The organism is Rhodococcus sp. NPDC076796 (assembly GCF_040702765.1).
GTDB lineage: Bacteria > Actinomycetota > Actinomycetes > Mycobacteriales > Mycobacteriaceae > Rhodococcoides.
This window is the reverse complement of sequence record NZ_JBFBMS010000002.1, coordinates 963300-1017375: the sequence shown is the minus strand read 5'-3', so window position 1 is coordinate 1017375 and position 54076 is coordinate 963300. Positions and strand designations below refer to the sequence as shown.

64 protein-coding genes and 1 pseudogene (2 of these 65 only partly in view) are annotated in these 54076 nt (G+C 63.5%); 30 read left to right on the top strand and 35 right to left on the bottom strand.

What is annotated here, in order from left to right; all coding sequences use genetic code 11:
• On the top strand, nucleotides 1-1002 hold the 3' portion of the coding sequence (locus AB0366_RS10190; protein WP_366243761.1) for an iron chelate uptake ABC transporter family permease subunit. It extends 24 nt beyond the left edge of the window; the window shows 1002 of its 1026 coding nt (coding positions 25-1026); its start codon lies off the left edge, out of view; the stop codon is at nucleotides 1000-1002.
• Nucleotides 999-1796, top strand: coding sequence for an ABC transporter ATP-binding protein (locus tag AB0366_RS10185; protein WP_366243759.1), 798 nt, complete (start codon nucleotides 999-1001; stop codon nucleotides 1794-1796). Before AB0366_RS10190 ends, AB0366_RS10185 begins: the two co-directional genes overlap by 4 nt.
• A gap of 81 nt (nucleotides 1797-1877) precedes the next feature.
• Here the strand turns inward: AB0366_RS10185 and AB0366_RS10180 are convergent, their stop codons facing one another.
• Nucleotides 1878-2348: a nuclear transport factor 2 family protein gene (locus AB0366_RS10180; protein WP_366243757.1), complete on the bottom strand. Its 471-nt coding sequence runs from the start codon at nucleotides 2346-2348 to the stop codon at nucleotides 1878-1880.
• Nucleotides 2349-2408: 60 nt separating this feature from the next.
• On the opposite strand from AB0366_RS10180, the gene AB0366_RS10175 reads away from it, so the two are divergent.
• Nucleotides 2409-2777 (top strand): glyoxalase, encoded by a 369-nt coding sequence (locus tag AB0366_RS10175; protein ID WP_366243755.1) that lies wholly within the window; start codon nucleotides 2409-2411, stop codon nucleotides 2775-2777.
• Nucleotide 2778: 1 nt separating this feature from the next.
• Here AB0366_RS10175 and AB0366_RS10170 read toward each other — a convergent pair whose 3' ends face one another.
• The 3 genes from AB0366_RS10170 to AB0366_RS10160 all read right to left on the bottom strand — a co-directional run bounded on the left by AB0366_RS10170 (nucleotide 2779) and on the right by AB0366_RS10160 (nucleotide 6225).
• Nucleotides 2779-4095: a citrate:proton symporter gene (locus AB0366_RS10170; protein WP_366243753.1), complete on the bottom strand. Its 1317-nt coding sequence runs from the start codon at nucleotides 4093-4095 to the stop codon at nucleotides 2779-2781.
• Nucleotides 4096-4098: 3 nt separating this feature from the next.
• Nucleotides 4099-5160 (bottom strand): isocitrate/isopropylmalate dehydrogenase family protein, encoded by a 1062-nt coding sequence (locus AB0366_RS10165; protein ID WP_366243751.1) that lies wholly within the window; start codon nucleotides 5158-5160, stop codon nucleotides 4099-4101.
• 162 nt (nucleotides 5161-5322) lie between these two features.
• A complete protein-coding gene (locus AB0366_RS10160) occupies nucleotides 5323-6225 on the bottom strand; it encodes a LysR family transcriptional regulator (protein ID WP_366243749.1) in 903 nt (300 codons plus the stop codon).
• A gap of 37 nt (nucleotides 6226-6262) precedes the next feature.
• Here AB0366_RS10160 and AB0366_RS10155 point away from each other — a divergent pair, with 37 nt between their 5' ends.
• A complete protein-coding gene (locus AB0366_RS10155; RefSeq protein WP_366243747.1) occupies nucleotides 6263-7039 on the top strand; it encodes a tetratricopeptide repeat protein in 777 nt (258 codons plus the stop codon).
• Nucleotides 7036-7467: a PPOX class F420-dependent oxidoreductase gene (locus AB0366_RS10150; RefSeq protein WP_366243745.1), complete on the top strand. Its 432-nt coding sequence runs from the start codon at nucleotides 7036-7038 to the stop codon at nucleotides 7465-7467. The genes AB0366_RS10155 and AB0366_RS10150 overlap by 4 nt, the downstream gene beginning before the upstream one ends.
• Nucleotides 7468-7549: 82 nt before the next feature.
• On the opposite strand, the gene AB0366_RS10145 is transcribed toward AB0366_RS10150, so the two are convergent.
• Both AB0366_RS10145 and AB0366_RS10140 read right to left on the bottom strand, forming a co-directional pair.
• A complete protein-coding gene (locus tag AB0366_RS10145) occupies nucleotides 7550-8005 on the bottom strand; it encodes a DUF3237 domain-containing protein (protein WP_366243743.1) in 456 nt (151 codons plus the stop codon).
• A 1-nt stretch (nucleotide 8006) separates the two neighbouring features.
• Nucleotides 8007-8534, bottom strand: coding sequence for a phenolic acid decarboxylase (locus AB0366_RS10140; RefSeq protein ID WP_366243741.1), 528 nt, complete (start codon nucleotides 8532-8534; stop codon nucleotides 8007-8009).
• Nucleotides 8535-8593: 59 nt separating this feature from the next.
• Between AB0366_RS10140 and AB0366_RS10135 the strand changes: the two genes are divergently transcribed.
• Nucleotides 8594-9037 carry a MarR family winged helix-turn-helix transcriptional regulator gene (locus AB0366_RS10135; protein ID WP_366243739.1) on the top strand — a complete coding sequence of 148 codons (444 nt, stop codon included), beginning with the start codon at nucleotides 8594-8596 and terminating at the stop codon, nucleotides 9035-9037.
• A gap of 102 nt (nucleotides 9038-9139) precedes the next feature.
• On the opposite strand, the gene AB0366_RS10130 is transcribed toward AB0366_RS10135, so the two are convergent.
• The 3 genes from AB0366_RS10130 to AB0366_RS10120 form a co-directional block, all read right to left on the bottom strand.
• On the bottom strand, nucleotides 9140-9634 hold the full coding sequence (locus AB0366_RS10130) for a hypothetical protein (RefSeq protein WP_366243737.1): 495 nt from the start codon (nucleotides 9632-9634) through the stop codon (nucleotides 9140-9142).
• A 139-nt stretch (nucleotides 9635-9773) separates the two neighbouring features.
• A complete protein-coding gene (locus AB0366_RS10125) occupies nucleotides 9774-10643 on the bottom strand; it encodes a helix-turn-helix domain-containing protein (protein WP_366243735.1) in 870 nt (289 codons plus the stop codon).
• Between the two features lie 89 nt (nucleotides 10644-10732).
• On the bottom strand, nucleotides 10733-11602 hold the full coding sequence (locus tag AB0366_RS10120; protein ID WP_366243733.1) for a helix-turn-helix transcriptional regulator: 870 nt from the start codon (nucleotides 11600-11602) through the stop codon (nucleotides 10733-10735).
• 129 nt (nucleotides 11603-11731) lie between these two features.
• Here AB0366_RS10120 and AB0366_RS10115 point away from each other — a divergent pair, with 129 nt between their 5' ends.
• Nucleotides 11732-12805, top strand: coding sequence for an aldo/keto reductase (locus AB0366_RS10115; protein ID WP_366243731.1), 1074 nt, complete (start codon nucleotides 11732-11734; stop codon nucleotides 12803-12805).
• A 12-nt stretch (nucleotides 12806-12817) separates the two neighbouring features.
• Here the strand turns inward: AB0366_RS10115 and AB0366_RS10110 are convergent, their stop codons facing one another.
• Both AB0366_RS10110 and AB0366_RS10105 read right to left on the bottom strand, forming a co-directional pair.
• Nucleotides 12818-13279 carry a GNAT family N-acetyltransferase gene (locus AB0366_RS10110; RefSeq protein ID WP_347871368.1) on the bottom strand — a complete coding sequence of 154 codons (462 nt, stop codon included), beginning with the start codon at nucleotides 13277-13279 and terminating at the stop codon, nucleotides 12818-12820.
• Nucleotides 13276-13659 (bottom strand): cupin domain-containing protein, encoded by a 384-nt coding sequence (locus tag AB0366_RS10105; protein ID WP_347871369.1) that lies wholly within the window; start codon nucleotides 13657-13659, stop codon nucleotides 13276-13278. The genes AB0366_RS10110 and AB0366_RS10105 overlap by 4 nt, the downstream gene beginning before the upstream one ends.
• 248 nt (nucleotides 13660-13907) lie before the next feature.
• On the opposite strand from AB0366_RS10105, the gene AB0366_RS10100 reads away from it, so the two are divergent.
• Nucleotides 13908-14633, top strand: coding sequence for a haloacid dehalogenase type II (locus tag AB0366_RS10100; protein ID WP_347871370.1), 726 nt, complete (start codon nucleotides 13908-13910; stop codon nucleotides 14631-14633).
• A gap of 134 nt (nucleotides 14634-14767) precedes the next feature.
• Here the strand turns inward: AB0366_RS10100 and AB0366_RS10095 are convergent, their stop codons facing one another.
• From AB0366_RS10095 to AB0366_RS10085, 3 genes are read right to left on the bottom strand one after another with little or no spacing between them, the layout of a single operon-like run.
• Nucleotides 14768-15193: a hypothetical protein gene (locus AB0366_RS10095; RefSeq protein WP_347871371.1), complete on the bottom strand. Its 426-nt coding sequence runs from the start codon at nucleotides 15191-15193 to the stop codon at nucleotides 14768-14770.
• 50 nt (nucleotides 15194-15243) lie between these two features.
• Nucleotides 15244-15693, bottom strand: a complete 450-nt coding sequence (locus tag AB0366_RS10090; RefSeq protein WP_347871372.1) for a hypothetical protein — start codon at nucleotides 15691-15693, stop codon at nucleotides 15244-15246.
• 34 nt (nucleotides 15694-15727) lie between these two features.
• Nucleotides 15728-16852, bottom strand: a complete 1125-nt coding sequence (locus tag AB0366_RS10085; RefSeq protein ID WP_347871373.1) for a Cmx/CmrA family chloramphenicol efflux MFS transporter — start codon at nucleotides 16850-16852, stop codon at nucleotides 15728-15730.
• A 217-nt stretch (nucleotides 16853-17069) separates the two neighbouring features.
• Here AB0366_RS10085 and AB0366_RS10080 point away from each other — a divergent pair, with 217 nt between their 5' ends.
• Nucleotides 17070-17732, top strand: coding sequence for a hypothetical protein (locus tag AB0366_RS10080; protein WP_347871374.1), 663 nt, complete (start codon nucleotides 17070-17072; stop codon nucleotides 17730-17732).
• Nucleotides 17733-17738: 6 nt separating this feature from the next.
• On the opposite strand, the gene AB0366_RS10075 is transcribed toward AB0366_RS10080, so the two are convergent.
• The 3 genes from AB0366_RS10075 to AB0366_RS10065 form a co-directional block, all read right to left on the bottom strand.
• Nucleotides 17739-17951 (bottom strand): oxidoreductase, encoded by a 213-nt coding sequence (locus AB0366_RS10075; protein WP_347871375.1) that lies wholly within the window; start codon nucleotides 17949-17951, stop codon nucleotides 17739-17741.
• Nucleotides 17952-17967: 16 nt separating this feature from the next.
• On the bottom strand, nucleotides 17968-19038 hold the full coding sequence (gene mraY, locus AB0366_RS10070) for a phospho-N-acetylmuramoyl-pentapeptide-transferase (RefSeq protein ID WP_366243729.1): 1071 nt from the start codon (nucleotides 19036-19038) through the stop codon (nucleotides 17968-17970).
• A 117-nt stretch (nucleotides 19039-19155) separates the two neighbouring features.
• The gene (locus tag AB0366_RS10065) at nucleotides 19156-19980 is read right to left on the bottom strand and encodes a helix-turn-helix transcriptional regulator (RefSeq protein WP_366243727.1); all 825 of its coding nucleotides are present in this window, start codon (nucleotides 19978-19980) and stop codon (nucleotides 19156-19158) included.
• 45 nt (nucleotides 19981-20025) lie between these two features.
• Here AB0366_RS10065 and AB0366_RS10060 point away from each other — a divergent pair, with 45 nt between their 5' ends.
• Both AB0366_RS10060 and AB0366_RS10055 read left to right on the top strand, forming a co-directional pair.
• Nucleotides 20026-20403, top strand: a complete 378-nt coding sequence (locus AB0366_RS10060; protein ID WP_366243725.1) for a VOC family protein — start codon at nucleotides 20026-20028, stop codon at nucleotides 20401-20403.
• On the top strand, nucleotides 20384-20809 hold the full coding sequence (locus AB0366_RS10055) for a VOC family protein (RefSeq protein ID WP_366243723.1): 426 nt from the start codon (nucleotides 20384-20386) through the stop codon (nucleotides 20807-20809). Before AB0366_RS10060 ends, AB0366_RS10055 begins: the two co-directional genes overlap by 20 nt.
• Nucleotides 20810-20813: 4 nt before the next feature.
• Here the strand turns inward: AB0366_RS10055 and AB0366_RS10050 are convergent, their stop codons facing one another.
• The 3 genes from AB0366_RS10050 to AB0366_RS10040 form a co-directional block, all read right to left on the bottom strand.
• Nucleotides 20814-21338 (bottom strand): DUF664 domain-containing protein, encoded by a 525-nt coding sequence (locus AB0366_RS10050; protein ID WP_366243722.1) that lies wholly within the window; start codon nucleotides 21336-21338, stop codon nucleotides 20814-20816.
• A 4-nt stretch (nucleotides 21339-21342) separates the two neighbouring features.
• Nucleotides 21343-21696, bottom strand: a complete 354-nt coding sequence (locus AB0366_RS10045) for a PLD nuclease N-terminal domain-containing protein (RefSeq protein ID WP_366243721.1) — start codon at nucleotides 21694-21696, stop codon at nucleotides 21343-21345.
• A 101-nt stretch (nucleotides 21697-21797) separates the two neighbouring features.
• Entirely contained in the window at nucleotides 21798-22415 is a 618-nt protein-coding gene (locus tag AB0366_RS10040) for a LysE/ArgO family amino acid transporter (RefSeq protein WP_366243720.1), read from the bottom strand.
• Between the two features lie 75 nt (nucleotides 22416-22490).
• Here AB0366_RS10040 and AB0366_RS10035 point away from each other — a divergent pair, with 75 nt between their 5' ends.
• Nucleotides 22491-23345, top strand: coding sequence for a LysR family transcriptional regulator ArgP (locus tag AB0366_RS10035; protein ID WP_366243718.1), 855 nt, complete (start codon nucleotides 22491-22493; stop codon nucleotides 23343-23345).
• Nucleotide 23346: 1 nt separating this feature from the next.
• On the opposite strand, the gene AB0366_RS10030 is transcribed toward AB0366_RS10035, so the two are convergent.
• Nucleotides 23347-23751 (bottom strand): hypothetical protein, encoded by a 405-nt coding sequence (locus AB0366_RS10030; RefSeq protein ID WP_366243717.1) that lies wholly within the window; start codon nucleotides 23749-23751, stop codon nucleotides 23347-23349.
• Nucleotides 23752-24072: 321 nt separating this feature from the next.
• Between AB0366_RS10030 and AB0366_RS10025 the strand changes: the two genes are divergently transcribed.
• The 4 genes from AB0366_RS10025 (at nucleotide 24073) to AB0366_RS10010 (ending at nucleotide 29259) form a co-directional block, all read left to right on the top strand.
• The gene (locus AB0366_RS10025; RefSeq protein WP_176458186.1) at nucleotides 24073-25077 is read left to right on the top strand and encodes a DUF559 domain-containing protein; all 1005 of its coding nucleotides are present in this window, start codon (nucleotides 24073-24075) and stop codon (nucleotides 25075-25077) included.
• On the top strand, nucleotides 25074-25682 hold the full coding sequence (locus tag AB0366_RS10020; RefSeq protein WP_094611331.1) for a hypothetical protein: 609 nt from the start codon (nucleotides 25074-25076) through the stop codon (nucleotides 25680-25682). Before AB0366_RS10025 ends, AB0366_RS10020 begins: the two co-directional genes overlap by 4 nt.
• The gene (locus AB0366_RS10015; protein ID WP_366243716.1) at nucleotides 25679-28807 is read left to right on the top strand and encodes a DUF87 domain-containing protein; all 3129 of its coding nucleotides are present in this window, start codon (nucleotides 25679-25681) and stop codon (nucleotides 28805-28807) included. Before AB0366_RS10020 ends, AB0366_RS10015 begins: the two co-directional genes overlap by 4 nt.
• 125 nt (nucleotides 28808-28932) lie before the next feature.
• Nucleotides 28933-29259: a hypothetical protein gene (locus AB0366_RS10010; RefSeq protein WP_366243715.1), complete on the top strand. Its 327-nt coding sequence runs from the start codon at nucleotides 28933-28935 to the stop codon at nucleotides 29257-29259.
• Here AB0366_RS10010 and lat read toward each other — a convergent pair.
• Nucleotides 29256-30584, bottom strand: a complete 1329-nt coding sequence (gene lat, locus AB0366_RS10005) for an L-lysine 6-transaminase (protein ID WP_366243714.1) — start codon at nucleotides 30582-30584, stop codon at nucleotides 29256-29258. The two genes, AB0366_RS10010 and lat, sit on opposite strands and share 4 nt — an antisense overlap.
• Nucleotides 30585-30708: 124 nt before the next feature.
• On the opposite strand from lat, the gene AB0366_RS10000 reads away from it, so the two are divergent.
• On the top strand, nucleotides 30709-32244 hold the full coding sequence (locus AB0366_RS10000; protein ID WP_366243713.1) for an aldehyde dehydrogenase family protein: 1536 nt from the start codon (nucleotides 30709-30711) through the stop codon (nucleotides 32242-32244).
• A 16-nt stretch (nucleotides 32245-32260) separates the two neighbouring features.
• Complete coding sequence (locus tag AB0366_RS09995; protein ID WP_366243712.1) at nucleotides 32261-33493, top strand: hypothetical protein; 1233 nt, start codon at nucleotides 32261-32263, stop codon at nucleotides 33491-33493.
• Nucleotides 33494-33515: 22 nt separating this feature from the next.
• Here AB0366_RS09995 and AB0366_RS09990 read toward each other — a convergent pair whose 3' ends face one another.
• On the bottom strand, nucleotides 33516-35195 hold the full coding sequence (locus AB0366_RS09990) for a cutinase family protein (RefSeq protein WP_366243711.1): 1680 nt from the start codon (nucleotides 35193-35195) through the stop codon (nucleotides 33516-33518).
• Between AB0366_RS09990 and AB0366_RS09985 the strand changes: the two genes are divergently transcribed.
• The 7 genes from AB0366_RS09985 to AB0366_RS09955 are packed head-to-tail and all read left to right on the top strand — an operon-like array spanning nucleotide 35194 to nucleotide 41132.
• Complete coding sequence (locus tag AB0366_RS09985; RefSeq protein ID WP_366243710.1) at nucleotides 35194-35664, top strand: GNAT family N-acetyltransferase; 471 nt, start codon at nucleotides 35194-35196, stop codon at nucleotides 35662-35664. The genes AB0366_RS09990 and AB0366_RS09985 overlap by 2 nt on opposite strands.
• A 26-nt stretch (nucleotides 35665-35690) precedes the next feature.
• A complete protein-coding gene (locus AB0366_RS09980; protein WP_366243709.1) occupies nucleotides 35691-35960 on the top strand; it encodes a hypothetical protein in 270 nt (89 codons plus the stop codon).
• Entirely contained in the window at nucleotides 35957-38143 is a 2187-nt protein-coding gene (locus tag AB0366_RS09975) for a heavy metal translocating P-type ATPase (RefSeq protein ID WP_366243708.1), read from the top strand. The genes AB0366_RS09980 and AB0366_RS09975 overlap by 4 nt, the downstream gene beginning before the upstream one ends.
• Nucleotides 38144-38186: 43 nt before the next feature.
• Nucleotides 38187-38420 (top strand): RNA-binding S4 domain-containing protein, encoded by a 234-nt coding sequence (locus AB0366_RS09970; RefSeq protein WP_032397061.1) that lies wholly within the window; start codon nucleotides 38187-38189, stop codon nucleotides 38418-38420.
• Nucleotides 38417-39154 carry a class I SAM-dependent methyltransferase gene (locus tag AB0366_RS09965; protein WP_121871702.1) on the top strand — a complete coding sequence of 246 codons (738 nt, stop codon included), beginning with the start codon at nucleotides 38417-38419 and terminating at the stop codon, nucleotides 39152-39154. The genes AB0366_RS09970 and AB0366_RS09965 overlap by 4 nt, the downstream gene beginning before the upstream one ends.
• A complete protein-coding gene (locus AB0366_RS09960) occupies nucleotides 39151-40668 on the top strand; it encodes an NAD(P)/FAD-dependent oxidoreductase (protein WP_366243707.1) in 1518 nt (505 codons plus the stop codon). Before AB0366_RS09965 ends, AB0366_RS09960 begins: the two co-directional genes overlap by 4 nt.
• Before the next feature lie 8 nt (nucleotides 40669-40676).
• Nucleotides 40677-41132 (top strand): GNAT family N-acetyltransferase, encoded by a 456-nt coding sequence (locus AB0366_RS09955; RefSeq protein ID WP_366243706.1) that lies wholly within the window; start codon nucleotides 40677-40679, stop codon nucleotides 41130-41132.
• A 52-nt stretch (nucleotides 41133-41184) separates the two neighbouring features.
• On the opposite strand, the gene AB0366_RS09950 is transcribed toward AB0366_RS09955, so the two are convergent.
• Together AB0366_RS09950 and AB0366_RS09945 are read right to left on the bottom strand one after the other, a co-directional pair.
• A complete protein-coding gene (locus AB0366_RS09950) occupies nucleotides 41185-41358 on the bottom strand; it encodes a hypothetical protein (RefSeq protein ID WP_366243705.1) in 174 nt (57 codons plus the stop codon).
• A 50-nt stretch (nucleotides 41359-41408) separates the two neighbouring features.
• Complete coding sequence (locus tag AB0366_RS09945) at nucleotides 41409-41846, bottom strand: Hsp20/alpha crystallin family protein (RefSeq protein WP_366243704.1); 438 nt, start codon at nucleotides 41844-41846, stop codon at nucleotides 41409-41411.
• Nucleotides 41847-42077: 231 nt separating this feature from the next.
• Here AB0366_RS09945 and AB0366_RS09940 point away from each other — a divergent pair, with 231 nt between their 5' ends.
• The gene (locus AB0366_RS09940; protein ID WP_366243703.1) at nucleotides 42078-42572 is read left to right on the top strand and encodes a GNAT family N-acetyltransferase; all 495 of its coding nucleotides are present in this window, start codon (nucleotides 42078-42080) and stop codon (nucleotides 42570-42572) included.
• Between the two features lie 113 nt (nucleotides 42573-42685).
• On the opposite strand, the gene AB0366_RS09935 is transcribed toward AB0366_RS09940, so the two are convergent.
• The 5 genes and pseudogenes from AB0366_RS09935 to AB0366_RS09915 all read right to left on the bottom strand — a co-directional run bounded on the left by AB0366_RS09935 (nucleotide 42686) and on the right by AB0366_RS09915 (nucleotide 45740).
• Entirely contained in the window at nucleotides 42686-42850 is a 165-nt protein-coding gene (locus AB0366_RS09935; protein WP_366243873.1) for a hypothetical protein, read from the bottom strand.
• Nucleotides 42851-43075: pseudogene (locus AB0366_RS09930) on the bottom strand (VOC family protein); the annotation flags it as partial.
• Nucleotides 43076-43090: 15 nt separating this feature from the next.
• A complete protein-coding gene (locus tag AB0366_RS09925; protein WP_366243702.1) occupies nucleotides 43091-44110 on the bottom strand; it encodes a DUF5914 domain-containing protein in 1020 nt (339 codons plus the stop codon).
• Between the two features lie 152 nt (nucleotides 44111-44262).
• Nucleotides 44263-45408, bottom strand: a complete 1146-nt coding sequence (locus AB0366_RS09920; protein WP_366243701.1) for an FAD-dependent oxidoreductase — start codon at nucleotides 45406-45408, stop codon at nucleotides 44263-44265.
• Nucleotides 45405-45740: a bifunctional 3-phenylpropionate/cinnamic acid dioxygenase ferredoxin subunit gene (locus tag AB0366_RS09915; RefSeq protein ID WP_183130329.1), complete on the bottom strand. Its 336-nt coding sequence runs from the start codon at nucleotides 45738-45740 to the stop codon at nucleotides 45405-45407. The genes AB0366_RS09920 and AB0366_RS09915 overlap by 4 nt, the downstream gene beginning before the upstream one ends.
• A gap of 177 nt (nucleotides 45741-45917) precedes the next feature.
• On the opposite strand from AB0366_RS09915, the gene AB0366_RS09910 reads away from it, so the two are divergent.
• The 3 genes from AB0366_RS09910 to AB0366_RS09900 are packed head-to-tail and all read left to right on the top strand — an operon-like array spanning nucleotide 45918 to nucleotide 50633.
• On the top strand, nucleotides 45918-48350 hold the full coding sequence (locus tag AB0366_RS09910) for an FAD-dependent oxidoreductase (RefSeq protein ID WP_366243700.1): 2433 nt from the start codon (nucleotides 45918-45920) through the stop codon (nucleotides 48348-48350).
• A 1-nt stretch (nucleotide 48351) separates the two neighbouring features.
• Nucleotides 48352-49491 (top strand): N-methyl-L-tryptophan oxidase, encoded by a 1140-nt coding sequence (solA, locus tag AB0366_RS09905; RefSeq protein ID WP_366243699.1) that lies wholly within the window; start codon nucleotides 48352-48354, stop codon nucleotides 49489-49491.
• Entirely contained in the window at nucleotides 49488-50633 is a 1146-nt protein-coding gene (locus AB0366_RS09900; RefSeq protein WP_366243698.1) for an aromatic ring-hydroxylating dioxygenase subunit alpha, read from the top strand. Before solA ends, AB0366_RS09900 begins: the two co-directional genes overlap by 4 nt.
• On the opposite strand, the gene AB0366_RS09895 is transcribed toward AB0366_RS09900, so the two are convergent.
• From AB0366_RS09895 to AB0366_RS09885, 3 genes are read right to left on the bottom strand one after another with little or no spacing between them, the layout of a single operon-like run.
• Nucleotides 50607-51368, bottom strand: a complete 762-nt coding sequence (locus AB0366_RS09895) for an IclR family transcriptional regulator (protein ID WP_366243697.1) — start codon at nucleotides 51366-51368, stop codon at nucleotides 50607-50609. The genes AB0366_RS09900 and AB0366_RS09895 overlap by 27 nt on opposite strands.
• An 18-nt stretch (nucleotides 51369-51386) precedes the next feature.
• Nucleotides 51387-51698, bottom strand: a complete 312-nt coding sequence (locus AB0366_RS09890) for an AzlD domain-containing protein (RefSeq protein WP_366243696.1) — start codon at nucleotides 51696-51698, stop codon at nucleotides 51387-51389.
• Complete coding sequence (locus AB0366_RS09885) at nucleotides 51695-52393, bottom strand: AzlC family ABC transporter permease (protein ID WP_366243695.1); 699 nt, start codon at nucleotides 52391-52393, stop codon at nucleotides 51695-51697. Before AB0366_RS09885 ends, AB0366_RS09890 begins: the two co-directional genes overlap by 4 nt.
• Before the next feature lie 66 nt (nucleotides 52394-52459).
• On the opposite strand from AB0366_RS09885, the gene AB0366_RS09880 reads away from it, so the two are divergent.
• Nucleotides 52460-53017: an XRE family transcriptional regulator gene (locus tag AB0366_RS09880; RefSeq protein ID WP_037195446.1), complete on the top strand. Its 558-nt coding sequence runs from the start codon at nucleotides 52460-52462 to the stop codon at nucleotides 53015-53017.
• Nucleotides 53018-53164: 147 nt separating this feature from the next.
• Here AB0366_RS09880 and AB0366_RS09875 read toward each other — a convergent pair whose 3' ends face one another.
• On the bottom strand, nucleotides 53165-53773 hold the full coding sequence (locus AB0366_RS09875; RefSeq protein ID WP_366243694.1) for a response regulator transcription factor: 609 nt from the start codon (nucleotides 53771-53773) through the stop codon (nucleotides 53165-53167).
• Nucleotides 53770-54076: the 3' end of a histidine kinase gene (locus tag AB0366_RS09870; RefSeq protein ID WP_366243693.1), read on the bottom strand. Its footprint extends 839 nt past the window's final position; only the last 307 of its 1146 coding nucleotides appear in the window; its start codon lies beyond the right edge, outside the window; it ends in the stop codon at nucleotides 53770-53772. Before AB0366_RS09870 ends, AB0366_RS09875 begins: the two co-directional genes overlap by 4 nt.

Genomic DNA, 54076 nt, shown 5'->3' with positions numbered 1-54076 from the left:
TTGATCCCGCTTCTTCTCGGTGGCTTCGTGGTGTTGGTGCTCTCGATCGGCGTGGCCGTGACGATCGGCCCGGCCAGCGTGTCGGTATCCGATGTGTATCGAGTGATACTGGGGCACATCGGGATCGGCTCGGCCGGAGTGAGCCGCATCGAGGACGGTATCGTCTGGCAGTTGCGATTGCCGCGAACGCTGCTCGCCGCCATCTGCGGTGCTGGCCTCGCGCTGTGCGGAGCCATCATGCAATCGCTGCTGCGCAATCCCCTGGCCGACCCGTTCGTGCTGGGTATCTCGTCGGGCGCATCCACCGGTGCCGTCGTCGTCGCAGTGCTCGGCGTCGGTGGCGGCGCACTGTCGCTGTCCACCGGAGCGTTCGCCGGAGCGCTGCTGTCGTTCGTGCTGGTGATGCTGCTCGCCGCAGGTGCGGGCGGCGGCAACGACCGCGTCGTGCTCGCGGGAGTGGCAGGTACACAACTGTTCTCGGCTCTGACGTCGTTCATCGTCATCTCCTCGGCCGATGCCGAACAAACCCGGGGAGTGCTGTTCTGGCTGCTCGGCTCCCTGAGCGGCGCCGACTGGACAGACGTGGCACTGTGCGGGGCCGTGGCACTGCTGGGAATGGTGTTGTGCCTGTTCAACACCTCTGCCCTCGATGCCTTCACCTTCGGGCACGACGCGGCCGCATCCCTCGGCGTTCCGGTGAAATATGTGCGAATCCTGTTGCTGGTCATCACCGCACTGATCACCGCCGCCCTCGTCAGTGCCGCCGGAGCCATCGGATTCGTAGGCCTGGTACTTCCGCATGCCGCCCGCTTCCTCGTCGGCGCGCGCCACCGAAGACTGCTCCCGACGACGGTCGTGATGGGCGCAATCTTCATGGTCTGGGTCGACACCATCGCCCGAACGGTGTTCGCACCGCAGGAAATTCCTGTCGGAGTGGTCACGGCACTCATCGGCGTGCCGGCCTTCGCACTGATTCTCTTTCGGCTCAGGAGATCTCGATGACACTGCACGCCAAAGACATTCGATGGACCCGCGGTGGACACCCGATCCTCGACGGCATCAGCTTCGAGCCGGAACCCGGCGAGACCATCGGCCTGATCGGCCCCAACGGCTCGGGTAAATCCTCGCTGCTGCGCATCCTCGCCGGCATCGTCGCCCCCGACAGCGGCGACGTGCTGCTCGATGGAGACAACCTGCGAACATTGCGTCGACGCCGCATCGCCAGACGCGTGGCAATGGTCGATCAGCACTCCGACACCGACGTCGACATCAGCGTCCGAGACGTCGTCCGCCTCGGCCGCATCCCACATCACGGCATCCTCGGCGGCGACGCATCCGACGACGACGCCGCGATAGCGCAGGCACTCACCGACACCGCCATGGCATCGAAAGCCGGGCGACGATGGCACACCCTCTCCGGCGGTGAGCGTCAACGAGTCCAGATCGCCCGCGCTCTCGCCCAACAACCCACCGAACTACTGCTCGACGAGCCGACCAATCACCTCGACATCCAACACCAACTCGACATCCTCACCCTCGTCGCAGGCCTGCCACTGAGCAGCTACATCGCACTCCACGACCTCAACCTCGCCGCCATGTTCTGCAACCGCATCATCGTCCTGAACAACGGCGCCATCGTGGCATCGGGAACCCCGAACGAAGTAATCACCGAAGACCTGGTGCGCTCGGTATACAACGTGCACGCCAGCGTGACTAATGCCGACAACTACCCACAGGTGACCTATCGCCGCCCCACCCCTTCCGACCCTGGAGCCCCTGGAGTCCACTCGATGTGACATTGACCCCCGAAAAGGCCACTGAACGTCACATTGAGTACCGGCGGAACGCACAGTGTCACGCCGGGGCCGGCGCGGGATCTAGAGTTGCCGCAGTTTCTTCTCGAATGCGTCGATGCGAGTGGTGTCCTCGAAGAAGTCTTCCTGCGAGATGATTTTCCCCCAGCTCGTGCGGACCAGGAGCACGGTGCGGTTGTTGTAGATCTGGGTGCCGTCGGCTGCGTGGGCTCGGTCGTCGAACCGCGCGAGCAGGGTCATTCGCCAGGGTGCGCCGCCGCTGTAGATTTCGGTGATCTGGCCTTTGATGCCGGCGGCGACGAAGTCCTGGAAGAATCTTTCGATGGCTGCGCGGCCGCGGTGGGTGCCCGACCAGCGGCTGTCTCCCTCGGCGAACTTCAGCACAGCGTCGCGGTGGAAGGACGACAGTAGCGGACGGTAGTTGCCGTTGTTCAGTGCTTCGATGTCTCGCTGCAGCTTGAGTGTCAGCGCTCGCATCAGCAGGAGCTTGAATGCGAAGGCCGTCGAGATACCGGCCAGAAATCTCAGTTGCATGCCCATACGTTTGCCTACCGTTCACCGGCGTGTCAATCGAGTCGGCGGTACGTTCGGTCGATGATTCATCATGTGCAGGTCGCGTGTCCGGCGGGCGGAGAGGATCTCGAGCGGGAGTTCTACTCAGGAGCCCTGGGCTGGGAGGAGATCCCGAAGCCGCCGCTGCTGGCTGTCCGCGGCGGCTGTTGGTTTCGGGTGCCGGGTGTGGGCGGTCCTGATGGTGAGGTGCATATTGGCATCGAGGACGACTTTCGTCCGGCAGTGAAGGCGCACCCGGCCTTCGCCGTCGATGTCGACACCACGGCCGCAGCATTGACGTCTGCCGGTTACCCAGTGAATTGGGCCGACCCCGAGGAGATCCCGGGTCGACGACGGTTCCATACCCGCGATGGAGTGGGCAATCGCATCGAATTCGTAGCAGCACAATAGATCACAGACCCACGGAGATGGCTCCGGTCAGTATCGCGAAGACGACGTACATCAGCGACGCGGCCAGCACCCACAGGAATGCGAAGCGCTGGAAGTCGCCCAGTGATGCGCGGACCAAGCCGAGGAGAACCCACAACGGTGCCGACGCCGGCCCGATCGAGTGGGCCATCTGGCCGATCACTGCAGCACGCGCCATCTCTTCGGGTGGTATGGAGTATTGCGCAGCCGATTCCGCGAGTACGGGCACGATCCCGAAAAAGTAGGCGTCGTTGGCCATGAAGAAGCTCAGCGGTATGCCGATCAGCGCGGCTGCGGCAGGGATCATGCCTTCGGCACCGTCCGGAATCAGCGAGATCAGCGCGTCGGCCATGGCGGTGGTCATACCGGTCTCGGTGAGGATGCCGGTGAACACGCCGGCTCCGAGGACCAATATGACGACGGGAACGGCGTTGGCAGCGTGGGCTCGGATCACCTCTCCTTGATCGGAGGGTTTGGGGTGGTTGACGACGAGCACGATGATGAAGCCGAGCATGAACAACACCAGCAGGTCTGCAACTCCCAGCACCAGCAGCACCAGCAACGTGACGGTGAGAGCTGCGTTGACCCAGGTTCGCCAGGTGGCTTTGGTGCGCAGGGTGCCGTCCGAGGAATCTTCGTGACCGCCGGACGACACGTGCGCACTGACCTCGGCGATGCGTTCCGGAGTGATGTTCTTGCGCGCGCGTCGACCCAACAGATACGCGAGTCCGACGATCGCCGCAGACATCAGCAGCATTGCCGGCAGCATGTGTACGAAGTACTCCGTGGCGTCGATCTGCAGCACGCTGATCGCTCGGGTCGCAGCGCCACCCCACGGAGTTGTACCGGATATGGTCCCGAGAGCCATCGTCGCGATCGTGGCGATCACCAGGGGGTTGATTCCGAGCTTGCGATAGATGGGGAGAAACGCGGAGCAGATGATCATGTACGACGTGGTGCCGTCGCCGTCCAGCGCCACCAACAGCGCGAGAACCGCTGTGCCGACGCAGATCTTGACGGGGTCCCCGCCGGAGAGTCGGATGATGCCGCGCGAGATGGGGTCGAACAGCTTGGCGTCCATCATGATCCCGAAGTACAGGACGGCGAACAACAATAGGATTGCCGTGGGAGCGACGGTTTCGATCCCTTCCGCCACCATGTCCGGCAGCGCAGCCCCCTGGCCACTGATCAACAGGACCACGATGGGGATGGTGACGACGGCAACCAGCGCCGTCGCCCACTTCTTGATGACCACCAGCATGAAGGATGCGAGTGAGACGAATCCGAGTACTGCCAACATGATTCAGCGCTCCGATTCGAGGTGCTCGATCACTGCACGCGTGAAGCGCTCGGTGGTTGCGGTTCCGTGGAGGTCTGCCGTGCGGGTCTCGGGCATACCCACGGCCGTGTCGATGGCTCGATGAATGGATCGTCCGGCTGCAGTGAGTCTCTCGTCGCCGCGCTGCTGTCCGATCCAGTCCAGGAGCATTGCGGCAGAACCGATCAACGACGCGGGATTGGCTATTCCCTGCCCTGCTATGTCGGGTGCCGATCCATGTTGGGCTTGCGCAACTGCATGCGTGTCACCGACATTGAGCGACGCCGCTAGTCCCAAGCTGCCCGAGAGTTCGGTGGCCTCGTCCGAGAGGATGTCCCCGAACATGTTGGTGGTTGCGATCACGTCGAAGGACTCCGGTCGACGGATCAGTAGCGCGGCGACAGCGTCGACCAATAGTTCCTCGTAGTCGACGTCGGGAAAGTCCTGCCGGACGGCTCTGGCCGCCTCGAGGAACAGCCCGTCGCTCAGCCTGAGGACGTTGGCCTTGTGCACCACAGTGACTTTCGATCTACGCGTCCGTGCCAGCTCGAACGCTCGGCGCACGATGCGTTCGGAACCGCGACGAGTCACCTTTCGGATGGCCAGTGCGAGGTCCTCGGTGGGCATGAACTCTCCACCACCGGCGAACATGGTCCGATCGGCGTAGAAGCCTTCGGTGTTCTCTCTGGCAATCACGAGGTCGAAATTCTTGCCGAGAGGATTCGGTAGAGCCGGGACAGTCCTGGCGGGTCGAATGTTGGCGTACAGGTCCAACTTTCGCCGCAGTATTCCCGACGGGTTGACGCCGCCCTCCGACGTCGGTGGGTAGTCCAGGTGCGAGACCGGCCCCAGAACGACGCCGACTGCTGCACGTGAGAGGTCGACGATGGCGTCGGGCATGGTTGTCCCCGACGCGGCGAGCGCGTCGAAACCGATGGTTCCATCGGTGAACGTAGCGGTGATTCCGTTGTGGCCGAGAGCACTTTCGACCACCGAGACAGTCGCCGCGCTGATCTCGGGACCGATGCCGTCGCCGGCGAGAACCACCAGTTCGACTGTGTTGTCAGGGGCTGGCGCTGGGTGTCCGGTACTCACGATGTCTCCAGGTGTTCACGTCCGCACCGTTGCGGACTAGGCCACCGTTGTGACCTGTGGCATACCTTGCCGCCTGCGCAGCGTGAAGACCAGAGATCGTTTCTTACATCTGACTCAAGCAGAATTCATAGCTGCGAAGAGCGTGACGAGCACCGATCTCATGGCATTCGATGCAGGGGACGGCGTCCGCTGCTCGAGGCGGCACAGCAGGATTCGCCGCCTCGAGAGTTCGTCCAAGGCAATGGACTCGACGCCCTCGCGAAGGTAGCGAGTGGTCATTGCGGGTGCCACGGTGAGTCCCAGTCCTGCAGCAACCATCGCCTGAGATTCCATGTAGTCGTTGGACTCGATCAGGACCTTCGGCTCGAAACCGGCTTTGAGACAGGCTGATCGGAACATCGTGGTGATGGAGTGCTGCGATGCACGAACGATCCACTGTTCGCCTTCGAGCGATTCGAGTAGAACCGGACCTCTCCGAGACCAACCCGCTGGAACGAGAAGGACGGTGGCGTCCTCGGCGATGACTTCGGTCTCGACGTCGTCGACCACCATCGGCAAATCCGGGTAGTCCCATGCCAAGGACAGATCTACCTCACGGCCCAGCAGCATCGCGTGCAGGTCGCGCAGCCGCGACGACCGTATGCCCAGCTCGATCCCCGGATGCGCCGAGCGGAAGGCACCCATGACGTCCGGCAGAAGTGATGCAGCGAAGGAAGGGAAGACGCCGAGGGTGACATGGCCGCTGCGCGCGTCGAGCAGATCGTCCAGGTCGGCACGCAGGGCCGACAGCTGTGTGTCGATGGCTGCAGCCCGACCGGCCACGAGTCGTCCGGCCTCGGTGAGTCGCACTCCGCGCGCGTGTCGCTCGACCATGGGGGTGCCGATGATCGCTTCGAGCCGCTTGACCTGCTGCGAAACCGCCGATGGGGTGTACATGAGCCGTTCGGCAGCGGCCGTCATCGACCCGCTGCGGTCGATCTCCACCAAAAGCTTGAGCAGAAACAGCTCCACATCCATCCGTCGAGACTAAGCCGGGTCTGCGACGATGGAGGGCGTGGCGGAAGGAAGAGTGCGTCGTTTTTCGACGGCAGAGGGCTGGGGAATCCTTGATTCGACGGACACACCCGGCGGTTGCCTGGTGTACAGCACCGCGGTGGTCGGGGATCCGCATTGGCTGACAGCGGGTCGGTCCGTGGAATTCGAGTGGCAACCTTCGGTCCACGGACAGAACGGATTTCGCTACTACGCGACGGCCGTTTCGCTGGTCCATTCCCTCCCTGGCCCTGCGGCCGAGGATCGAGGAGCCACCTTCGCCGGGGCGTCGTGGACCATCGATGACGCGATCGGACCCGACGAACGAATGGCAGCGTTCTGGCGCGACGCGGACGACTCCGATCCACTGCGGATGCGAATTCAGATGGACCATCTGCTCTCGATCGCGTCGTATTCGGATGCTCGCGTGCTGTTCGAGCGTGCGTCGCTCGAGGACTTCTTGGGCGACGAAGAGGCGGCGGTGCCGTTGTACGAAGCGTCCATGTCGGCCGGGCTGGATGCAGACAGGGAGCACCAGGCTCGTATCCAACTTGCGAGCTCGTTGCGCAACGTCGGGCGTCCTGACGAAGCAGTACAGGTGCTGCAGGATGCCGAGTTCCCGAACGAATACGTTTCTGCACGTGACGCATTCATGGCTCTGGCATTGTGGGACATGGGAGAACACGAACTCGCACTACGTAACGCGTTGCAGTCGGCGGAACCGGCCCTCGGGAAGTACCGGCGAGCAGTCGGAGCCTACGCCGCCGAGCTGTCCACACGACCCGAGGAGAAGCCATGACCGCGAGCGCCTTCGATCCGCACAGCCTGCTCGAGCAGAGCCGAATCGGCGTGCTCGCCACCATCAAAGCCAGCGGAATTCCGCAGCTCTCGCCGGTGACGCCGTTCTACGACCGGGTAGCCGGCACCATCATGATCTCGGTTACCGAAGGGCGAGCGAAAACGGCGAATCTGCGCCGAGACCCTCGCGCCGCGCTCGAAGTGACCAGCGCCGACGGCACAGCATGGGCAACGGCCGAAGGAACCGTCACCCTCACCGGCCCGGGGTCGACACCCGACAGCCCAGAAGTCGATGCCTTGGTGGACTACTTCCGCGCCGCAGCGGGTGAACACCCCGATTGGAACGAATACCGAGCAGTCATGGTCGCTGATCGACGAGTACTGATGACCATCTCGGTGACACACGTCTACGGCCAATCGATCGCCTGACACCTCTGCTAGTCCACTCGATGTGACACTGACTGCCGAAAAGTCCACTGAACGTCACATTGACTGCGCGGAATCGCATCGGTCACGTGACCTGATAGATGTCCAGCTCCACGGAGTTCGGTAATCGCTGGCCGGATCCGATGAACATTCGCTCGCTCATCCACCGGAGTCTGCTCGCGGCGGAGGACAGTCTGGGTTGACTACGGAAGTAGATGCGATCGGCCGGCACGTGTTCTCCGCGGATCAGAGCGTCGATGTCTGCGCGGGTTCCGCTTCGTATGCCGACGTTGTGCACTGAGATTCGTTCGCCCGCATCGGTCTCGAGTGCGTATCGAGCATCGAGTTCGGTAAGAGTGGCGGTTCGAAGTATCTGGTGATCCGCGCCGCCGGGGAGAATTCGGCCTTGCATCGAGGGGCCCTCAACGGTCCCGCCGAGAATCGGGACGAGACGGCGATGCCCGTCGGATACCTGGCCGAGGTCGATCGGCTCGCCGACTGTCACGGACAGATGTGCGATGAAGGTCAGGTCCGGCTGCATGTCAGTTGGTCCGGTCGGCGAATCCGGCGGGTAGATCCGCGGGTGCCACGGACACGATGGTCTCGTCGTCCACGCCGACGTTCTCGAAGAGGGTGATGGTGGCGAATTCGGGAACCACATAGATGGGGTAGGTCGGGCCCGCGTCGCGGTAGGCGCGCATTCGGTCTAGGTGATCGTTCTGATACAGAACGGTTTTGGTTCCGTCGAGTTCGATCCACTGCGGGAAGAAGATCGTGCCGTGCAGACGTCGCTTGCCGGGAATTACGTTGACGACGACGGATGTCCCGGTGGGCTCGTTCCATGAGATCTTGTAGACGTCGTCGTCGAGTTGGACCAGATCGACTTGCTGGTCCTTGACCCATCGGCCACCGACCATGCCGGTGTGGATGCGGTAGTCGATCGTCGTGGCGTTTTTGACGTACATCTCGTACTGCCAGTTGTTCGCGTACGTGTAGATGAAGCGGTGGCCGACGATGCCGCTGAGGTCCTGATTCGGGACCGGATTCTGAACCGAGGTGTATGTATCCATAAGGCCATTTTGTCACAAAACTATGTTTGCGGCAAAACTACATGTGAGATCATCGAACGATGCACTCCTCCGCAATCGAACTCGGGCGACAACTGGGGCCGCTGCGACGCTCGCTGCTCCGCGCGACCCGCGAGGCCGCGGACTTGCCGGACCTCCCCGACTCGCACATCGAAGTGATGAGGGCCCTCGCCGACAAGCCGTCGATGAGCCCCGGTGTCCTCGCCGCACATCTCAACCTCGCTCGCTCCACCGTCAGCAACCTGATCAAGGCAATGGTCGACGCGGGTCTCGTCGAACGATCGATCTCGTCGAACGACCTCCGGGGAGCCAACCTGACGGCGTCGCCGAAGGCCCTCCGTCTCCTCACCGAATACGACGCAGTCAGCTCACAGGTGCTATCGGACGCACTCGACGAGCTGACCGACGACAGCCGTCGAGCACTCTCTGCGGCAATCCCTGCTTTGACCGACATCACGGAGATTCTCTCCCGCCGATCGTCTTGAGCTCTCGGCTCGGTCAACCGAAGTCCACTCGATGCGACATTGACTGCCGAAAAGTCCACTGAATGTCACATCGAGTGCCTTCCGGGTACGCCGTCGGTGGTGTCAGGCAACAGAGTCCATGTCGCGCACCAATCGAGGTGTGCGCAGCTGACGGACACTCGAAAACCAACTGCGTGCGGGATAAGAAAGTCTGACGACGAAGTAGTTGACGAACTCGATGACCCCGAAGAGCCACACCGCGACGACGGCGAGCGCCGCACCGATCCCGGCGGGAAACCATACGATGATGCCCACCAACCCGGCAGCCAGCAACGCGACGTCGAGGGTTCGACATACCCGGTACACCCCGCGGAGGAAGGCGGGCATCGGGTTGTGTTCTACCCAGGAACGCGCCAGCAGCCAGTACAAACCCGCTTGTACGAGCACGATCAGCAACGGGACAAGGGCGGACCACAACGCGAGACGGTCCTGCTGGTCGTCGAGCCTCGGTATCGCCATGGTGAGGGCGACCGTCAGGAAGACACCTGCTGCGGCAAGCTCGCCGAGCCCCAGCGACAGATATCGCCGACGCAGCGCCTCGCGTCGGCCGGCCCACATGCCTCCACACTATCGAGGGCAGTGCGTTGGGCAACCGCTCGCAGTCCACTCGATGTGACATTGACCCCCAAAAAGGCCACTGAATGTCACATTGAGTGGCCATGGAAGGCCGGGAGGGGAGGGAAGGAATGAGGGACGGCTATCGAGTTCGTTGGACTGGAATCCAGAGTTCTCCCGCTCCCGAGGTCCAGTCGGGCGAGGCTTCGGTGACGGACAGGATTTCCGGTCCCGGGATCACTTCGTAGGGGTTGGAGGGGAACCATTCGCTGAATGCGTCCGCCCAGAGTTGTTGGAGTGCGGGGGCGAGTGCGGTGTCGCTGCTCGTCTCGAATACCGCCCAGGTCGATGCGGCCACGGCGAGGGTGTCCCAGTCGGATGTTCCAGCCAAAGTGCTTGCAACTGCGAAGTAGTAGTCGAAGAGGCTGCCGTCTTCGCGTTCGGGCTCGAACCCGTCGCTGACGAAGAGGATGTCGGGGAGTTCGGGCAGGTCGGCGAGTTCGCGCAACTTTTCGCCGGTTCCGGGGGCGAGGCTTCGGTGGAATTCGGTCATGGCGGTGTTCTCGCCGTGAAACCGGAGTGGGATTCGGGTGGTTCTGCCGACGATGTGAAATGCGGGCAGGTCGGTGATGCGGTATCGCATGGTGCTTCGTCCTTCTATGGTCAGGTGAAATGTCACTGCTTGTCTGGAACTGAGGATGGCTCCGGGTCGGCGTGCTCGGGATGGTGTGATGCCGTGGAGGTCTCGGAAGGCGCGGGTGAATGCGTCTGCGGTGTACCCGTATTTGCTCGCAACGTCGAGTACGCCCTGTCCGTCGAGAATGTCCGCTGCTGCCAGTGTCATTCGGCGTTGTCGGATGTAGTGCGACAGCGGTAGTCCAGCCAGTGCAGAGAACACGCGTCGGAAGTGGTACTCCGATGTGAGGGTGATCCGAGCGAGCTCGCTCGGATCGATCTCGCGGTCGAGATTGTTCTCGATGTAGTCGAGTGCTGCGTTCCATCGTTCGAGCATCTGCCGGTGACCTTCCCTTTGTTCTGCCCGAAACGATAGGAGCACTGCACCGACGGAGTCTCGACTTTGCGTGCCGCGAAAGGTCGGATTCAGATCGTGCGCAGGTGCCGCTGCTTTCGATGAGAACGCAACCGGCCGAGTTCGTCCAGCGCAGAACGAGATTGCGCATCTGCAGGCCGGTAGACGATCAACCGTAGGTCCGGGTCGCCGAGTGGGGTGAGGACATCGAATGTCACGGTCACCGGTCCGACGCGCGGATGGTTCATGGGCTTGTCTCCCCGGCTGCGTACCGACACTTCTCGGGACTGCCAGTAGCGGGAGAATTCTGCGCTGCCTCGCTCGAGTTCGTCGATCAAGGCCGCGAGTTCGGCGTCGTGTGAATGGTTCACCCAGGCGGCACGCAGGTCGGCAACTGCACCGCGGACCACATCGTCGCGCGCTTCGTAGAAGCCGTCGAACCGGCTGTCCAGGAAACACATTCGTAGAACATTCCGCTCCGACGCCGGACGTTCGTCGATGTCGAGAAGCAGCGCGGCCATGGTCTCGTTCGCGGCGAGGATGTCGAGTCGATGGTTGAGCACCATCGCCGGCAGCGGACCGATGTCGTCGATCAACGCTCCGATGCCGGCGGGCACCTGCTGGGTGGCGGGTCGCTCGGGTACGCGATGACCTGCGAGGGTGAACATGTAGCCGGTCTGATCAGCGGACAGTTTCAGTGCATTGGACAGTGACTGCACCACTTGGGCGGATGGCCGAACATCACGTGCCTGCTCGAGCCGTACGAGATAGTCGACGCTCACACCTGCCAGCGTTGCGACCTCCTCACGTCTCAGACCGGGCGTGCGTGAAGCTCCTATCCGAGGTGGCAGGCCGACGTCCGACGGCGCGAGCGCCTCGCGTCGGGCACGCAGAAATTCGGCCAGCTCGTGCCGACCTCGCTGCGGTGGCGTCGTATTCACTCATCCAGGGTAGGCCAGTTCAGCGTGATCAGCCTGGTATCGCGCATCCCAGGAAGAACACATCCTTCCCGCTGCTCTACGCATCTGTGACCGTGATCGAGGTAGACGAATCGAGGAGGGGGACAGGACATGACGCGCATGGACGACTATCGATTGCTCGGACGCTCGGGACTGCGGGTATCACCATTGTCGTTGGGAACCATGACATTCGGCGACGCCTGGGGGTGGGGTGCCGACGAGAAGGACTCGAAACGCATCTTCGACGCGTATCTCGATGCCGGGGGAAACATGGTCGATACCGCCAACATCTACACCGACGGCCAATCGGAACGGTATCTCGGCGAGTTTCTCCGTGGCCGACGTGACTCGGTCGTCGTCGCGACCAAGTATGCGGCGACGCGTGATCCTTCGGATCCCAATGCCGGCGGGGGCGGCAGAAAGAGTCTTCGAGGATCCGTCGAAGCTAGCCTGAAAAATCTCGGGACGGACTACATCGATCTGCTGTACCTGCACGCGTGGGACGGTGTGACGCCGGGCGAGGAGGTCATCGCATCGCTCGGCGATCTGGTCCGCTCGGGAAAGGTTCTCTATCTGGGCATTTCGGATACACCGGCATGGGAGGTCGCGCGCATGCAGACCCTTGCCGACGTCAGGGGCCGGCCGTCGTTCGCGGCCCTTCAGGTGGAATACAGCCTGATCGAAAGAACCACCGAACGCGAATTGCTCCCCATGGCAGCAGATCTGGGGCTCGGCGTGATTCCCTGGGCACCGCTCGGCGGCGGAGTGCTGACCGGAAAATACACCGCCGCAGACCTCGTGACTCCGGGTTCCGATGCACCGGCCGGAACTCGACGCGATCATGCGAAGGCGAACAAAACGCTGAACACGCGGGGGCTCGCAATCGCGGACGCCGTCGTCGAGGTCGCTCGCCAAATCGGCGTGACTCCTGCTCAGGTGGCTCTGGCGTGGACGCTTCGGCATCCGTCCGTCGTCAGCTCGTTGATCGGCGCGCGCACTCCGAAACAGTTGCAGCAGAACATCTCTGCCCTCGACGTCACCTTCGACGAATCCCACCTCGACACACTGCACGCAGCCAGCGATATCGACCTCGGGTTCCCGCACGAGTTTCTGACGCGACCGATGGTGCGCGGCGTCACCACAGGCCATACCACGGTTCGACCCCGTCCCATCAGGGCCTGGTGAACCGAGTAATGGCTACTTCGGAGGGGACCGAAAGATCATGGGATCACCGTCGTCGACGAGGGTGAACCCGGCACTCTCGAGCACCCGACGCGAGGCACTGTTTGCCCGATACACCTGCGCGGCCATCGGGAGACCATCCGTGTGATCCTGCGCAAGGTCGAGCAGTTCGCCGGCGTAGCCACGACCCCATTGGGCCGGATGCACCCAGTACCCGACCTCGATGTGGTCCGATCGTCGAATCAGGCTGAGCAAGCCGACGGGGTGTCGATCCTCGTCGGTGCCGATGAACCACCTCGGTACGTCCGGCGCTCGGGTGTCCTCCGCGTTCAGTGCGTTCGCAAACCGCCCATCGAAATAGCCTCTACTCCAGGGTTTTCCATCGCCTACCCATCGAACGACATCGGAGTCCGAAGCCATCGAAAAGAGGAAGTCGGCGTCGGACGGCACAGCAGGGCGCAGCTGTAGCCGCGTCACAACTCGTGGACCTGGGACGTCATCTCCCCACCCACATCCCCGGTGTTGACGGTGCCCGATCGCTCGAACAGTAGAGCGGAGACTTCCTCGACGGCTTTGGGGCAGTGTTCGACGCCCGCTGGGACCACGAACACGTCTCCGGGGCCGAGAACGACATCGCGGTCGCGAAGCTGGATGGTGAGTTCTCCGCTGTGGACGAAGAACATCTCGTCGGTGTCGGGGTGTGTGTGCCAGACGAATTCCCCGAGCAACTTGACGACTTTGACGTCATAGTCGTTGACGCTGACGAGTCGGTGAGGCTGCCAGGGCTTCTCGATCTTGCTCAGGGCGTCGTCGACATTGCGCTCGAGGCTGCCGGTACTGCCGTTGTCGATGCTCATCGGGCTGCCCTTCGTCGGTCGAGTCGTCTCGGTGAATTCTACCCGGGTGGTTTCCCGCCACGGTGAACAGCTCGATGCGCTCTGTTGCGCAATAAGTTTGATCGGCTATCGGTCAGCGTGCGGTCCAGCCGTGGCAGCGTCAGTCGGACGGTCGCGGCAGACGAAGGGCAGTAGGCTGCTCATGACCTGGAGACGGTATCGGCACGAAGAGTCGGCCGCCATCGAATTTCGCAAGGAGGCTCGGCCACATGAATCTCGCCGACTACGACGTCCTGAGCTTCGATTGCTACGGAACGCTGATCGATTGGGAAGCCGGCATCCTCGAGGTGCTCAGGCCATGGGCGCAGCAGGCCGGTTCGCCATTGTCCGATGACGAGCTTCTCGAGCTGCACGGCGTCAACGAAGCTCAGGCGCAGCGGGATTCACCCACTGCGCTGTACCCTCGGATACTTGCCGACGCGTTCGTGCGGACCGGCGACACCCTGGGAATACCTGTCTCGGCCGAGTGGGCGGACAAGCTCGGGGCTTCCGTTCCTGACTGGCCGGCATTCGAGGACTCGGCCGACGCGTTGTCGTCCCTCGGCGAGAGCTACAAGCTCGTCATCCTGTCCAATGTGCATCGCGACGGCTTCGCAGGTAGCAACCGCCGGCTCGGCGTGCAGTTCGATGCCATCGTCACCGCCGAGGACGTCAAGGCCTACAAACCGGCCGACAACCACTTCGACGCGCTCGACGGAGTCCTCGAGACACTGGGCGTTCCACGATCGCGACTACTCCATGTTGCGCAGAGCCTGTTCCACGATCACGTGCCGGCGAAACGGCACGGCATCACTTCGGTGTGGATCGATCGGCGGCACGATCGCCCCGGATGGGGAGCAACGCCGGAGCCGTCCGAGGAATACAGTGTCGACTTCGAGTTCCCGAGCATGGCCGCATTTGCAGCAGCGGCCCGCGAGGCCCGCTCGAATGCGTAAGGTCTCCACACTGATCGGTTTCCCACTCGAGCGCATCGAGTCGATCAGCAGAGCGCCGCGTCGAGTGAAGTACGCGTTCGTCGCCGGCAGTTAACAGTACTCGGTTGCCTTGGGCCGCGGACGAAATCCTGACTTCAGGGCTGTTGTCCGCGAACTGAATTCGAGCGTGAACGGAGCAGAATCAGAACGCCGAGACCCGCCAGTACGACGAGTTGTCCCAATACAACCGGTGCGGGAAGGAGCAGCAGATCCCAACCCGACGCCGACGGCCTCGTCGACCATATGACGACGGCGACTACTCCGACGGTGGTTGCAAGGTGGCCGATGGCCATGAGTACGAAGGGAAGCTTCCGGGTCGAAGAACGAACCAGCATGCCGAGACCGACCAGAGCACCGAGAAGCGACGCAACGATGGCGACCACGGCCGGTAGGACGACCATGATCTCGAAAAGCGGCCCGGTCTCGATGATTCCGATCGTCGCCAGCTGCGCTGCGGCGTACAAGGCGATCGACGCCGAGCAGACAACCGAGATGGTCGAGATACCAACGAGTGCTCGCACAGCCGACAGTCTCACACACGAGGGCGGAGGCGACCCGACGCGCCTGATCGTCACCAATGCCAGGCGTCGCCTCCGACGTTCCGGATTGTTCGTTGCAGGACTTCGATGGTGGTCACGAAGTCTGCCGCACTGATGCCGTTCATTCGCTCCTCCTGCAGCATGGTCTGGAGATCGGCTGCGCGCCGGAAAGTGTCACGACCGTCCGGGGTGAACTTCAGACGCGAATTCGATTCCACGATCCAACCTTTGGAACGCGCGGAGTCGATGGCCTCGACAATTGCTTCCGGGGTGTCGTTGTGCCCGATCTTCTCGATCGTCTCGGCGCGATCGGCTCCCGCGGGATGCAGTGAGATCTGGTGTAGGAGCCACCATTCGGGTTGTGTGACGCCGATTTCGTGGAGCGCACCGCGGGTCCGGGCTCGAATGGCTTCCCCGGCTCGCGCGGTCCAGAACCCGATCGGCTGAAGCTCGGGCGGTTGCATCGGTCTGCTCGTTGTCATGAAGTAGACCCTAAAACCTGAACCGAGCTTCAGGTCAAGACCGAGTCAGGATCAGCGCCACTGCCACCAATGCAGCGCTGACGGCGAGTGGTCCAACCGTGCCGAGGGTGGAGCCGTATGCCCATCCGCCGAGGGCCGGGCCTGCGGCCGCACCGACATTCAGGCTCGCTGTTGCGAATGAGCCCGACATGGTCGGTGCGTGGACTGCTGTCCGCATCACCTGACCGACCAGGGTGCTTCCTAGGGCGAACGACAAACCGCCTTGAACGAACGCAATCAGTAGAACAGCCGTCGGCAACTGCGCCAGGAGCACGAAGCAGCACCAGCCGCCGAGAAGTGTCAGGCCGCCGAGCGACACGATCCGGGAGGCGTATCGGTCCGCGTACTTCCCAGCGGCCCACACTCCGCACAGAGCGCCGCCTCCGAAAAGTGCAAGCACCAGGGGAACCGATGCCGGACGCAATTCTGTGCGTTCGGTGACGATCGGAGCCAGGTAAGTGAACGAACAGAATGTGGCACCGTTGATCAGAGCACAGAGAGCGAGGACGCGGATCAGCGAACGCTTCTGCAAGACAGCGCATTCGGTGGTCAGCGAGATGTCTGCTCGATGGGTCCGGCGGTCAGGTGCGGCGATGGCCACGGCGATCAACGCGGGTGCCGAGAGCAACGCTATTGCCCACAGAGCCGCGCGCCAGTCGAGAAGTGTTCCGACCAACGTGCCGGCCGGTACGCCGAGAACCAGTGCGAGTGTTGTGCCGGCGAGGATCATTGCGACTGCCCGCGAGATCCGGTCGGGTGTCACCAACGCCGTGACCGTCGCCAAGGTGACCGCAAGGAAGCCCGCGTTGGCGAATGCTGCGACGATCCGGGAAACGAACAGGACCGCGTAACTTGTTGTCGTTGCACCGATCACGTGCATGGCAATGAAGACAACCAAGAAGGCAGTCAAGGCGAGACGGGGTGGTAGGCGTCGTGTGGCAACAGCCATCGTGGGGGCACCGACGATCATGCCGACGGCGAAGGCCGATGTCAGCAACCCCGCTGAGGGCACAGTGGTGTCGAGGTCGGCGGCGATGTCGGGCAGCAGACCGGCCAGCAGGAACTCGGAAGTCCCCTGGGCGAAAACTGCAGTGGCAAGCAAGAATACGAGCGGTGGCATGAATGTGCTCCGAATGTGCGACGGGTCCTGGACAGTTGGACCGGCACACGGGTGCTCACCGAGTGGTTCGTAGTCGAGCGCGTCTGGCTTCTCGAGCTACCGGGGTGCCGGTAGCTCTGATCTGGATGCCTCGGGTGAACTCACCGACACACCGTAACGCGAGTTCTCCTCCGATGCCACCGAGTTCCCTTCGGATCTCGTGGGTAGAGTCCCGACCGTGGACATCCCATCAGGGAAGAAGCTGGTCGCCGTGCTCGCCGCTGTCGGTGCCTCGACAGGCGGTGCCGCAGCGGTGGTCTGGCATGTCGCCGTAGCCGATCCGCAGGAGCTGGGTGTGACCAACATTCGGCCGAGTTGGTTCCCGATGACGCTCTATCTCGTCGCAGCGGGACTGGCGGTGGGTCTGGTGGTGGCCTCGTTTCTGGTCGATTCGGGTCTGCGAATCGTCCAGGATCGCCAGCGCAGCCGCGTCCACCTGTTCGCATTGTTGATCGTCGTGGGTGCGGCACTGGGAGCGGGCAGTGCACTCGCCTGGACGCATTGGCCACCGGAACCAACCGAAGCCGTGTCGAATTGGTCGTGGGCGCATCCGTTGAGTATCGAGATCAACTCGCCTCCTGCAGCCGACTTTCCGTCCGAGCGGTTCGGCATCGCAACCGGCGGTATCAGCGGGATGACAACGAATTCGGACGACACCTATACCCAGAACCTGTATCGCTTCGTCACCACCGAGGACACGTCTTTCCACCCCACCATTGGCAACCCGTGGCTGGTGTTTCCGATCGGTGGAGTAGCGATTGCCGCGTTGGCCGCATTGACGTTGTCGCTGCGGGACTTCCGCCTGACAGTGGTGTCGCGCTCGGATCAGGGTGCTGTGTGACGAGCCTTATTCGTCAGTGCGCAGTTGGTCGACCAAGGTGAACAGTCGTCCCAGGTAGTCGCTGTGGAAGACCTCCGTCGCACGGATTTTGGCGTCCCCGTCGAGACCGAATTGAAGGTTGACGAGTTCGACCCCGATGGCGACGCGTCGAGCATCGAGATTTTCCAGCTCGGCGGCGAGTGCGTCGACCTTGGCAACCGGAGACAGTTCGTCAGTCATCCCAGAATCGTAGAGGTCAGCCGACGGCCGCGAGGAATTCGCTGTAGAACAACCCCAGCCCCAGTGCCGACGCGATGGCAGCGAACAGCCACAGTCGGATGATGACCGTTGTTTCCGCCCAGCCTGCCAGCTCGAAATGGTGGTGGATCGGTGCCATTCGGAACGGCCGTTTTCCGGTGCTCTTGAATGACGCGACCTGGATGACGACGGACGCAACTTCGGCCACGAACAGGGCTCCGAAGACGAGGGCGATCAGCTCGGTCTTGCTGACGATCGACAGGCCTGCGAGCAGTCCGCCGAGGGCGAGGGAGCCGGTGTCGCCCATGAAGATCTTGGCCGGAGCGGCGTTCCACCAGAGGAATCCGATGCAGGCACCGGCGGCCGCGGCGCAGACGACGGCGAGGTCGAGCGGATCGCGCACTTGGTAGCACCCGGCGACGGAGTTGGTGGCGCAGGATTGCCGGTACTGCCAGAACGTCATCACCGTGTACGCGCCGAGGACGAGCGTCATCGACCCCGCCGCCAAACCGTCGAGACCGTCGGTGAGGTTGACCGCGTTGGACCACGCGACGACGAGGAAGACACAGAACAGCACGAAGACGATCGGGGCCATGGTGAAGAACGTGGATTGGCGTACCAGCGACAGCTCGACATTGCCCGGAGTCAGCCCGTTCCCATTGCGGAACTGCAGCGCCAGCACGGCGAAGATCACCGCCGCACTGATCTGCCCGACGTACTTGCCGGTCGCCTTGAGTCCGAGGCTCCGTTTCATGCGGAGCTTGATGTAGTCGTCGAGGAATCCGACGACTCCGAGTGCCGTCGCGAGACCGAGAATCAGCAGCGCGGACGCCGACGGCCCGTCACCACCCATTGCCACGAGGTGGGAGCCGAGGTAACCGGCCCACAGGCCGACGATGATCGCGACGCCGCCCATCGTCGGCGTTCCTCGCTTGGCGTGGTGACTTGCCGGACCTTCGACGCGGATCTCCTGGCCGAATCCCTGCCGGGTGAACAGCGCGATGAGAAATGGAGTCAACAGAATCGAGACCGCCAACGCGATTCCACCGGCGACGAGAATGTTGATCATGCGTTGAAGCCCACTCTTCCTCTGTGCTGCTGTTCCTCACCGAGATGCTTCTCGAGCACCGCGGGATACTGTGCCAAACGAATCGGCAAAAGTCGCATTGCGTGACGAAGGCGTTACTCAGGGTTGGTACGCGCTCGGCGGCATTCCGACCAATTCGGTGAACTCCCGAGTGAAGTGAGCCTGGTCGAACCAGCCGTATCGCGCGGCCAGGTCTGCCAGCGGACCCGAGTAACCGTTGTCCAGCTGGCTGAGGGCGTCGTGAATCCGATAGCGCCCGAGTACCCACTTGGGCGTCGCGCCGACATAACGCTCGAACAGCCGTTGCAGTCGACGAGTGCCGATGCCGCACCGCTGCTCCACCTGTGCGACGCGAACCAGCGTCCGGTCACGCAGCATCGTCGCGATGATGCCCAGGACGGTCTCGTACTCCGGTTCCACGTCACGGGCGTAGGGCGCGAGAGCCGAGTCGACGACGGTTCGGCAGTGGTCGGCATCGAGATGTCCACCCAGCTCGGCCAGTGCAGCGACGGTCTCGGACCGGAACGGGGTCGGTGGCGCGACCGAGACGTCGCGCAGGGTTCTTGCCACGGTTCCGGTGAAACTCGCGTAGCCGCCGGGCCGGAACTTGACGCCGAAGACCCACCCGGACTCGGCGAGAACGACGTCGAAACGGCGCGTGAGCACCCCCGTCACGACCACCGGCTCGACGACGCCCTCGCGGGTCCAACCGTGTTCGACGCTCAACGTGCAGGCCGGGTGGGGGAGCGTCGAGCTGCTGTGAGACGTGCCCGACGGCAGAGTCCACTGCAGCTGCCAGTAGTTCTCGACCCACGGTTCCAGGGATGTGGCACACGGCAGCCGTCGAAGGTCGACGAATTTCGCCAGCTGATCGGGCCGCAGGACACCGGACTGGGTGGTTGTCGCGTTTTTCCTATCCGGCACGCGCGTCAGTGTAGGAGTCTGGTCCGACACAAGGAGGAGAACATCATGACCGAGACACCCGTTGCCACCCTGAAGATGGTCACCCTGGATTGCGCAGACCCCGAGGTCAGCGCCGCGTTCTGGTCGTCGCTGTTGGGTTGGAGCGTCGTCCATGCGGAGAAGGACTACGCGATGCTTCAAGGGCCGAGCAGTGCGCTCGGATTCGGTCGCATCGACGACTATCGGCCTCCGGCCTGGCCCAATGCCAACGGCAGCAAGCAGTTTCACTTCGATCTTGCGGTCGAGGATCTCGACGCCGCGGCGAGTGCGGCAGTGAATCTGGGTGCGACGCTGCCCGAGGACCAGCCGGGCGAGACATGGCGGGTAATGCTCGACCCGTCAGGGCATCCCTTCTGTCTGACGAATGCCGCGAACTGGGGCTGACAGGTCTAACCTTCTTCCCGTGAACCCTCGCCTCGCAGGAATCGAAATCATTGTCGCCGACATGGCCGCAGCTCTGGCGTTCTACCGTGTTCTGGGACTGGACATTCCGGCCACTGCCGATGCCGAGCAGCATGTGGAAGTGGACCTCGGCGGCGTTCGCTTGTTGTTCGATCTCCCGTCGACCATCACCTCGTTCGATCCGACGTGGACGCCGCCCAGCGGCGGTCACCGCGTTGCGCTCGCCTTCGACTGCGGTACCCCCGACGGGGTCGACGCCGCATGGGTAGCGGTGACCGCGGCGGGGTACACCGGTCACCTGCAGCCCTGGGATGCGTTCTGGGGTCAGCGTTATGCCGTCGTGCACGACCCCGACGGCACCACCGTCGATCTGTACGCGAACGTCTGAGGCGTCAGCTCTCGGGCTCTTCGCCTGTCGGCCCGCCGGCGAGTTCGACGGCGACGTCGAGATGACCGATGTGGCGGGCGTATTCCTGGAGTACATGGAAGCAGATCCAGATCAGTGTCGGCCTCTCCTCGGTGAATCGCCCACCGAGAGTGGCCAATTCGTCCATCCGGTGTGAGCTCAGTACCTCGTCGGTGAGGCGGGCACCGTCCTCGAGCCTGCGCAGCAGGGTCTCGGCGTCCACATCGTCCGGCACATGCCACGACCCGTCCTTCTGGTCACCGAACGGTGCGTCGACTGCGCGGGCGAGGAATCCCCAGACGAACCAGCGCTGCTCCATGTGCACCAGGTGGGTGAGCATCTGCAGTGGGGTCCACTCGGACGGCACTGTCGTGGAGTTCAGGGCATCCTCGCTCAGCGCAGTGATGCGTCGAACGAGCTCGTTGCGGTAGAACGCCAGGTACTCGCGAACCAATTCGGCGGGATCGGAGAGGGCGGAGTTCGGTTCGGGAAAGACGGTCAGCTTGGCCATGATCTCAATCGTTCTTGCGCTGCTCGCGGGCGATGCGGCGCTGTTCCTCGGCACGGGCGCGGCAGCGGCGTAGGAATTCCTCGTCGCTCTCCTGCGATTGGGCTACGGCGCGTCCGGGTCTTGCGTCGTATTCGGGGTAGGCCGACGCGGTACGTGGTGCGCCGCTGCCACCCCAGATGCCGCCGTTCTCGGGCCTGCCGACGAGGAGCCACGCAATCGACCCGGCGAGCGGCAGAACGATGACGAGCAGCAGCCAGACGATCTTCGGGAGGTGGCGAATTCCCGAGTCGTCGGCGGTGATGACGTCGATCAAGCAGAAGATCGACAGCAGCATGATCAGCAGGCCGAGGTACGGCACGGAAATCCTCCAGGGTTGTCAGACCATGCGGTCGGTCTTTCGCGACTATCAGATCACTCGTTGTACTGCGGATCAAGTGCTCCGGACGTCAATGTCGTGGTTCAGCCGAAAACCAGCAGCGCAGCCAGGGTCAGCATCATCACTCCGATGCCGAGGTCGAGTACTCGCCACGCCGTGGGCCTCGCGAACAGCGGGCTGAGCACCCGAGAGCCGTAGCCGAGCGCGGTGAACCACAGGATGCTGCCCAGCATCGCGCCGGCGGCGAACCACCACCGCAGGTCACCCGGCTGACGGTTTCCGATCGACCCGAGAAACACCACGGTGTCGAGGTAGACGTGCGGGTTGAGCCAGGTGAGAGCCAGGCAAGTGGCGACGGCTGCGATCAGTGAACCGCCACCGTGCGCTTCCGCGGTCATGGTGGACGGCGTTCGGGCGCGGTTCAACGCCAGCAGCCCGTAGACGAGGAGAAACAGAGCACCGAGGACGGTCACGACCCGCAGGGCGACGGGAAACCGGTCCACGAGAACGCCGATTCCTGCCACGCCGGCCAGGATGAGAACCGCGTCGGACAGCGCGCACACTGCCACCACGGCCAGTACGTGGGCTCGTTGCAGTCCCTTGCGCAGCACGAACGCGTTCTGCGCTCCGATGGCGACGATGAGGGAGAGTCCGACGCCCAGTCCGGTGAGGGTCGATTGTGCGGCGGCAAGCGAGGTCATGACGGCAACGCTAGGAGCGAGTGGAAATTAGGTCCAGCGAATGAATTTCAGGAATGATTAGCGTAGCTTCATCTGATGGAGATCGAGCAGCTCAGGGCCCTGCGAGCCGTGGTCGACGGCGGGACGTTCGAGGCCGCGGCTCGCGCGCTGTACGTGACGCCGTCGGCGGTGAGTCAGCGCATCAAGTCGCTGGAGCAGTCGCTCGGCCGGACTCTGGTCCAGCGGAGCAAGCCGGTGGTGGCAACCCAATCGGGTGTCGCAGTGCTGCGTTTGGCGCGCCAGATCGACACTCTCACCGAGCAGACTCGGGCAGAACTGAGTGACGACGGTGTCGCTGCGCCCATTTCGATTGCCGTCAATGCGGATTCGATGGCGACCTGGGTATTGCCCGCGCTCGCTCCACTGGCGTCCCAGACGACCTTCGATCTGCATCGACAGGATCAGGACCGGACCGCGCAGTTGCTGCACGACGGGATCGTCTCCGCTGCAATAACATCGGTGGCTGACCCGGTTCGCGGCTGCACCGTTCGACGCCTCGGTGCGATGCGCTACCGGCCGTCGGCCACCCCGGAATTCATCGAACGCTGGTTCGCTGCAGGGGTAACGGCAGAGGCCTTGCGCTCCGCCCCGGTGGTGGTCTTCGATTCCGACGACCGGTTGCAGGACAACTACTTACAGCGATTCGATGTCGACCCACACGAGCCGCCGAGGCACCTGGTGCCGGCCTCTGCCGACTACGCGCGCGCCGTCGACCTGGGATTCGGTTGGGGCATGATTCCCGATCTGCAGGCCCGCGACTCGCTGAAGTGCTTCGACGACAACGGAATCGACGACGTGTTGCTGTACTGGCAGCAATGGTCGCTGTCGTCTGCTGCACTTCAGCGAGCGGCCGATGCCGTGGCAGTGGGCGCCGAGCGAATGCTGCTGTAGGTCACGCGGGGCTGTCGTTCGGGACAATCTCGGGCAGTCCATCGCCGACGGGATCGAGAACGGCCGCCGATCGGGCACCCCACCGCTCGTGAGCCGACTGCCGCGACATTCCGACGGCCTTCCCGATCGTCGCCCACGTTGCACCCTGAACCCGGAGCACCACAACGGTTTCGATGCCGTCCAGGCCCGCTGCCAGTTGCACGCGCAGGCTCAGTAGATGCCACGCGATACTCCGTCGTGCGGGCAGATCGGTCGATTGCTCGGCCTCCCATTCCGATGTGCCCGGCAGCGGACCGGTGCCGATGATCTCGTCTGCGATACGGCCTGCTTCGGTGGCTGCCGCTGTTACGACCGCCCGCGTTGCAGCGGTGACATCTGCCTCGGTTGCGAGGGTGATGGGATCCATGGACTACCTCCTGTGTCAGGCACAGCCTGACGACAGTACGCGGAGATGTCAAGGAAAGCCTGACACGGATCCGCCCCTAGTCCTCATACCCCTAGGAGGAAGCTTTGACTGCACGTCGCCCCACTGGGCGTCTCCCGATTGCTCAGACGCAAGGTGCGCCAATACAACCAACTGAATGACTTGACATGGGTCGGCATCTACTGCGGGCGCTCACCTGGTCTGATCCACACGTACAGTCAGCCACCATGCCGGATCGCTGCCCCCACATAGCCGATCCATTGCCATCGAATGTGTGCGGGAGGCCTACGTAATTTGCTAGCCGTGAGTTGGTCGCAGCTACCCCTTGATAAGCCCATTCAGCTATCTGGCAACAGTTTTGATGCTCTGGAGCGGGCGCTTGACCCCCTGCCTGAAGATTGTCCGCTGGTGTTCGGCTACAAATCAGACGTCGATGTCGGGTTTCGCAATCTGGTGGGCAACGTCATCGGCCTGCTGGAACAAACCGCTATCGATATGTTTCCAGCCTGGTTGCCTGGGGCCGCCGAACTAGGCGATCTCACTGCTCAGTCGCTCTTGGCTGCCGATGATCTGGCGCGTCGTGAATCGACTCGCACGGGTGCCTTTGCGCCTTATCTGTGTGCACTTACTCGGACTGCATTGGGCTCGCCTTCGTCCACCGCTGGCTTCTCACGTGAGATCCAGACCGAGCAGCTTTCCCGCATCCTGAAGCGAGGATCAGACCGGCCCGGTCTGGCCTTGCTAGTGCACGTCGAGGGTGAAGGACCTGCGGGTCGCGACCTCGAACTTGCAGCCGATTGGCTTTCACGCCACGGCCGTATGGGTGTGTGGATGACCGACAGTGTGGTCGAGCGATTTACTCAGTGGGAGTTGAGGATTCCTGAATCAACGACGACAGCGAGGCCGCCGCAGCCCCCGGGACGTTCTGTCCCGAAGTCTGGTTCACCGCGCGCCGACAGTGATGTCGAGTGCATCTTGGAAGAAGCACTGTCCAAGGAGCTGTGGGCCTACGACCGGGAGTGGAACAAAACCCTGAGAGTGGGGACACAGCTCACTTCACCCATTCGGGTCGACCTGGTGTGGCAGGACAGTGCCTTGGTCATCGAGATCGACGGGGACGAGCATCGTGCAGTGGGCAAGTACGCTTCAGACCGCAAACGTGACAACATGCTCCAACTCCGCGGATACGTGACACTGCGTTACACCAACGGCCAAGTTTTGCATGACCTGACTGCGGTTCTCGACCAGATCCGTACTGCAGTCGCTTTACTCCGCAACCCGCGAACAGTGAGGAATTACACCGGATGAGTACCGCCGACCTGACTCAAAACGAAATCCTGGTCTTGCTTGTTCTGATGTCGGAAGATCGGGTAGTCAAGAATGCCGATCTGAAGAACTTCGGCCCAGTACTCGACGCTGGCAGCAGGACAAAACTGGTAAGGCTTGGACTGATCGAATCTGCGAAACCGAATCGGTTCATCGAGTTGACGCTGACGGCCAAAGGCTGGGAGTACTGCACCAACCTCTTCGTCGCGGATGCTCCCGATGGTTCGAACCCGGCAACCCGTGTCTTGTTTACCGTGCTCCGAGGTGTCGAGCGCTTTTTGGAGCCGAGAGGGCTCGTTGCGGCACAGCTGTTCGGTCGAACTTCGATCGAGAAAAGAATTCGAGCAGCATACGAGGCGCTCGCATCCCGGCCCGGCGCTTGGGTTGGTTTGCGAGCACTCCGCGAAGCTCTGTCTGATGTTGACCGAGAGAGCCTCGATACAGCACTTGTCGAGTTACAGCAGCATGAAGGGGTCAGCCTGATCCCCGAAGAGAACCAAAAAACGTTGACTGACGAAGACCGCCTTGCCGCCGTTCTTGTTGGCACTCAGCTCACCCATCTTCTCGCGATCGAGCCAACGCGATGAACCGTGACCAGCGGCGTGCTCTTGAGTCCATCCGGCTCGACTGGGCAACGACGCCCGATGATATTTGGGAGTCGCAATCCGACGTGCACGTCGGCGGTCTGCACGAGCATGCCTATCGCGAGGTCATGGCGGCTTTCGGCGATACCGAACTCACCCGGACAAAGAGCCCTCTGGGGGTAGTGATTCCAGGTCCCGCAGGTGCGGGCAAGACACACCTGCTCGGCGAGATCCGTGCCAGTGTGCAAGAACAGCGTGGGTATTTCTTCCTCGTGGACATGCTCAGCGGAGAGCGGTTTTGGTCGACGATCTTGAACACGGTCCTCGAGGACTTCAGTCGCCCCGTTGTGCAGACCCAGCGATCGCAGCTCCAGGAAATGCTGTGGCGTCTTTCGGAACAGGCAGCAATACCGGAGGGTGAGCGGGCACCTATTGTCGGTCAAGCGCCGTTGGACAAAGAACAACTCGACACATTCGTTGCAGCAGTCTTCAAGGTGCATGCTAAGTATCGTCGGCGAGCGCAGAACACCCTTCGTGCGCTTGTGCTGGCAGCGGCGGAGGACCAGGACGTCAACGATCTCGGCTACATCTTTCTACAGCCTCACGAGACGGACAGTTCAGTTCTCGAATCATTGAAGCCGTGGGGCATACAGCGGGTAACCATGACGGATCAAGATGTGGTGGAAAGCATCTCGCAATTGCTAGCGCTCACAGGTCCTTCGGTCATGGCGGTAGACCAGATCGATACGGTTATTGGCAGCTCGACCAAGTCGACCGGACAGGATGCGGCAAGTTCGGAGGATCAGGCGCTGGAAGGGTTTGCACATGGGTTGATGTCGATGCGGCAGAACCTTCACAGGACTGTCACCGTGGTTGCCTGCTTACCCGCCGCCTGGACGCAGATCGAGACTCGGGCTACGGCAACTGTTCGCGACAGATTCCGGGAGGCAACGCCTCTGCAAAGGATTCCAAACCCTGAATTCGCTCGAACGATGGTCGAACATCGTTTTCAGACGTGCTTCCGAAAGGTCGGATACGACGCTCCGTCAGCGACTTGGCCCGTGGCGGGTGCTGCGTTTGGTGAGGCGAAAAACTACACGCCTCGTTCACTACTGCAGAATATCGACAAACATATTCGCCATTGTCTGAATACTGACACTGTGACGGAAATGCTGACTCTTGCGTTCGTGAACAAGGCACCCAACGATGGGGAGGTGTCGAATCCTGATCCTGGTCCGGACTTGACGGACCGGGCTCTCGTTGAATTGGATGAAGAATTCAAGGCTTTAAAGGACGCAGCCGACATCGCGGACGTTCTGGATGACAAGAAGCAGGATTCGGCGTTTCCCCCGCTTTTGTTGTCCGGGTTCCGTGTCCTGGTGCAGCAGTCGACCCGATCGGATCAGACGTGGAGCCCGGACGCCGTCCCTAGCAACAAACCGTCAGTGCACGGCCGGATCAGCCGCACTGATGACGCGGATCAAGAGACGCACCAGTGGTACTTCCGCGTTGTGACGACGGCAAGCCCGACCAGCGCGACCAGTAAGATTCAGAAGGCCAGTGACTACGCAAACCTAGACCAGCGCTTACCTAGCCGAACTGTCGTGTTGCTGAGAAACGATCGGTGGCCCTCGGGTCCGAAGACGGCTCAGACAGTATCGGGGTTCCACGACGCCGGAGGACAGACTCGTCCATTTACTGATAGCGACATCAAAATCCTTGTTGCACTCCGTGAACTGTTGGCCGGAGAGAACGTCGACCTTGGTAGATGGATCTCGTCGCGTAAGCCCGCTTCCGCAGTAAGCTTCTTCAGCGATCTGATTACTACGGTGGAGTCGAAGGATGACTCGATAGGATCCAACGGGTCCAAGCCAACGGTGCCAGTCGAGGAACCGCAGTTGGAGGGTCGGATTGTAGTAGGTCAGACGTCGTCGGGCGCTTCCATCGAATTGCCTCTCAGTGCACTCCGAAAGCACACGGCAATCTTCGCGGGGTCGGGGTCCGGGAAGACCGTTCTGATCCGTCGCATCGTGGAAGAGTGCGCGCTTCAGGGCGTGTCGTCAATCATTATTGATTCGAATAACGACCTTGCGCGGCTGAGCCAACCGTGGCCATCAGGCTCGACAGTGCATGACAGCGAAGATATCGATAAAAGGAGGATGTTCTTCGAGTCCGCAGACGTCAAAGTCTGGACTCCGAACCGGTCGTCAGGGCGTCCGTTGATGTTCCATCCGTTACCAGATTTCGCCGCAATCAGGGACGATAACGAGCTCTTCAAGAGTGCCGTCGAGTCTGCTTACGCCGCGCTCTCCCCACGCTCTGCGACTGGGACCTCAAACAGGGCCGTTCACGGTCGTGCTGTCCTAAAAGACGCCCTCCGCTGGTTTGGTCGCGGTAGCTCGGGCAGCCTCAATGACTTTATTGAGCTTCTATCCGACCTGCCGGACGATGTAAGCGCTCTCGATGACGCAGGAACCCTGGCAAGAGGGCTCGCCCAGAATCTGAAGGCACAAATCGCCATTGATCCTATGTTCGGCGAGTCCGGAACACCCGCCGACCCCGGCGAACTTCTCACGCCTGCTCCAGGATTCAAGGCGAGGGTCTCGATAATCAATCTTGCCGGCCTTCAGTCGGATGTGCAGCGAGAAGGATTTGTCAATCAGTTAGAAATGGCCTTGTTCTCGTGGTTGCGGAAGAACCCCTCGGAAAAGCCGCTGGGAGGCTTGCTTGTGATCGACGAGGCCCAGAACTTCGTCCCGGCTGGCAAACAGAAAATTAGCTCGGAAAGCACGATCGCACTTATATCGCAGGCGCGGAAGTATGGTCTGGGTATGGTCTTTGCGACCCAGGCCCCCAAGGGGCTGGACAACAAGATTCCAGGTAATGCCTCAACGCAATTCTTCGGTAAGTTGACCGCTCCCGCTCAAACACAGGCAGCGGAGGAAGTTGCCAAGTCCAGACAGAGTTCGATGGACGGGATCGGTAGGCTCCCGGCGGGCACGTTCTTCGCATCCGTCGAAGGGGTGGATGGCGGGCGGTTCAAGAAGATAAAGACACCGATGTGTCTGACCCATCACGCTGCAAGCGCGCCAACCGAAGACGATGTAATCGAGATGGCCCGCCAGTAGAGTGAGTGTTGAACCTCTCTACTGCGTGGCGCGTGGGAATCGGTGTTCAATTATCGGAAGCTTCTACCTTCCGGGCACGCCGATAATCGCTGTACCCGGCCAGTTTCCGTTGCTATTTTTTGCCGATGACCATTCGCTATCACGTGACCTCGGTGCTCAACCGTGAGTCGATTCGGCGGCACGGACTCGACTGGCGTCGAATGGGTGCCGCTCGCGGTATTGCCGGTAGCCACCAGCCCGAGCAGGAAGGTTGCTTTCTGGCAGCCGATGCGTGGGAACGTGATTGGTTCGTGGGCATGAACAACACGGGTGGACCGGTCGATGTCTGGGAGGTCAGCGGAGTGGAAGACGGTGATCTCGTGCAGTCGCCGGAGAACTTCTACTTCCGTCCCGGCGTCATCCCGACGTCACAGATTCGATTGGCGCACAAGGACATCGAGCCCGAGCGCTAGAGCATGCTCAGCACCCGGTCGATGGAGTCGACTGCCTGGGTCAGCTCGGCTTCGGTGATCGTCAGTGCAGGACGGAATCGCACTGCTGCGTCGCCGCAGCCGAGCGCCAGTACATGTTCTTCGGTACGCAACAGTTCGATCACTCGGTCGCGGGTGGAGGCGTCGGGCAAGGAGAAGGCGCACATCAGCCCGCGTCCACGGACCTCGGATACAACTGTGTGTCGAGTTGCCAACTCCTGCAACTGCTTCAGCAGTACGGCGCCGAGTGCACCGGCTCGTTCGATGAGGTTGTCGGCCTCGACGACTTCCAGGATCCGACGCGACCGCACCATGTCGGTGAGGTTGCCACCCCACGTCGAGTTGATGCGGGAGCTGACAGCGAAGACGTTGTCGTCGATGTCGTCGACGCGACCGCCGGCCATGACGCCGCAGACCTGAACCTTCTTGCCGAAGGCGACAACATCGGGGACGACGTCGAGTTGCTGGAATGCCCATGCGGTGCCGGTCATTCCGGCTCCCGTCTGTACCTCGTCCATCACGAACAGTGCATCGAACTCGTGGCAGAGTTCGCGCAGCTTCTGCAGGAAGCGCGGCCGGAAGTGGTGGTCTCCGCCCTCGCCCTGGATGGGTTCGATGATGGCGCAGGCGATGTCGTGCGGCTTGGCCTCGAACGCCGCCCGAGCCGCCGCCAAGGAGGCGTCCTCGAGTTCGTCCATGTTCGCATCGGATCTGATGAAGGGGGACGGGATGCGCGGCCAGTCGAATTTCGGGAAGCGTGCGACCTTGTTCGGGTCGGTGTTGGTCAAAGACATCGTGTACCCCGAACGTCCGTGGAACGCGTGCTCGAGGTGCATGACTTGTGAGCCCAACGACGGATCGATGCCGTTGCGCTCGTTCCAGCGTGACTTCCAGTCGAAGGCGACCTTCAGCGCGTTCTCCACCGCCAAGGCTCCGCCTTCGACGAAGAACAGGTGGGGCAGGCGAGAGTCACCGAGGACCCGCGCGAACGTGTCGACGAATCGAGCCATGGGGACGGTGTAGATGTCGGAGTTGCTGGGCTTGTTCATCGCCGCCTGCATCAGATCGGCCCGGAATTCCGGGTCGTCGATCAGCGCGGGGTGGTTCATGCCCAGGGCGTTGGACGCGAAGAACGTGAACAGGTCCAGGTAGCGGGTGCCGTCCCTGGCGTCGACCAGGGTTGCCCCGGTCGAGGCATCGAGGTCCAACACCAGCTCGAACCCGTCGGCCAGTAGGTGTTCACCGATCACCTCGCGAACCGTCGAGGCGTCGATGGTCGCTCCTGTGCGCTGTAATACTTGCGTCATGACGTCGAAGATACGCGCTAAAATTCCGTAAGCAAGTCCATAATGCAGGAAATTATACGGTTGTGACCCTCATCGGTAGGCTGATGTCCGACAGTTCGGTTCTCTTCACGGAAGGTGTACGCGCATGTCTGCATCCATCACCCACGACGAGTTGAGTGTGCGCACTCGCGCGATCCTCGACCGGCTGGGTGCCACGATCGCGCTCGACGCCCCCGCGGGACCCGACGCGATCATCGCGCGGTCGCCGATCACCGGAGGGAACTTGGCGTCGCTGGCGTCGGCTTCGGCGGACGATGTCGAGACCGTCGTCGCCGACGCGCGTACCGCCTTCCTGTCGTGGTCGCAGGTGCCGGCCCCCGTGCGTGGTCAGGTGATCCGGGAACTCGGAGAACTGCTGCGCGTACACAAGGAGGATCTGGGCGCGTTGGTGTCCATCGAGGCTGGAAAGATCGTCTCCGAGGGGCTCGGTGAGGTGCAGGAGATGATCGACATCTGCGACTTCGCCGTCGGACTCTCCCGTCAGCTGTACGGCAACACGATCGCCACCGAGCGGCCCGGGCATCGGATGATGGAGCAGTGGCATCCGCTCGGTGTCGTCGGTGTCATCACCGCATTCAATTTCCCTGTGGCGGTGTGGAGTTGGAACACTGCTCTCGCACTCGTCGCAGGCGATACGGTGATCTGGAAGCCGTCGGAGAAGACGCCGCTGACCGCCGTCGGAGTGCAGGCGCTGTTCGAGCGGGCCGCCGCCGCTGCCGGAGTGGACCCCAAGATCGCGCAGCTGGTGATCGGTGATCGCGCGTCCGGCGAAGCGTTGGTGGACGATTCGCGAGTCGCACTGGTGTCGGCCACCGGCTCGACGAGAATGGGCCGTGCCGTCGCGCCTCGGGTCGCCGAGCGATTCGGCCGAGTGTTGCTCGAACTCGGCGGAAACAACGCAGCGATCGTGACGCCGTCGGCCGATCTCGATCTGACGACGCGTGGACTGGTGTTCTCGGCCGCCGGAACCGCCGGTCAGCGCTGCACCTCGCTGCGACGCGTCATCGTGCATTCCTCTGTCGCGGACGAACTGGTCGGCAAGCTGGTCGCGGCATACGAGACGCTCTCCATCGGATCTCCCTTGGCCACCGACACTTTGGTAGGTCCACTGATCGATGCCAGCGCCTACGCGGGGTACCAGAAGGCACTCGAAACCGCGATATCCGACGGTGGAACGGTCGTCGTCGGCGGGGAGAGGGTGAATGTGGTCGACGAGTACTCGTTCTACGTTCAGCCGGCGATCGTGACGATGCCCGCGCAGACCGACATCGTCAAGCACGAGACGTTCGCGCCCATCATGTACGTGCTGACGTACGACACCCTCGACGAGGCAATCGCACTGCACAACGATGTGCCGCAGGGTCTTTCGTCGTCGATTTTCACCACCGACCTCCGCGAGGCGGAGCGCTTCCTGTCCGCTGCCGGCTCGGACTGCGGTATCGCCAACGTCAACATCGGCCCCTCCGGAGCCGAAATCGGCGGGGCATTCGGTGGCGAGAAGGAGACGGGCGGTGGCCGCGAATCCGGTTCGGACGCGTGGAAGGCCTACATGCGGCGAGCTACGAACACGGTCAACTACTCGAACGAACTGCCCCTGGCACAGGGAGTGAAGTTCGGCTGACGGCATGATCGACAGTATGAAAGTACTGTCGATGATCCTCGCCGGCTTCGTCGTCGGCTATGCGATCGGTGATATCCGACCCTTCGACTCCCTGCTGAGCAGCACGGCCGAATTCGGTTCACTGGCAACGATCGTCAACGGGCTCACCGTCCTCGCGCTGACCGCGTGCCTGACCAGCGTCGCGCTCGCGCGTTCGAGTGCGCGCGGTGTGCTTGTCGTGGCGATCGGAGCAGTACTCGTCGTCCTGTTCCGGACAGTGGGCATGGTAACCGGAATGTTCGGCGACTGGGCCGGCGCAGTGGGAGCAGGCGCCTTGCTCGGCGCGTCCGCCGTACTCGCGGGGCGACATCGCGGAGCGCAGGCATCGCTGGCCGTCGCCGCGATCGGAGCCGGTCTCCTCGGCACAGCGCTGGATGCCCTGCTGCAAGTCGACGACGGTCCCGTGTTCGTGTGGGATGTCGTCGGTGCCGAGGACGCGGTGGTTCCGGAGCGGGCGATCATCATGGTGATTGCGGCACTGGGTGCGGCGCTCTCGCTGTTCATGGCACACCGCGATGTGGCGTTGCAGTCGCACGAGACTCGACGGACTCTGCTGGTCGGACTTCCGCTGCCCGTAGCTGCCGGTGTTCTGAGTTGGTTCGCCGGCGGCCACGACAGTGGGGATGCCGTCTGGCTCGGTGCGCTCGCCGGTATGGCCGTTCTTGCGGTGGTGGCGGCGTTCGCATTCCCCGGGCGGGACGGGCGCGTGCTGCTGGTGCTGTTCGCGTCGGCCACGATCGGGTCGATGGGATTCGCCGTCGAGGATTCGCTGCAATTGGCCGTGAGTGCCGCGTTGCTGGTCGTCGGAGCCGGGATCGGCTATCGGTGGCCTCAGGTGTACGTCGGACTGGGTGGGCTGCTCGTCGTTGCCGGCGCAGCTCTGATCGAGGGCTACGTCGCTCTGCCGCCGGTGTCGCAGTTCGCTCTGCCGTTCGTCGTCGCGTACGCGCTGGTGTCCACGCTGTCGACTGCGCCGGGTTCGCTGTCCGTCGCGTTGCCAGCGCTGTTCACCATGACCCTGCCGGTGACGGTGTACGCCGCGAGCTATCAGCCGGGCCTGTCATTGTCTTCGGACAACGCGGTGGCCACCCGCACGAGCGAGCCCGACCACCTGGTGCTGTCGGTGGCCGGGCTCGTGGTCGTTGCAGTGGTGACGGTTGCCTGCGCGGTGCTGATGCGCAGGCCCGCCGTCGTGAGCGGTAGTTCGTAGCAGGCTACGAACTACCGTTCACCTAGGGAGCAGGTACAACCTCGGTGGTCGTAACTACGGACTCCGGTGCTACCTCGGCGTCGGTTGCCGTCGGGGTGACGCAGACCGGCGGTGCTCCCTCGACGGGGGTTTCACCCTCGACGGGGATCGTGCACTCGGGGGTCGTCGTGACGGTGGCCGGTGCCGGTGTCTCGGCGGTGGTGACGGGTGCAGGCACAACCGGAACGGTGGTGGTCACGACGGGCGTCGAGGTTGCCGGGGCGGTCGTGGTGGCCTTCGGAGTTGCCGTTGCCGACGTGGTCACAGGTGCGACGATCGTTTCGATCGCTGCACGTCCAGCCTTCTCCTGCACCTCTTTGGTCTTCACCGGCTCGCCCCTGTTGGCCTGCTCCGCCAGCTGCGTCAACCAGGCCGCGGCGTACTGCACAGAGGTCAGCGGCTTGCCGTTGGCGGGATCGGCGTTGCGCCAGTAGTCGAAGTGGTGTCCCGATCCGGGTGCCAGGGTGAGGCCGTACGGGTCGTTCATCACGACGGGGATGGTGTTCTGGTTCGAGGAGATGAAGCCGGTGATCTCCCTGAAGATCTTCTGCGGCAGGTACACCATGTCGACCATCTGACCGGTCTCGATGGGCTCCTGCTCGCCGTCGACCTTGGCCGCGACCGGTGTGGTCACTGCGCCGGGCTTGTAGCCGGGCTCGGACACCTTGATCAACACGTCGAGGAACGTCTCGTCGCTCTGCATCCAGTCGGGCTGCGAGGCAATGTCGTTGAAGGCATTGACGGCGATGCGTCCCAGGGCCAGCGCCAGATCGGCACCGGTGGCGGGGGTGAGGTTCTCGTTCTGCAGCGCGTCGGCGTTGACCTGGCGACCGACATTGGCGGCGAGGTGAATCAGTGACGTGTTGGCGGGCAGTGCGCAGGTGAGGTCGCCGTCGGAGCAGAAGGACGCCACTCGGCCGTCGAGCGCGCCGAATCCGCCGGATGTGCCGGGGAGTGCTCCCTGGCCGGGAATTGCGTTGTTGCCGTTCTGGTACCGGGTGTCGAAGCCGTCCGGATTGCTGAACGGGTTCTCGGCACCGGGGAACGGGCCCTCCCCGGCGACGCGGCCGGCGTCGGCGAAGATGACGACTCCCACGACCTGGGAGGGGTCGACGATTCCGTACTTGCCGTCGGCTCCCGTGACCTGATTGCCGACCTCCATCGCGGTGCGGCGGGCAACGTCTGCGCCCTCGCTGTAGCCGACGATGGCGAATCGAGTGTCGGGGCAGGACGCCGTGATCGTCCTCATGATGGTCTGCGAGTTGGTGACGCCGGTCTGCACGGCGTTCTCGTAGCTCGCCAGGTCGGCCGGGTACTCGACGTACACCGCGGCGTAGGAGTCCGGAACCACGTTGCCATTGTTGGGGGCACGCACGGCCTGGTCGATCCAGTCGCTGGAGTAGTCGCCGGACATCGCTGCGGGCAGCCGCTCGCCCTCGGGAGTGGTGAGCCACTTGACGCCCTCGCGCGGGGTGTCGCCGCGGCCGCCGATCGCGATGCTGACCATGTCGTAGCAGGTGGCCGTCGACACCAGTTCGATGGATGCTTCGGTGGTCGTGGAGGGAGACGACCACGGTGCGGCCACAACTACTCCGGCACCGAGGGCTCCGATCGCGAACGCGCTCAACGCGACGCGCGCACGCGTCGACTTGCCAACATTCATGTTTTCGATCCCCATCATGTCCGCCCGAACTGATCCCGACTGCAGTTGCCAGTGGGTTACCCGGGATTTCGTCGGTCGGGTCCTTCGCGTTACAAACCGCATTATTTACCGTCGTACGCATGGCATTTCATCCTCGAATGACATCGACGGGATTCGACCTGACCGACGGCACCCGCTGCTCGGTGACGAGGTAGTGGCAACGCTGCAGTTGACCGTCATTCCCGGGCTTGCCCGAGGGGGCGCATTGCGGGCGCAGATCGAAGCAGTTCGGGTGGACGCGCGGTGGCGCAGCCGGGGGCTCGGCGGTGCGCTGATCAGGTGGGCGATCGCGGAGGCCGAGCGACGGGGGTGTGCTCTGGTGCAGTTGACGGCCGACGCCACTCGAACGGACGCCCATCGCTTTTACACCCGTCTCGGCTTCGTCGACTCCCACGTCGGCTACAAGATGGCACTCGGAACTACCGGATAGATACCCTGGGGGGGTAGGGTAGTGCCGTGAACACAGAACGGCAGGAACTCGACGCACCCACCAAGCTCGTCGGATTTGTCGTCGGGATCGCATTCCTGTTCCTGGCGGCGCTGTTCGTCGGGGACAAGATCGGACCCGACGTCCCGCCCCCCGTGGCGTCGCACACCGACCACGACTCGCACGACGCGGCGGCTGCGCCGACCGCGGGAACATACGCGCCCTACCTGGACTTCCAGCACGGGGGCGTCGTACACACAGCCGAATTCACCATCGAGGCACAGGAGGGACAGTCATGAGCCAGGAAACCGAACTGATCCTCGGCGGCATGACCTGTGCGTCGTGCGCCAACCGCATCGAACGCAAGCTCAACAAGCTCGACGGGGTATCGGCGACGGTCAACTACGCCACCGAGAAGGCGCGTGTCACCAGTGACGGCGTGGCCACCGAGGACCTGATCGCGGCAGTCGAAGCCGCCGGCTACACCGCGACTCTGCCCGCGGCCGAACCGGTCGACGAGCTTCCCACCGACCCGTTGAAGCAGCGATTGATCGTCTCGGCGGTGCTCAGTGTGCCGGTGATCGCGATGGCAATGATTCCGGCGTTGCAGTTCACCAACTGGCAATGGCTGTCGTTGACTCTCGCCGCGCCCGTGGTCGTGTGGGGCGCGTTGCCGTTCCACCGCGCCGCATGGACCAACCTGCGGCACGGCACCTCCACCATGGACACCCTCGTCAGCATGGGCACCCTCGCGGCGTTGGGGTGGTCGCTGTACGCACTGTTCTTCGGTACCGCAGGCACACCCGGTATGACGCATCCGTTCGAGTTCACGATCGCGCGAACGGACGGGGCCGGCAACATCTACCTCGAAGCCGCAGCCGGCGTGACCACCTTCATCCTGGCCGGACGATGGTTCGAGAGCCGATCCAAGCGTCAGGCCGGTGCGGCGTTGCGCGCCCTGATGGACCTCGGTGCCAAGACGGTTGCCGTACTGAAAGACGGTGACGAACAACAGGTTCCGATCGAGCACTTGGCCGTCGGCGATCTGTTCGTCGTTCGTCCGGGCGAGAAGGTGGCCACGGACGGCACCGTCGAGAGTGGATCCTCGGCCGTCGACCGATCGATGCTGACGGGCGAATCCGTGCCCGTGGAGGTCGGCGTCGGCGACGCCGTGGTCGGTGCGACGCTCAACGTCGGTGGCCGGATCACCGTGCGGGCACAGCGAATCGGTGCCGATACTCAGCTCGCACAGATGGCGAAGGCCGTCGAGGACGCTCAGACCGGCAAGGCGCAGGCGCAGCGATTGGCCGATCGTATCTCCGGGATCTTCGTGCCGATCGTCATCGCGATCTCGGTCGCGACGCTCGGATTCTGGCTCGGTGCAGGCAGTTCCGCAGCCGGTGCGTTCACCGCTGCGGTTGCAGTGCTCATCATCGCCTGCCCGTGCGCGCTCGGACTGGCCACACCTACCGCGCTGATGGTCGGCACCGGCCGGGCCGCGCAGCTCGGCATCCTGATCAAGGGCCCGGAAATCCTCGAATCCACGCGCCGCGTCGACACCGTCGTACTCGACAAGACCGGAACCGTCACCACCGGGGAGATGACGCTGCAGTCGGTCCACGTGGCCGACGGCGAGGACGAGGACGTGGTCCGTGCTGTGGCGGCAGCGTTGGAATCGGGTTCGGAGCACCCCATCGCCCGCGCCATCGCGGGTTCGACCCAGTCCCTGAGCGTCGAGGAATTCACCAGCCTCGACGGACTCGGGGTGCAGGGTGTCGTGGGCGGTCGCGCCGCGGTCATCGGGCGGCGCTCGCTGTTGGCCGACTGGTCGATGCCGCTGCCGTCGGAGCTTGCAGATGCTTTCGAGGCCGCCGAACGGCAGGGACGGACCGCCGTCGCACTCGGCTGGGACGGCAGGGCTCGCGGAGTGCTGGTGGTCTCCGATTCGGTCAAGCCGACGTCGAAGCAAGCCGTCGCGGAACTCCGAGCGCTCGGCCTGACTCCCGTCATGCTGACCGGCGACAACGAGGCCGCCGCGCGCACGATCGCCGCCGAGGTGGGAATCGACGAGGTCATCGCCGGTGTCCTGCCGACGGGCAAGGTCGATGCCGTCACCGAGCTGCAGGCGTCGGGCAAGGTCGTGGCGATGGTCGGTGACGGGATCAACGACGCGGCCGCGCTGGCCACGGCCGATCTGGGGCTTGCGATGGGTACGGGCACCGATGTGGCGATCGAGGCGAGCGACCTGACGTTGGTGCGCGGTGATCTGCGGGCCGTGGGCGACGCCATCCGGCTCTCGCGACGCACGCTGAGCACCATCAAGGGCAACCTGTTCTGGGCCTTCGCCTACAACGTCGCTGCAGTTCCGCTGGCCGCTGCGGGCCTGCTCAACCCGATGCTCGCCGGTGCCGCGATGGCGCTGTCCTCGGTGTTCGTGGTGAGCAACAGCCTGCGCTTGCGCCGGTTCCGTTCGTCGATGTGACCGGTTGGTAGCAGCGAACGGCTTGCTAGTACAGGATGGAGACATGTCCGACGCACACGATGTCCCCATCCGCGACGAATCGATCAGATTGGGTCAATTCCTCAAGCTCGCCAACCTCATCGAATCCGGTGCGGAGGCGAAGGGCGTGATCGCCGACGGTTTGGTCAGTGTCAACGGGGATGTCGACGTGCGGCGCGGACGGCAGTTGCAGCACGGTGATGTCGTATCGGTCCAGGGTGGGCCCTCGGCCCGCGTCAGCAAGGAAGAGGCACTGTGAAGGTCGGTAAGAGCGGACTGCCGCGCAACGAAGTTCCCGGGGCATTCGATGTCGGCGCGAAGGCGTACGACCGACTCGTCGGAGCGAACCCCGGTTATCACGACCACCTGCTCAAGTCGGCCAAGCGCCTGCGGATCCCGAACCTGGGTGCCGGCCTGCGTCTGCTCGACATCGGTTGCGGCACCGGCGCATCCACTGCAGCGCTGCTCGAAGCCGCGCCGCATGCGGAGATCGTCGCCGCCGACGCGTCGGCCGAGATGCTCGAGGTCGCGCGGAGCAAGGACTGGCCGTCGAACGTGACGTTCGTGCACTCACGCGTCGAGGATCTGGCGATGAACGGGGTGGACGGTCCGTTCGACGCGATCCTCGCCGCGTATCTCATCAGGAACGTCGACGATCCCGATACGGAGCTGAAATCGCTTCTGTCACTGCTGCGTCCGGGCTCGACCATCGCGTTCCACGAGTACTCGGTGCACGATTCGCTCCGGGCCAGGATCTCCTGGAATGTGGTGAGCTGGGGCATCATCATTCCGCTCGGCTGGCTGGCGACACGCGACGCCACTCTGTACCGGCATCTGTGGCGCAGCGTCGTGACGTTCGACGGTGCCTCGGCCTTCATGCGGCGGATGCAGCGCGCGGGCTACACCGGCGTGGCCAGAGAGACCATGACCGGTTGGCAGAACGATGTGGTGCACACGTTCCTCGGCTCTCGTCCCACGGAGGAAGAGCGTTGACCGACTCCAAAAAGGTCACCCATGCTGCGACGCAAGGGTATTCCGACGCCACACAGCTGGCGGACGTGCCGCACGTGGTGGTGGTCGGCGGTGGTATCGCGGGTCTGAGTGCTGCGACCGCACTGGCCGAGCGCGGAGTGAAAGTGCACGTGGTCGAACGCGAGAGCTACCTCGGCGGCCGCGTCGGCGGATGGGACACGACGCTCGAGGACGGCTCACCCGCCACCATGAGCCGCGGCTTCCACGCGTTCTTCCGGCAGTACTACAACCTGCGAAACCTGCTCCGCCGCACCGATCCCGAGTTGGCTCGGCTGCGTCCGGTGGACGACTACCCACTGATCGACGGCGACGGCCGGATCGACGGATTCAAGGGCCTGCCCGAAACGCCGCCACTCAACGCCTTCGCGTTCGTCAAGCGTAGTCCGACGTTCCGGTGGAAGGACCTCACCGACCTCAACGGTATTGCGGCACTGCCGTTGATGACGGTGAGTGTGCCGAAGACCTTCGACGAGCTGGACACCACTCCGGCCGCAGAGTTTCTGCGCAACATCAACTTTCCCGAGGCCGCACGACACCTGGCGTTCGGAGTGTTCTCCCGAAGCTTCTTCGCCGATCCCGAGAAGATGTCTGCCGCCGAGCTGGCCATGATGTTCCACATCTACTTCCTCGGCTCCTCCGAGGGCCTGATCTTCGACGTTCCACGTGACCCGTATCCGCAGGCTCTGTGGGACCCGCTGGGGGAGTACCTCACCGGACTCGGAGTCGACATCAGAACCTCCACTCCGTGCGGCGAGATCAGCCGCGGTGGATTACGGAAGTTCCGCGTCGACGCAGGCGGCATCATCGACGCCGACGCAGTGGTACTGGCGACCGACATCGCCGGATTGCAGCGAGTACTCGAGCAGTCACCCGAGCTGGGGACGCCCGATTGGCGCAAACAGGTTGCTGCGCTGCAGAACACACCGCCGTTCCTGGTGCACCGCGTGTGGTTGAGCAAGGCCGTCAACGCCGACCGTCCCGCCTTCATCGGCACCGGTGGGATGCCCCCGATCGACAACATCAGCGTGCTCGAACGATTCGAGGACGAGGCCGCGCAGTGGGCTGCCCGCACCGGCGGCTCCGTCGTCGAGCTGCACGCCTACGCCGCCGAGGAATCCGAGGAGGTCACGCGTCAGCAGCTGATGGATCGGATGCACGAGATCTATCCGGAAACCGCTGATGCAGAGGTGATCGCAGAGCGATCCGAGTGGCGTGACGACTGCCCCATGTTCGGCCTCGGCGCGTTCGCCGAGCGCCCCACCGTCCGTACCCCCGAACCCGCACTGGTTCTTGCGGGCGATGGCATCCGTATCGATCTGCCGGTGGCGCTGATGGAACGTGCCGCCACCACCGGGCTGCAGGCCGCGAACACACTGTTGGCGAGCTGGGGCATCACCGGTCACGACATCGAAACAGTGCCGACGAGTGGACGATTCAAGATGTTCGACGCCATCGAGAGGCTCATGAACAGGTGAGTTCCGGCATGCGGATCGAGGTCGACGATCTGTCGCGTCCACAAGTGCAGGCGCTGCTCACCGAGCATCTCGCGGACATGCACGCCACCTCGCCTGCCGAGAGTGTGCACGCTCTCGATCTGTCCGGTCTGCGCGGGCCGGACGTCAGTGTGTGGACGGCCTGGGAGGCACAGGTACTGCTGGGAATCGCTGCGCTGAAGGAGCTCTCACCCGATCATGCCGAGCTGAAGTCGATGCGGACCACAGAGGCGGCGCGGGGCCAGGGTGTGGCGTCGCGCTTGCTCGGTCACGCGCTGGACAACGCGAGGCGACGTGGGTTCGCGAAGGTGAGCCTGGAAACGGGAACGCAGGACTACTTCGCTGCGGCCCGCAGGCTGTATGTGCGACACGGATTCGTCGAGTGCCCGCCGTTCGGGGACTACGTGCTGGATCCGTCGAGCACGTTCTTCTCGTTGTCTCTGTAGGGGTTCCGATGACGGAGGGCCGGCACCGAGTGTTCGGTACCGGCCCTTCTCGTCACGCTGCGTGCTGTGTGTGCGGGTAGAGATCGTCGTCGAGAGGCTCGGCTCGACACTGATCGAGTACATCCGCCGTCGAGCATTCCCTCATGCTCGTCTCGACGCCCACCACCGTGCGCCACCACTGCTCACGGTCGGTCGATTCCGTCCACACCACCGCCTCGGATGGCATAGTGCATCACCCCAATGGTTTTCGTGATCTGTTCGGCCGTCCGTTTCGGGTCAGGTCGACTCGTGTTCGATGGACTTCTGCTCGGTGTGTGCGATGTCGATCTTGCGTGGTTTCGCGCGTTCGGCGAGGGGAATGGTGATGGACAGAACGCCGTTGTCGTACGCCGCGGAGATGCGCTGGGTATCGACGCCGTCACCCAGCGAGACCTGGCGACGGAAGGTGCCGGCGAATCGCTCTGAGGTAATCCATTGCACACCAGTGTTTTCCGGAGCGGATCGATGTGCGGTGAGCGTCAACGTGCCGCGGTCGACGTCGACATCGATCGATCCGGGGTCGATGCCGGGTAGGTCGGCACTGAGCACGTAGTGGTCGTCGACCTTGTAGAGGTCCATCGGCATGAATCGCGGGGCGCGGTCCGAACCGGAAGAGGCACCCAGCATTGCCGAGGTGAGGGAATCGACATCACGGAACGGATCGAAACGAAGCACAGCAACCACCTCCTGTACCCAGATGCGCTCACCCCTGTGGCGAGTCGCTCCTCAACTGTGCAGGACAAAAATTAGCACTCTGACCCTGAGAGTGCCAAGGGGTTTCTCGGAGGTTCTCAGAAATTTCTAAGGTCCAATAGTGCTGTGCCGCAGTGGGGGTCGTGATTGGCAGCTACGGGCCTTCGGATATTCGATGTCCTGGTCCACACGCCGCGACCTAGACTCGGCCTGATGGTGACCATCGTGTCCTATACCTCGCAGTACCGTACCGAGCTGCTCGCGTTGTCGCTCCGCGCCTGGGAACCGGTGTTCCCGATGGTGCAATCGGCGGTCCCGACCTTCGTGTACGACTGCTTCTATCCCTCGGGTTGGCAGGCGCGACAGGACGAAGACCTGGCCCTCGTTCTCGACGGTGAACCCGAAAATGTCGACATGGCGGTAGACGGTGACGTGCCCATCGGCTGGGTGTGCACCCGAATGCATCCGCAGGACAACATGGGCGAGGTGTATGTACTCGTGGTCGATCCGGTCCGGCAGCGAGACGGCGTTGGTAGAGCACTGATGGATCGGTCGTTCGCGAGGGTGAAGGCTGGTGGGTTGCGAATGATCATGGTCGAGACAGGTGACGATCCCGGTCATGCTCCGGCACGAGCGGCATACGAGGGCAGTGGGTTCCAGAGATGGCCCGAAGCGCGCTACTTCAAGGACCTTGCCGACGACTCCTAGCGACTTCGTCATGAAATCGGACCTCGAGTCCTCGAAAGGAGAGCGAACAGCAATGATTTCGATCGATCCCGAACTCGACCCGAACACTTCCCGTGTCGTCGCGGGGTAGGTGGTCAGAGATCCCACGTCGCGCGGAAGCCAAGTTCGGCTGAGCGGTCCACCAATTCCACACTCGCGCCGATGCTGTCGATTCGGTGATAGCTGAACGGGCGGCCGAGCGGACAGGCGTCGAACATCAGGGTTCCGACGCCGCCCAAGGCCGAGCGGTCGAGGTCCATGCTGTCGGACCAGAACCCTACGTGGTGGAATCGCGGCCCCGCCGTACTTTCCCACGGACTACCCGGTGGCCCCTCGATCAGCTCGAAATGAGGAGCGTCGATCGAAAATACGATGCGATAGGTCCACTCACCCAACGTGCCCGTACGTGGCTCTCGCCAACGTGCACCGACCGCCGCCGACAGGTCCGACATCGCTGTATCGAGATCCTGCACGGCAAAGCACACGTGGTAGAGCTCCACTCAGGCCCGGCCCTGCGAACGCAGCTCGTAGCGTCGCTCGGCGTAGTCGAGATCGTCCTTCCACAGCCGTGCAGCGGTGAAGTTCATCGCCGGTCGCAGGAGGCCGGATGCTTTGCGCGCCATCTGGAATCCCGGACGATCCGAACTTGCGATCGTGGCTTCGATGACGGCGGTACGCGGTGTGCCGTCGGCTGCGGGGGCCAGAGGCGTCGCATGCGTTTCGACGACGCTTCCCGCTCCTTCACCGTCGAGGATGCGCATCACGATGGTGCGGGGACCGGGGCAGACGAACTCGGCCCGCACCGGAACCCCGATGCCGCGACTGACGCGGAAGGTCACATCGACCAGGAAGCGATCGTCTTCCTCGGGTACATCTATCTCGGTCGGCGCGCTGACCACCTTCAGCCGCGCGAACGAATACGGGTGAAACCACGCACCGTGCCAGGGATCGAGTCGGTTGGCGATGATGTCGTCGGGCTCGCACTTGCCGACGAGAGTGACCACGCCGGCGATGGCAGTCGAGGCGGGCGGACGGATCGGGACCACGGGGACGGGCGTCGGCTCCTCACCGCCGAGCTCGTCGAGCCGTACCCACACCAGAACCCCGTCGTCGAACGCGGGAACCGGACGCCAACCGGGCTTGCCCTTCGGTCCGAGCGCAAGACCGTGCCAGCGGCAGACCAATGTGTCGCATTCGACCTTCGCGGTATCCAGCGCGGCACCGAGATGCGGGCAGGCACCCGGGCCGATGTGCACCTTGCCTGCAGAGTCACGCCACGCCACCAATTCGGTGGTGCCCACATACCGGCCGAACGGCTTGTCGGCCTTGACGTCGCGACTGGCAGCGAACACGAACCAATTGCCCGAGGTACGCGTCTTCGCGCGCTTCAAGGCAGACTCGATGACCTGCGGATTCGCACCTTTCCAGGTGGGCTCCTGCTTGGCCCACGACTCCGACGGCAGCGGCTGCAGCGGCATCGTCTTCGGCCACCGTCGTCGTACTGCATCCAGCGCGGTCATTGCTGCTCCCAAAGTCGACAATCGATTCCCGTGTTCCATCACCATTGTTCCCGTTGGTGGGTACTCAATGTGACATTCGGTGGCCTTTTGGGGGGTCAATGTCACATCGAGTGGACTTGGGGATGCCGTGATCGGAGGGAAACAGTGGACACTCAGGTCATCAGGTTCGCGGTATCGACTACCTGGCGACGCCATTTGCCGAAGGATCGCGGCGAGGAGACTGCGAGCACGGCGACCGGGCGGTCGTTGCGTCGGTAGAGCGCGACGAAGGGTCCGGTGGTGGGGTCGCCCTCGACGATGTCGGCGGTGCAGTCGGGTCCGTGATGTCCAGCGAATTGGATTCGTGCGGCGTATTGGTCCGACCACACGTAGGGCAGCCCGGTGAACTCCTTGGACCCACCTGTCAGTAGCGCTTCGACGGCGACGGCAGGCCGGGTGGCGGCGGAGGTCCAGTGTTCGTCGCGCCGAATCACTCCGGCGGCATCTCGCACCGCAGCGCAGTCTCCGACGGCGACGACGGCCGGGTTCGAGGTGATACCGCGCTGATCGGTCACCACTCCGCCGCGGATGTCCAAGCCGGATCCGTCGAGCCATCCGACGTTCGGCGTAGAACCGACGCCGAGGACGACCACGTCGGACTCGATCATCGAACCGTCCGCCAATTCCACCGCACGCACCCGGCCCGCCTCGACGACGAACCCGGCTACCGACACTCCGGTCAGTAGTGCCGCACCGGCGCTCCGATGCCACCCGGCTATGAGTGAGCCCAGCTCGCTGCCGAACACGCGGGCAAGCGGCGTCTTCGAGGCCTCGACAACCGTCACCGAAGCGCCCAGTCCCACTGCCGTGGAGGCGACTTCGCTGCCGATGAACCCCGCTCCGACCACTGTGACTCGAACTCCCGACGACAGCGAAGACCGCAGCGCGCGCGCATCGTCCAAGCTCCGCAGTACATGAATTCCGTCGATCCCGACGGTGCCGGGGAGGCGGCAGGCCGCAGCGCCCGTTGCGATCACCACCGCATCGGCATTGATATCGCCGGATGCGGTCGAGACCGTGGTCCCCGACAGGCCGGTCGCCGCGCAACCCAGACGCCAGTCGACGCCGAGGCCATCGATGTCGAGTGGCAGTGCGGATTCGTCACCGAGCAGGAAGCTCTTGGACAGCGGCGGCCGGTCGTACGGCAGGTGCACTTCGTCGCCGATCATCGTGATTCGGCCGTCGAAACCCTGATCGCGCAGTGCCCGCGCCGTGGCCACTCCCGCGAGCGAGGCTCCGACAACGGTCACCGACTTCACGGGGTCACCGCGATGCGGATGACCCCGTCCTCGACGTGTACGGCGTGCGTGCGCACGGGGATCTTGGCGGGAGCACCCAGTGCCGCGCCGGTGCGGAGGTCGAAACATGCTGTGTGGAGCGGGCATTCGACGGCGCAGTTCTCCACCCAGCCTTCGGACAGTGAGGCGTCCTGGTGGGTGCAGGTGTCGTCGATGGCGAAGAACTCACCCTCGACGTTGAAGATCGCGATCGGCGGTGCTCCGGCCGGGGTGATGCGCAGGGCCTCGCCGTCGGGGAGATCCTCGGCGCGACCGACGTCGAGCAGGACGCGGGTGGAGAACGTTGCGGTCATGTTCGGGCCTCCGGGGACCTGAGGGTGTGCAGTGCTCGTGTTGTACCCAGCGTGAGATCACCCCGTTGCGGCGGTGGAACGCTCGAGTTTCGATCGTGTGAACCTGTTGCGCTATACGAAGTGCAGTTCGTATTGTGCAACTAAATCAACTCGACGTACACCCCCTAGGAGCGTGTCATGTCCTCGAGCATCCCGAGGGTTGTGATCGTCGGTGCCGGAATCGTCGGCTGCAGCCTCGCCGACGAACTCACCGCACGCGGCTGGACCGACGTCACAGTCCTGGACAAGGGCCCGCTACCGCTCACCGGCGGTTCCACCTCGCATGCGCCCGGCTTGGTGTTCGCCACCAATTCCTCCCGATCGATGTCGCGATTCGCGGCCTACACGGCTTCCAAGTTCAAGAGCCTCGACTGCTTCCTCGGCGTCGGTGGCCTCGAGGTGGCGACGACGCCCGAGCGCGTCGACGAGCTGCATCGACGCCACGGCTTCGCCACCTCCTGGGGCCTGCCGTCGGAGGTGGTGGACGCCGAACGATGCCTCGAGCTCTACCCCCTGCTCGACCGCGGCCGGATACTCGCCGGCCTGCACACCCCCGACGACGGACTGGCCAAGGCCGTGAAGGCCAGCGCGACGCAGGCCGAGCTGGCCACCGCGCGGGGTGCGCGTTTCATCGGCGGAATGGACGTCACGTCGATCGACCAGAGCAACGGCCGAGTCACGGCCGTTCGGGCGGGCGAGCACACCTTCGAGGCCGATATCGTCGTCTGCTGCGCCGGATTCTGGGGGCCCGAGCTGGGCGAGATGCTCGGGATGACGGTGCCGCTACAGCCGCTGGCGCATCAGTACGCGCACACAACTGAGTTGGACCTGCCATCGCGTCGAGCAGGTACCGAAGCGATTCTGCCCATCCTGCGTCATCAGGACGAGCGGCTCTACTACCGTGAACACGGCGATCACCTGGGGATCGGCTCGTATCACCACCGTCCCATGCCCGTCGATTCCCGCGAACTCGGTTCCAGTGAGAACGTGACCGCGCAGAGCATGCCGTCGTCGATGCCGTTCACCGAGGCCGATTTCGCCGACGCCTGGCAGCGCAGCACCGAGCTCATTCCAACTCTCGGAGAAGCGAAAGTCGAGCACGCCTTCAACGGCATCTTCTCCTTCACCCCGGACGGCGCACCGATCGTCGGTGAGTCACGAGAAGTGCAGGGGCTGTGGGTATCCGAGGCGATCTGGGTGACGCATTCTGCCGGTGTGGCGAAATCGCTTGCCGAGCAAATGATCACCGGGCACAGCGAGATCGACATGCACGAGTGCGACCTCTACCGATTCGAGAAGACCGACCTGGTGCCGTCGAACGTGGCGCGCACCAGTGCCCAGAACTTCGTCGAGGTGTACGACATCATCCATCCACTGCAGCCGAAAGTGGAACCGCGGCCGCTGCGAGTGAGCCCGTTCTACGGCCGCCAGCAGGAACTCGGCGCGATGTTCCTCGACGGTGCCGGCTGGGAGCGGCCTCACTGGTACGAGTCCAACAGCGCTCTGCTCGAACAACTTCCGGAACAGTGGCAGGCACCCAAACGGGAGCCGTGGTCGGCGAAATTCTGGTCACCGATCAGCGCGGTCGAGGCCTGGCGGACCCGCGAGGCGGTGGCGATGTACGACATGACGCCGCTACGACGCCTCGAGGTCGGCGGACCCGGTGCACTTGCGCTGCTGCAGAAGTTGACGACCAACCAGCTCGACAAGAAGGTCGGAAGCGTCACCTACGCACTGATGCTCGACGCGACCGGCGGTGTGCGCAGCGACGTGACCGTCGCGCGGGTGGCCGAGGATCGGTTCCAAGTGGGGGTGAACGGTCCGCTCGACGAGGACTGGATGCTGCGCCATGCCGGCCGTGATGTGTACGTTCGCGACATCACCGGTGCCACCGCCTGTATCGGTTTGTGGGGACCGTTGGCTCGGGAGGTGCTGGCTCCGCTCACCTCGGCCGACATCTCGCATACCGGTCTGAAGTACTTCAACGGCAGGACCATTCACGTCGGCGGGGTCGACGTCTTGGCGCTGCGACTGTCGTACGTGGGCGAGCTCGGCTGGGAGCTGTACACCGACGCCGATACCGCACTGCGCCTGTGGGACACCCTGTGGGACGCCGGACAGGCGCACGGCGTGGTCGCAGCGGGGCGCAGTGCGTTCAACAGCCTCCGACTGGAGAAGGGTTACCGGTCGTGGGGCACCGATATGACCACCGAACACGATCCGTATCAGGCGGGGCTCGGCTTCGCGGTGCGAAAAGCGAAGGGCGACTTCGTCGGAGCCGCTGCGTTGCAGGAAGGCGGCGACGGACCGGTGCTGACCTGCCTGACGTTGGACGACCCGTCACATGTGGTGATGGGGAAGGAGCCGGTGCTGCAGGACGGCACTGTGGTCGGGTACGTGACCAGTGCCGCCTACGGATACACGATCGGCAAGACGGTGGCTTACGCCTGGCTACCGGCAGGGCTGCAACCCGGTGATCACGTTGCAGTGCAGTATTTCCGAGACCTACTGCCCGCGACGGTGATGGCCGAACCGCTGGTGGATCCCGACATGAACAAGATCAGGTGCTGACATGACGTATGACGTGATCGTCCTCGGTATCGGCGGCATGGGAAGTGCCGCCGCCTGTCACCTCGCTCGGCGCGGACAGCGAGTGCTGGGTATCGACCAGTTCGGACCCGCGCATGCGCTGGGATCGAGCCACGGTGGCTCCCGCATCTATCGACAGTCGTACTTCGAGGACCCGGCCTACGTACCGCTGCTCCTGCGCGCGTACGAGCTGTGGCACGACCTCGCCTCGGACAGTGGGCGGGACGTGTTCACCGAAACCGGTGGCCTCTACGTGGGAAGGCCGGACGGGCTCACGTTCGGCGGCAGTCTGCGGGCCTCGGAGAAGTGGGGCCTCAAGCACGACGTACTCGACCCGGCCGAGGCGCAGCGGCGCTTCCCGACTGTCCGGCTACGGCCCGACGAGTTCGCCCTCTTCGAGGAGAAGGCGGGCATCGCTCGACCGGAGACGACGGTCGCCGCCCACCTCGATCTCGCCGAGGCTGCCGGTGCCGAACTGCGCTACGACGAGAAGGTGCTCGGGTGGGAATCCACCGACTCCTCGGTGACCGTGACCACGGTGGCCGGCACGTACACCGCTGGAGCACTGGTCATTTCACCGGGAGCGTGGGCACCGAAACTGCTGGCTGAGATCGGCGTACCGATGGTGGTCGAACGGCAGGTGATGCACTGGATCACCCCGGAGTCGGGCGAAGCGGCCTTCGACAGCTCGCACCACCCCGTCTACATCTGCGGGGACGGACCGGATCAGATCTACGGATTTCCGGCCATCGACGGGGAGGGGGGCGGGGTGAAGATCTCGTTCTTCCGCGCCGGAACACCGTGCGATCCCGACACCATCGACCGCACAGTGCATCCCGAGGAGATCGCTCGACTGCAACAGCGCATCGTCACCACGTTCCCGGCACTGTCCGGGCCACATCAGGATGCGAAGACCTGCATGTACACCACGACGCCGGACGAGCACTTCGTTCTCGCGAAGCATCCGAACCACGCCAATGTCACCGTGGCGTGCGGATTTTCGGGCCACGGCTTCAAGTTCGTGCCCGTCATCGGAGAAGTTCTGGCCGACCTCGCGATCGACGGTGCGACGAAGCACCCCATTGCGCTGTTCGACCCGGCGAGATGCGCGGTGTCGGCATGACGATGGTCGATCCCGAACTCCAGCCCACTCTGCTTCCGACGCTCGGCGGCGAAACCTACGTCGATCCCGCATATTTCGCCCGCGAGCAGGAGCAGATCTTCGAGCAGATGTGGTTCTGCGCGATCAGATCGGATGACATCGGAGAACCCGGAAAGTTCCGCACGGTTCAGGTCGGTCGTGAGTCGATCCTGGTGAGCCGCAATCGGAAGGGCGGTGTGACCGCGTTCTTCAACATCTGCCGACACCGCGGCGCGACACTGTGCACCGAGGCGTCGGGCACGGTGCGTCGAAACTTTCAATGTCCCTATCACGCATGGACGTACGATCTCGACGGCAAGCTGATCGCAGCTCCGAACCTGATCGACATGCCGATGATCGATCGGGTGGAGTACGGGTTGCGGAAGGTGCACGTCCGGGAATGGCTCGGATACGTCTGGGTGTGCGTGGCCGAGGAGGCTCCGTCGTTCGAGGACACGGTGCAGGGCGACGTTCGCGAACGGCTCGGGGGTGCGGGTGCCATCGATTCGTACGACATGGAATCACTTGCCCTGGGGCGTCGGATCGTCTACGACGTCAAGGCCAACTGGAAGCTCATCGTCGAGAACTTCATGGAGTGCTATCACTGCGCGACGATTCACCCCGAACTCACCGAGGTGCTGCCCGAGTTCGCCGACGGCATGGCAGCGCAGACGTACGTGGGTCATGGCGCCGAATTCGGCAGCGACATAGCCGGCTTCACCGTCGACGGCTCCCACGGATTCGACGCCCTCCATGGGGTGGGAGAGGATCGGGATCGTCGGTACTACGCGATCACGATCAGGCCGACGGTGTTCGTCAACCTGGTTCCCGATCATGTCATCATCCACCGGATGTTCCCGATGTCCGTCGATCGCACGGTTGTCGAGTGCGATTGGCTCTATGCCCCTGCGGTGGTGGCAGATCCCCACAGTGCGGCGACGATGGACAAGTCGGTGGAGCTGTTCCATCGCGTCAACGAACAGGACTTCGAGGCGTGTGAGCGGTGCCAGCCGGCGATGTCGTCACGGATGTATCGCGACGGCGGCGTGCTGGTGCCTGCCGAGCATCACATCAGGGCGTTCCACGACTGGGTCGGATCACGCGTGGCCGGACCAACCCAATAGCGTCGAGACGCGCTGCGCAGCAGCGAGAACGGATACCCCCGCCGCCGTGAGGCGGTCCTCGTCCAGTCGATAGGCGGGGCCCGAGACGGTGATCGCCCCCACCGCTGAACCGTCGTAGCTGAGGATGGTGGCCGCTGTCGCGTTCAGTCCGATCTCCAACTCTTCGCGCGCATAAGCGATTCCGGTGGCACGGATCGTCTCGATCTCGTCGAGCAGATCGGCCTTGGTGGTGATGGTGTTCGCGGTGAACAGTTCGAGATGACCGTCGACGCCGGCCTTCAGGAGCGAGTCGTCGTACGCCATCAGTGCTTTCCCGCTCGACGTCGCATGCAGAGCAGACCTCTCACCGAGCCAGTTGTGACTGATGATCGACGAGCCGCCGCGGACCTGATCGATGTTGACGGTGACGTTGCCGTCGGGCACAGCGATGTTGACGGTCTCGCCGATGGTGTCGGCGAGTTCCTGCAGGATCGGTCGGGCGATGCGGGTGATGTCGAGTTGAGCGGATACGGACGTGGCGAGGCGGATCAGGCCGATGCCGAGGCGGTATTTGCCGCGCTCGCCGGGCTGTTCGACGAGTCTGCGAAATTCCAGTGCGCTGAGCAGGCGAAACGCCGTGGACTTGTGTACCTCGAGGTGCGCCGCAACGTCCTGCACGCCGGATTCACCGTGGTCGGCAAGGTATTCGAGCACCTCGATCGCGCGGTCGACGGACTGGACAGGGGACTCGGACACCAACCCAGTCTTGCAGACTCAGCTGAGGCCGACCCATCTAAGTCCCGCAGTAGTGGCAGCTGCGGCGAGAACGATGACGACGAACGGTGATCGTCGCCAGGCGAGTACAGCGGCAACGGCTACTCCGGCGGGCAAGGCGAACCCAGCGAAGTCCTTGCCCACGAGGAGGGTCGAGGTGGCGACCAGTGCCACGAAGATGACGGCGACCGCGGTGGTCATCACCTTGTCGATGCGAGGTGAGATGGTGACTCGGGTTCGTAGTGCCGGGCCGACCATGCGGAGCGCGTAGGTGCCGACGATCAACGCGAGCAGGGGAATCGTGAGGCTCATGCGGATTCCTTCTGTGCGGCAGGAGCATTGGAGAGCATGGCCGGTACGACGGCAACCAGCGCCAGAAGCACGGGTAGTCCACTGGGCAGGAACATCGACGCGACGAGCGCAATGCACGCGCCGACGAGGGCTGCGTTGCGGGTGGCCCGGTCTCGGAGCGCAGGCATGATCAATCCCAACAGGATCGCCGGGAATGCGGCATCGAGACCGAGTGCAGCGGTATCGGTGATTGCACCGCCGCCGAGCGTGCCGATCACGACGCCGATGTTCCAGGTGACGAACAGCCCGATCCCGCACAGCCAGAACGCTGTTCGACGGCTGCCCTCGTCCTTTTCGGCAACGCTGAAGGCCACTGCCTCGTCGGTGATGAGGTGAGTGCCGAGTAGCCGCTTCAGTGGTGAGACGTTCCGAAACACCTCGCCGATGGAGAAGCCGAGCGGAACCAGTCGGATGTTGGCGAGCAACGCGCTGGCCACAGCGGCAACGGGATTTCCGCCGGCCGCCAGAATGCCGACGAAGATGAACTGGGAGGAGCCCGCGAAGACCACCAATGACATCACGACCGGCAGCCACAGGGGCAGGCCTGCGGCCACCGAGATGGCACCGAACGATGCCCCGACCAGAGCGTCGGCCAGGCAGACCAACGCGATGTCGCGGATGTTGACCCCCTGCAGGGTTCGCCATGTCGAACGCATGGTCGTTATAGTGGACCCTGTTAGGCTGTTCGTCAAATCAAACGAACGTACCGATGGAGTGAACGAATGGCGGATACCGGTCCACCGATAGCGGCCATCGCTGCTGCTCTCCAGCAGGAGCGACGACGCGTCGGCCTGTCTCTCGCAGAAGTGGCCCGCCGAGCTGGCATCGCCAAATCGACTCTGTCGCAACTGGAATCGGGTACCGGCAATCCGAGTCTGGAGACACTGTGGGCCCTCAGCGTCACCCTGGACGTGCCGTTCTCCAGACTGGTCGAGCCCGCGAAGCAGTCGGTCCGTCTGATCCGTGCGGGGGAGGGGCCGAGATTCGCGTCGGACAGGGCGGACTACACGGCGACGCTGCTGGCGTCGTCTCCACCGAACGCTCGACGGGACATCTATCTGATCAGCGCGGACGTCGGTGAACCGAGGCGCTCGGACCCGCACTCGCCGGGAGTCGTCGAACATGTGGTGCTCAGCGCGGGACGGGCCATGGTGGGGCCGATGGGTGAGGCCGTCGAACTGGCCGCGGGCGACTACGTTGCCTACCCCGGCGATGTGCCGCACATCTTCGAGGCGCTGGAGCCGAACACCATGGCGGTGATGATCACCGAACACAGCTGACGGTGGGTGGGAATAGTCGGCGGCCATGCCTCGTTGGACTCTTTCGACGGCGTTCGCTTGGCAAGCCCCGGGCCTCACCCCATTTGTCGCTTCGAGCGACCACTCGCCGAGAGGCGTTTGCAGCGGACGTCGTCCCTTACTTTCCTTCTACAGCCACCCATTTTCGCGGGCGGTACGAATAGCCTCCAGTCGGCTGTTGGAGCCGAGCTTGGTGATGGCACTCGAGAGGTAGTTGCGCACGGTTCCGGGACTCAGAAACAGCCGTTCGCCGATCTGTTTGGTCGACAGGCCCTGGTCGACGAGCCTCAACACATCGAGTTCGCGCTCTTTCAATGGATTCGGTCCCGCCCGCAACGCCTCCGCAGCCAGGGCCGGATCGATGACGGTGTGTTTCGAGATCACCGCCTTGATGCCGGCAAAGAGGTGCACCGCGTCCGTGCTCTTGAGGAGATACCCATTCGCTCCAGCGGCCAAGGCGTCGTGCACATGTCCGCTGCCGGGGAGCGCGGTCAGTAGCAGCACGGGAGTGCGATCATTCATTGCTCGAAGGGCGGCCGTGGCCTGGATGCCTGTCATCCCGGGCATGTCGATGTCCATCAGGACGAGGTCCGGCCGCAAGCGATCTACGGCATTGCATACTTCGTCTCCTCGGGACACTCGTCCGGCCACCTCGATGTCCGGGTCGGTGGACAGCAGCACCTCGAAGGCTTCGGCCAGTAGAGCGACGTCCTCGGCAAGCAACACGGTGATCTTCATACGTCTGCCTTTGCCCTCGGGATGGTGGCTACGACTCGAAACTCGGTACCCGATGCCGTCTTGCCGGCTGTGAATCTGCCTCCGACGTCCTCGACCTGACAGGTCAGTGCAGCGATCCCGGTTCCCGTACCTGCGTCGGTCTCCTCACGGGTGACGCCGTCGTTGGTGAAGTCGAAGACGTCGCAGTCCTTCTCGGCGGTGACTCGAACGGTGCACCTGCGCGGGTGAGCATGCTTGAGCATGTTGGTGGACGATTCGCGTACGACGGCGGCGAAGATGTGGTCCACGTCGCTGACCGGCGGG

Coding starts and splice junctions, on each gene's coding strand:
- AB0366_RS10185 (WP_366243759.1), top strand. CDS start 999: ATGACACTGCACGCCAAAGACATTCGATGGACCCGCGGTGGACACCCG.
- AB0366_RS10180 (WP_366243757.1), bottom strand. CDS start 2,348: ATGCAACTGAGATTTCTGGCCGGTATCTCGACGGCCTTCGCATTCAAG.
- AB0366_RS10175 (WP_366243755.1), top strand. CDS start 2,409: ATGATTCATCATGTGCAGGTCGCGTGTCCGGCGGGCGGAGAGGATCTC.
- AB0366_RS10170 (WP_366243753.1), bottom strand. CDS start 4,095: ATGTTGGCAGTACTCGGATTCGTCTCACTCGCATCCTTCATGCTGGTG.
- AB0366_RS10160 (WP_366243749.1), bottom strand. CDS start 6,225: ATGGATGTGGAGCTGTTTCTGCTCAAGCTTTTGGTGGAGATCGACCGC.
- AB0366_RS10150 (WP_366243745.1), top strand. CDS start 7,036: ATGACCGCGAGCGCCTTCGATCCGCACAGCCTGCTCGAGCAGAGCCGA.
- AB0366_RS10145 (WP_366243743.1), bottom strand. CDS start 8,005: ATGCAGCCGGACCTGACCTTCATCGCACATCTGTCCGTGACAGTCGGC.
- AB0366_RS10140 (WP_366243741.1), bottom strand. CDS start 8,534: ATGGATACATACACCTCGGTTCAGAATCCGGTCCCGAATCAGGACCTC.
- AB0366_RS10135 (WP_366243739.1), top strand. CDS start 8,594: ATGCACTCCTCCGCAATCGAACTCGGGCGACAACTGGGGCCGCTGCGA.
- AB0366_RS10130 (WP_366243737.1), bottom strand. CDS start 9,634: ATGTGGGCCGGCCGACGCGAGGCGCTGCGTCGGCGATATCTGTCGCTG.
- AB0366_RS10125 (WP_366243735.1), bottom strand. CDS start 10,643: ATGCTCGAACGATGGAACGCAGCACTCGACTACATCGAGAACAATCTC.
- AB0366_RS10115 (WP_366243731.1), top strand. CDS start 11,732: ATGACGCGCATGGACGACTATCGATTGCTCGGACGCTCGGGACTGCGG.
- AB0366_RS10105 (WP_347871369.1), bottom strand. CDS start 13,659: ATGAGCATCGACAACGGCAGTACCGGCAGCCTCGAGCGCAATGTCGAC.
- AB0366_RS10100 (WP_347871370.1), top strand. CDS start 13,908: ATGAATCTCGCCGACTACGACGTCCTGAGCTTCGATTGCTACGGAACG.
- AB0366_RS10090 (WP_347871372.1), bottom strand. CDS start 15,693: ATGACAACGAGCAGACCGATGCAACCGCCCGAGCTTCAGCCGATCGGG.
- AB0366_RS10085 (WP_347871373.1), bottom strand. CDS start 16,852: ATGCCACCGCTCGTATTCTTGCTTGCCACTGCAGTTTTCGCCCAGGGG.
- AB0366_RS10075 (WP_347871375.1), bottom strand. CDS start 17,951: ATGACTGACGAACTGTCTCCGGTTGCCAAGGTCGACGCACTCGCCGCC.
- mraY (WP_366243729.1), bottom strand. CDS start 19,038: ATGATCAACATTCTCGTCGCCGGTGGAATCGCGTTGGCGGTCTCGATT.
- AB0366_RS10060 (WP_366243725.1), top strand. CDS start 20,026: ATGACCGAGACACCCGTTGCCACCCTGAAGATGGTCACCCTGGATTGC.
- AB0366_RS10055 (WP_366243723.1), top strand. CDS start 20,384: ATGCCGCGAACTGGGGCTGACAGGTCTAACCTTCTTCCCGTGAACCCT.
- AB0366_RS10050 (WP_366243722.1), bottom strand. CDS start 21,338: ATGGCCAAGCTGACCGTCTTTCCCGAACCGAACTCCGCCCTCTCCGAT.
- AB0366_RS10040 (WP_366243720.1), bottom strand. CDS start 22,415: ATGACCTCGCTTGCCGCCGCACAATCGACCCTCACCGGACTGGGCGTC.
- AB0366_RS10035 (WP_366243718.1), top strand. CDS start 22,491: ATGGAGATCGAGCAGCTCAGGGCCCTGCGAGCCGTGGTCGACGGCGGG.
- AB0366_RS10030 (WP_366243717.1), bottom strand. CDS start 23,751: ATGGATCCCATCACCCTCGCAACCGAGGCAGATGTCACCGCTGCAACG.
- AB0366_RS10020 (WP_094611331.1), top strand. CDS start 25,074: ATGAGTACCGCCGACCTGACTCAAAACGAAATCCTGGTCTTGCTTGTT.
- AB0366_RS10015 (WP_366243716.1), top strand. CDS start 25,679: ATGAACCGTGACCAGCGGCGTGCTCTTGAGTCCATCCGGCTCGACTGG.
- AB0366_RS10010 (WP_366243715.1), top strand. CDS start 28,933: ATGACCATTCGCTATCACGTGACCTCGGTGCTCAACCGTGAGTCGATT.
- lat (WP_366243714.1), bottom strand. CDS start 30,584: ATGACGCAAGTATTACAGCGCACAGGAGCGACCATCGACGCCTCGACG.
- AB0366_RS10000 (WP_366243713.1), top strand. CDS start 30,709: ATGTCTGCATCCATCACCCACGACGAGTTGAGTGTGCGCACTCGCGCG.
- AB0366_RS09995 (WP_366243712.1), top strand. CDS start 32,261: ATGAAAGTACTGTCGATGATCCTCGCCGGCTTCGTCGTCGGCTATGCG.
- AB0366_RS09985 (WP_366243710.1), top strand. CDS start 35,194: ATGTTTTCGATCCCCATCATGTCCGCCCGAACTGATCCCGACTGCAGT.
- AB0366_RS09990 (WP_366243711.1), bottom strand. CDS start 35,195: ATGAATGTTGGCAAGTCGACGCGTGCGCGCGTCGCGTTGAGCGCGTTC.
- AB0366_RS09975 (WP_366243708.1), top strand. CDS start 35,957: ATGAGCCAGGAAACCGAACTGATCCTCGGCGGCATGACCTGTGCGTCG.
- AB0366_RS09970 (WP_032397061.1), top strand. CDS start 38,187: ATGTCCGACGCACACGATGTCCCCATCCGCGACGAATCGATCAGATTG.
- AB0366_RS09955 (WP_366243706.1), top strand. CDS start 40,677: ATGCGGATCGAGGTCGACGATCTGTCGCGTCCACAAGTGCAGGCGCTG.
- AB0366_RS09950 (WP_366243705.1), bottom strand. CDS start 41,358: ATGCCATCCGAGGCGGTGGTGTGGACGGAATCGACCGACCGTGAGCAG.
- AB0366_RS09940 (WP_366243703.1), top strand. CDS start 42,078: ATGGTGACCATCGTGTCCTATACCTCGCAGTACCGTACCGAGCTGCTC.
- AB0366_RS09935 (WP_366243873.1), bottom strand. CDS start 42,850: ATGGACCTCGACCGCTCGGCCTTGGGCGGCGTCGGAACCCTGATGTTC.
- AB0366_RS09925 (WP_366243702.1), bottom strand. CDS start 44,110: ATGACCGCGCTGGATGCAGTACGACGACGGTGGCCGAAGACGATGCCG.
- AB0366_RS09915 (WP_183130329.1), bottom strand. CDS start 45,740: ATGACCGCAACGTTCTCCACCCGCGTCCTGCTCGACGTCGGTCGCGCC.
- AB0366_RS09910 (WP_366243700.1), top strand. CDS start 45,918: ATGTCCTCGAGCATCCCGAGGGTTGTGATCGTCGGTGCCGGAATCGTC.
- solA (WP_366243699.1), top strand. CDS start 48,352: ATGACGTATGACGTGATCGTCCTCGGTATCGGCGGCATGGGAAGTGCC.
- AB0366_RS09900 (WP_366243698.1), top strand. CDS start 49,488: ATGACGATGGTCGATCCCGAACTCCAGCCCACTCTGCTTCCGACGCTC.
- AB0366_RS09890 (WP_366243696.1), bottom strand. CDS start 51,698: ATGAGCCTCACGATTCCCCTGCTCGCGTTGATCGTCGGCACCTACGCG.
- AB0366_RS09885 (WP_366243695.1), bottom strand. CDS start 52,393: ATGCGTTCGACATGGCGAACCCTGCAGGGGGTCAACATCCGCGACATC.
- AB0366_RS09880 (WP_037195446.1), top strand. CDS start 52,460: ATGGCGGATACCGGTCCACCGATAGCGGCCATCGCTGCTGCTCTCCAG.
- AB0366_RS09875 (WP_366243694.1), bottom strand. CDS start 53,773: ATGAAGATCACCGTGTTGCTTGCCGAGGACGTCGCTCTACTGGCCGAA.